Below are 57,671 nucleotides of genomic sequence, written 5' to 3'. Positions count from 1 at the left end.
TCTTCATTGACGCAATTTTCTAGTAAGTAGGGCCAGTCTTTCTCGTGAAGTAAATTGAATTCATTTTGAATGGATACTGGTCGTTCTATACCGTGTTGCTCACACAAGTGTAAGTAAGTATTGATCCCCCATGGGGTTTCATTAGAAAGCCCCCAATGACGAATTTTCCCTTGATCTTGACATAGTTTTAAGGCTTCAAGGATATTACTCATTTCGTCGAGCTGTTGTGCTTTGCTGACGGCGTGTAGGTCTAACATACCGTGCCAGTGTTTACCAAAATGCGGTGATGTGCGATTTGGCCAATGTAATTGGTACACGTCTATATAATCTGTTTGCAGTCGTTGTAGCGATTGTTCAACAGCGTTGATGACTGCACTTTTATCGATAGGTTTTCCCTCTCTAATCCAACCGAGTCCCGCGCCCGCTATTTTTGTTGCCAAAATAACTTCTTGTCGTTTTTCTTCATGGCGTTTGATCCAGTCACCGATGATCAATTCGGTTTTACCATAGGTATCTGGTGAAGGGGGTACTGCGTACATCTCTGCGGTGTCTATAAAGTTGATCCCCTGACTCAGCGCGTAGTTGATTTGCTCATCAGCATCGTGCTGATTGTTTTGCAACCCCCAAGTCATACTTCCTAAACAAACTCGTGAAACCTTTAGTGATGAGTGGCCTAATTGGCTGTACTTCATAGATACTCCTTGCAAAATCGAACAGGTTTAAACAGCTAAGATGTAGTCGTTAGATACATACAAATTCACTAACAGCAGTGTAGAGCATTTCTACTTATTCTGCTGAGGTTTGTTTACAGTGGGTTATTAAAGTTAGCGGCTGTGCCTTTATTGTAAACAAATGATTGAATGTATCTGATTGATAAATTATTGTACCTAAGTTTTTGGAAGTAAACGATGTTAGGTTTATTGGGAAGTGGATAATCATATTTTCTTTGTTGTAATTGATAATTTAGGGTTTGTTGTACTTTTCTTAGGGCTAGTCATTGGCTGGAGGAACCCATTCGCACGGTGGTTAGTTATCAGCTATTCCATACTTACATGCATTAGTTTTGCTTGTTATCAAGTAACCATATCTTGGAAAACGCACTTCTATATCTTTGAAGCCTTTATATGCCTTGTATTTATGTTGCCGATACTTTTGCGACGCTACATTGCATTTTTTATATATCAAAAAACCCGCAGGGGGTTTTTCTTAACTGTTGCAATGCGCAAGAAACTGACTGTTTATGAATCTTTTTTATTGCGGCTCTTCACATTGGCTGCAATTGTGAATTTTATAACTTGGATTGAGATTCTTTGTTATAAGTATTGGTTAATAGACACCCCCTATATCAAACTCTATTTTAGAGACTACTTTGTTGCGCTTGTTCTGCTCCTTCAGAATATTGCACTGTATGCGTTTATTATGTACTGCTATGCGTCAATGCCTGCTCCTGACATAAAAAGGCGAGTTCATAAATTGTAGCTATTGAAGCAATAGACAAATAACTAGAAAACTGCCACTATACTGTATAAGTAAACAGTATTTTGTAAGGGCGCGTCGGTGAGAAAATTTATCCATATTGATATGGATTGTTTTTATGCAGCGGTAGAAATGCGTGATAACCCCGCACTCGCTAAAGTACCCATGGCGATAGGTGGAAATAGCCATCGTGGGGTGTTAAGTACCGCGAATTATATTGCACGAGAGTTTGGGGTGCGATCTGCTATGTCTAACTACAAGGCTAAACAACTTTGCCCTCAATTGGTCATTGTTCCGGGTCGCATGCAGGTATACAAAGAAGTGTCTCAACAAATCCGGCAAATATTTTCTCGCTACACCCATTTGATTGAGCCTTTGTCTTTGGATGAAGCCTACTTAGACGTTACTGACTGTGAGGTTTGTCAAGGCAGTGCCACCTTGATTGCGCAGCAGATCCGTACCGATATTTATAATGAAACTGGGCTGACAGCGTCAGCCGGTGTTGCACCAATCAAGTTTTTAGCCAAAATCGCCAGTGACGAAAATAAGCCCAATGGACAATGTGTGATCACACCCACTCAAGTAGATGACTTTATCGATGAGTTGCCGCTGAGAAAGATCCCTGGGGTTGGAAAAGTGACACATGAAAAGTTACTGGCATGTGGACTTGTTACAGGCCGTGATATCAAAGCACTGAGCCAAGATGAAATGGCTACGCGCTTCGGGAAATTTGGCAGGGTTTTGTGGCGGCGCTGCCAAGGTGTTGATGACCGAGGCGTAGAGACAGAGCGAGTACGCAAGTCGGTAGGGGTTGAAACAACGTTTGAGAAGGACATTAAAGATTTAGCGCAGTTAAAGTCTATTTTATGTGACAAACTCATCCCCGAACTTACCCGTAGAAGTGCTAGATATCAAGCAGAGCGTGAATTTACCAAGTTGGGGGTTAAGGTAAAGTTTTACGATTTTTCTCAAACCACCAAGGAATGTCAATGTCACCACATAGATAAAGATATTTTGTGTACTTTATTAGAGCAGGCTGTGGCGCGCTATGGCAATAAACCTGTGCGGCTGGTGGGGGTGCAAATTGGTTTGGGTGATGCGCCGAGTAATCAGGTACAAATGGGCCTATTTAATTGAGATCACAAGACAAACTTTACAGCTGTTAGGGGGCGTGCGACTAAAATATAACTGAAATTACATGTTTCCGTGTTAGAGTAATGTTAATACAAAAATAACACAGAGGACATCTCGTGCAATCGATCATGATAGTGTTGTTCGGTATTTTGGGTATGCTATTTGGCTGGTTTGTATACTCTAAGTTTATCGCAACCAAAATTTTCAAAATGGACGATAACTTCGTCACACCTGCCCATGAACTTAATGATGGGGTTGATTATGTTCCAACCAATAAAGTGGTGTTGTGGGGTCATCATTTTACTTCTGTGGCTGGTGCTGCGCCCATAGTTGGCCCTGCTATCGCAGTCTATTGGGGCTGGGTTCCTGCTGTACTTTGGGTGGTAATTGGTACCATCTTTTTTGCTGGTGTCCATGATATGGGCGCACTTTGGGCTAGTGCTCGCCATAAGGGTAAGTCAATGGGGGCATTATCTGAAACTGTCATTGGCAAGCGCACCCGTTCGCTCTTTATGATTGTGGTATTTTTAGTACTCTTAATGGTAAATGCGGTTTTTGGTGTTGTGATCGCGAATTCGTTTGTTGCCAACCCCAATGCTGTTTTCCCTGCTTGGTCGGCAATAGTGGTTGCTTTGATCATTGGCCAGTTGTTAAAACGAAGAGTGCCACTGATCCCATTGTGCTTAGTGGGTGTTGTGGTGCTGTATGCAACAATTTATGCAGGCAGTGGCATGCCTATTGCGCTTCCCAGCGAGGTATTTGGATTGACAGATAAAGCCAGCTGGATATTAATCTTATTTGTTTATGCGGCAGTTGCGTCTTTGTTACCTGTTTGGATGTTATTACAACCTCGAGACTTTATTAATGGCATGCAATTGCTGGTTGGGCTGGTATTGCTCTACGGTGCGGTTTTTGTTGTGATGCCAGATATAACGGCACCAGCATTTAATACGCAAACGGCTATCGACACGCCAAGCATTATTCCATTGCTCTTTGTCACGATTGCGTGTGGCGCTGTCTCTGGTTTCCATGGCATCGTATCGTCAGGCACCAGCTCAAAGCAGTTAAATAAAGAAACCGATGGTCGTTTTGTCGGGTATTTGGGTGCTGTTGGTGAAGGTTCGTTGGCGCTTATTACTTTAGTGGCTGTGAGCGGGGTTATGTTGGCGGTATCGCCTGAAGAATGGCACGAAATATACAGTCACCTCGGTGCAGGTTCTGTTGGCGCATTTATTCAAGGCGGATCTAACTTGATCAGCACCGGGTGGGGACTATCCGCTGAAATCGCATCAACTTTATTAGCTGTTATGGTCGTTTTGTTTGCGGGCACGACTATGGACTCAGGTGTGCGTTTACAGCGTTATATCATCCAAGAGTGGGGTGATATCTATAAGTTACCAGTACTAAAAAATGGCATTGTCGCCACCTTAGTTGCTGTGGGATGTTGCTTATTACTTGCATTTGGTGCCGGCGGAGCCTCTGGTAGTGGGGGCATGATAATTTGGCCGTTGTTTGGCTCGACTAACCAAATTTTGGCAAGCCTAACCCTGTTGGTGATCTCTGTTTATCTAATCAAGTTGGGCCGACCAGCCAAATTTACGCTTATCCCCATGATATTTGTGATCTTAATGGCATTTTTCGCGGGCTTGATTAAATTGGGAGAATACTACGAAAAGGGCAATTGGCTACTAGTTGGATTAGATATCATCGTATTAGTCGTGAGTGTATTGGTGATGTTAGAAGCATGGAGTGTGGTCAGTAAACTGAAAAGTACAGCGGAAGCAGCTACGGACAGTGAAGAATCGACAAGCTAACTTGGCTCTTGCAAATAAATAACCGATAATTGGCCCTTAAATTACAAGAACAAGGGCCTTTTTATGTCTTTTCCTCTCTCATTGCCAGCATCAAATTGGCAACAAAGTGACGCTGATGCCTTAATCGTCATTACTTCAGATGTAAGTGATTTAGGCGATAAACAGCTCAATGAGGCAGCTGCGCCTTATTTGGCCGTAGATGCACGTTTGGCAACACAGGCAAATGTCTTGTTGGCGCCTCAAGTTCCGGGTCAACGTTTAATTTTAGCGCCGACCGGACCTCTAAATCGTGATTACGATGATGTGCGTCGTTTCTTCGCTGCTGGTCAAGCGGCCATTGCACAAGCCAAAGCTGCTGGTGCTGTAAAACCCGTCTTGGTGTTGGCAGGTGTACCGAGTGATGAACGTTATCAAAATGCCTTACAGGTTGCATTTTTGGGAATGTGTCAGGCACTTTGGCAGCCTTTAGAAGCGCGAGAGTATCGTGGAGCGCAAATCGAGCCGGTAGAAAGTGTTTACTTAGTTGGCGCTGAAGATGCGCTTTGTTCACAGATTAATGCGATTGCAGCGGGTCAGTATGCGGCGCGTGATTTATGTGGTACAGAGCCTGAGCGTATGGCTCCTCCTCGTTTTGCTGACTATTGTGTATCTTTGTTTGAAAATACCTCGGTTAAGGTAGAAGTCATTTCTGACATCGCTGCTATAGATAAAGAATATCCAATGTTGAGCACGGTTGCGCGCGCGTCGTATGCCGTGGAGCGCCATCACCCGCGTGTTGTTAAAATGGAATATATACCTGAAGGCGATATCGAGCGCACTTTAATGTTTGTAGGTAAGGGTCTTGTTTACGATACAGGCGGCGCAGACTTAAAAGTGGGCGGTTTTATGGCTGGTATGAGTCGTGACAAAGGCGGTGCAGCATCTGTTGCTGGGTTTATGAAGTCAGTGGCCGAGTATCAACCAAAAGGTGTGAAGGTGATTGCTTACCTAGCCGTTGTGAGAAATTCTATTGGCTCTGATTGCTTTGTTCCCGATGAAATTATCGAAACCCGCGAAGGTGTACGTGTACGTATTGGTAACACCGATGCTGAAGGACGTTTAGCAATGGGTGATTTACTCAGTGAGATAAAAGACTTGGCGAAATCAGAGGTAAACCCTGAATTATTCACAGTTGCCACACTTACCGGCCATGCAGCAAGGGCAATGGGTCCATACAGTGCATTTGTTGAAAATGGTCCGGCACGTGCAAATTCAGTATCGCGCTTGATTGCTGATAAAGGAGATGTCTGGGCTGATTGTGCGGAAGTTTCTCGCAGTCGCAGAGAAGATTATGACTTTGTACAGCCGCGCACTTTAGCTGATGATGTACTCTCTAGTAACAATGCACCTTCAGCGGTAACAGCGCGAGGCCACCAGTTCCCAATGGCATTTTTAGCCATTGTAGGTGGTTTGGACAAACATGGCTGCGATTCTGAGCTACCTTTACCATATGTACATATGGACATTGCTGGTAGCGGTGTGGAAAACGGTGATTGGCAGCATGGTAAGCCAACAGCCGCAACTGTAAGCAGCTTATTTGCTCGCTATTGTTTATAAGAACGAGTGTTCTTAAGACAACACCATGATCGTGTTGATCAATGAATATAAAGCAGATACTGGGTATCTGCTTTTTTATCGGAGTAGAATACATGGCATTTGAACTTGCCCCTGAGTTACAGAGAGATTGTATAGAGTTAGCGTCATGGCCGCTGTGCAAAGTATTATTGATGAATGATAGTCAATACCCTTGGTTTATTCTTGTGCCTCAAGTTGAAGGTGCGCGGGAAATCATTGATTTGACAGAAACGCAGCAGAGCCAATTTTGGCAGGAGTCAAAGCAACTAAGTGAGCTGTTAATGACGGTTTTCACGCCAGATAAACTCAATGTTGCAGCATTGGGTAATATGGTACCGCAACTACATGTGCATCATATTGCGCGTTATACACATGACGTCGCTTGGCCTAAACCGGTTTGGGGTGTGCACCCGGCTCAACCATACAGTGACAGTCAATTAGTAGCGTTAAAAAAGGCGCTGTCAATTTAGCGCCTTTTAAGTATTTAAAGCCCTAAGACAGACTTGCCTTGTTTGAAGGTGACGTCGACGGGGATATTTGCATTGGCCAGCTTATTTAAGTCTGCTTGCAGCTCTGTTTTTATATCTCCGTGAGTTGCAATTAGTTGGTCAACTTTTTGGTAATCACCATCACCTTGTAGGGTGAGGATCAAATTAGATAGCTTTTCCATTGCAGCACCCATTTTATCCATATCAACTTGATACAAGCCTTGGGCATTTTTAGAAAATGCGCCTTCCTGTTTGAAAAAATTGAAGCGGATCATGTTGGCTTTACCATGAGCACTTGACGCGCCAAAGCGGACCGAACGGAAGATGCCAGCCATAAAGGTAACATAATAGTCTTCCAAGGTGCCTTCCGTTATCTCGCCTTTTTTCAGTAGCTGCTCCACCATGTAAAGTCCTAAGATATCGGCTTTACCTTCTTCTATGGCGCTGGCATGCTCTTGTAGCGACTGACGTACAGTCCCTTTACCTGTGAGGGTATTTTTTATCCCCAAGCCGTGCGCAACTTCATGGAACATAGTATTGGCAAAAAATGCGTTAAACGTAATGTGCTTGCGCTGTTCTGGCACAATCAACTCATCCGCAATGGGTACGAGAATTTTATCGAACTTAGCGCGCATCGCATTTTTTAGTTGTAGCCGGCGAGTCCCTTTTTCTAACTGAACTTGTTCGTCGTTAGGTAAGTTGATAGCAATGGTTTTACTGCCAGCATTTGAGTGTCCTGCGTAGTACACTACGTCATAAGCGTTAAGATCTGCATCTGAGCCAGGGACTTCTTGTTTATATTTTTGTGCAACCGGTAAGCCGGTTTGGAGTTCAGGTAAAAATGCCGCAAACTTTGCGAGGCGTTCGCTCCAAGCTAAGTCTTTAACTAATACGTATGACTCAAATGCGCTTCGGTAGCCAAAAAGTTGATCTTCATATGTTTCGATAGGACCAATAACCACGTCGATAGGGTTATTTTTCATATCCATCCATGCAAAATCTGAAGGTTGATAGCTGTTGTTTAACAAGGCATCAGCACGCAGGTTTAAGTAATTTGAAAACTGCTTGTCTACAGCAAGGGCGCTGGCTTCTCTTAAAAGCTTGGCTGCAGCTTCTAGCTCAGACCTAAATTCAGTGGCATATGGCACTGAATATAAGTTACCTTGTTGGTCTCTTTTAACCATGGAGTAAAGACCCTGCTTGTCTTTAAAGTCAGCTTGGTTTAGTTCTTCTTTGGAAATATCACTGGGATAAAACTCTGCTCCAGGGGCTTTATCATCAAAGCGAGTTAGGAAAATTTTGTCGCCATCTAAGCGGTCCCAAGGGCCATAGTTAATGTCTGCAAAACGGCGTACTTGTTGGTCGTCGATGCGCGCAAGGAAGGTATCTTTGTCTTGACCAAAAGCTTGTTTCCAGAATAGGTCATCCATGATTTTTGAGGCATCTATAAGCAGTGCAATCATTTTTTTCTGGTTGTCATTAAGATGACTCAGGTCGCTGGTTAAAGTGACTTCTGTATAAATATTGAGGCGGTTTTTATCAATATTTTGCAATGAATAGGTCACTGTATCTTGCGCAGCGGCTGTATTCGATTTTGGTGTGTCTGCTTGTTGTTGTGAGCATGCACTTACTAGCAAACCGGAAGCGATTAAAATCGCGCTAGAGAGTTTAGAAAGTTTCATCATTTATCCCAGGATTTTAGTTATTATGATTGTGTCGCATCTATGATGCGGAAAAAATACCAATTGAGCAAACGGTAAAAACAAAGTATTTTCTATTGTCACCATGCTCAGAATAATTTTTATACTTTTCTTAACTTTATCGAGAAGTTAGACAATACTTAAAGCAGTAAAAATTATAAGGCCATCGTTAAGTGGCGAATTTAAAGGACTTGACCATATGTCTACAGAAAACGCATTACTTACCATTCTTGTCGATAAAATCAATAATGACACACTCGTTTTACCTACCTTGCCTGAAATTGCTGTTCGAGTTCGTCAAGCAGCCGACGACCCCGAAGTCAACCTACTGCAAATGGCAGACGTGATATCTCATGATCCTGCATTGGCTGCACGTATGATAAAAGTAGCAAATAGCGGCTTTATGGGACGTTCTATTAAAGTAAATACCTTAAATCAAGCGGTGACACGTATTGGGCTTCGGCAAATAAAAAATATTGCTACAGCCATGGCAATGGAACAGCTGTTCGTTTCAAATAACAAGTTGATAAAAACGTACATGGACAAAGCGTGGCAAAAAACCTTGAAAGTGGCTTGCCAAGCGATTTCGACCATGGAGTTTTACTTGCGCTTGAACAAACATACATCGCTGAATAAAGACACAATTACACTTGCCTCGCTAGTATTTAATATTGGTGTGTTACCCATTTTGACAGAAGCAGAGAAGCACCCTGAAGTATTTGCAAACCCAAGCTTTTTAGCGCACGCAATTCAAAAATTAGCAGGTCGTATAGGTGGTGCTATTATGCGTGAGTGGGGATTTACTGACGATTTTGTTGAGGTTGCAGAAAGTTGGGCTAACCCAAACTATAAGCCTGAGCATGTTTGTTATGTTGATTTTATCCGTGCTGGCGCTATTGTTGAAGGGATTTTACAAGTATCAGACAAAGCCGCTGCGTTGGGTGTATATGAAGAAAAAGGCGTACTTCGCTCTATTGATATGTTTACAGATGATGCATATTTAGACTTGCTAACGGATGTGAAATCGATGTTTGCTTAAATTTGTGTTTATACAATAAAAAAGGGCCTTGAGGCCCTTTTTTATTAAAGATCGTCTTTATCACCTAGCTCTTTTGTGAGGTCTTCAAGTAATTCTTTTACTTCCTCTGAGACAAGGATAAAGTCAGCATCTAACTTAATTGCTAAATCTTCTTTTGGAATATCAGCATTTTGCTCTTTCAGTGCATCATTGTAGCTCACACGTTTGATTGAACCATCGTTCTGCAATAAAAACTGTACACGCTCTTTCCAATCCAGCGCGAGTTTAGTGACGCGCTTGCCATTTTCTAAGTGAAGCTTAATTTCATCACTGGCTAAGTCATGTTGCTTTAATTTAACTTGTGCACCTTCGTCAGCAGCATCTTGTAGTTCTGCATCATTACCAATAGCAAAACCTTCAGGCGCTTCAAACTTTGTAAGCCAATCAGTTAAGAATACATCGAGGTCGTAGTTAGCAAATGCAGGAACAATAGGCAGTGTGCCCAAAGATTTACGTAGTAAAGCCATCATTTCTTCAGCTTTATTAAAGCTCGCACTATTGACGATAACCCAGCCGCTTTCTTGATCAATAAAGGCAAACTGCAAACTCGATTTTTTGAATGCCTGAGGCAGCAGAGTGGCTAGGATATTTTCTTTAAGTTCATCTTTTTCTTTTTTCTTTACTGGGCGGTTTTCTTCACGCTCTATCTGTTCGACTTTTTCAGCGACCATATCATTGATCACTGCCGCTGGCAGTACTTTTTCCTCGCGCTTGGCACATAACAATATGCTATTTTGTGAGAAATGAGACAGAGTTTGACCGTGTTTCCCTAATGCGTTTACCCAACCAAAGGTGCTCATATCTTGGCTGCCGCAAGCGCGGAATATATCTTGCTCAAGTGCTTTTTCAAAGTCTTCTTGCGTGTACGAAACATCTTGTTTAAAACGGTAACAGATCAGGTTGCTGAACCACATATATTCAAATATCCAAGTGAAAAATCGAATTGCATCATAGCAAATCAAAGGTGTTTCGAGCAAAGCCAATATTGTGGCTTTTGTGATTAAATTTGATTGGGTGATAAGGCGTGAATAAAAGGTCAATTCACGCCGCTGGTGTCAGGGTTAACTAAACATTGCCTGTTGTGCTTTCATTTCTTTCGGGAAACTAATGTGGTAGGTGAGCCCTTGACCCTCTTCTGAGCTAACTTCAATGTCACCATTCAATGTTTGTTTCACCAAATTGAAGGTAATATGTGTACCAAGACCACTGCCACCTTGATCTCGTTTAGTGGTAAAGAAGGGGTCAAATAGTTTCTCTAATTGTGCAGGTGAGACGCCTTTACCGTTATCTTTATAAACGATTTTGACATCTTCATTGTCATCAGTAATTTGGATATCTATGGTGCCCTTATTCACCCCTTCAAAGCCATGGATAAGAGAGTTCATGATTAGGTTAGTGAAAATCTGGCTAATGGCTCCGGCTGGCAAATTAAGAGTCAGATCTGCCGGGCAATCAATATTGACTTCATGCGCGGTTTTTTTCAATTTGGGGTGTAAAGAACGAAGAACTTCGCCTAAATACTGTTGGAAGTTTATGGTTCTAACCGCCTCACTGGCCTGATCAACTGCAATTTGTTTGAAGCTGGCAACCAATTCAGATGCCCGAGCGAGATTGTTGGTTAGAAGGCTCGCACTTTGTTTTGCTTCGTGCATAAACTCTTCCAAGGCCTTCGGAGATAAGGTTTTTTCTTTATAGGCAGCTTCCAGTTGATCGAGGCGCTCTTGCAAAAAGGAAGTCGCAGTAACGCCAATACCAACAGGTGTATTGATATCATGGGTGATACCAGCTACAAGACCACCTAATGCAGCCATTTTTTCTGAACCGACCAAGCGTTCTTGTGCCATATTCAGCTCTTCGACATATTTTTCTAATTCGTTTTGTTTTGTCAGTAGCTCTTCTTCTGTTTGGCGCCGCAGGTCTATCTCTTCTGTGAGTGTCAGCTTTTGCTTTTCTAGTTCATATTTTTGTTGTTGTAAGTCCATCATCGCCTGACTAAGGTTTGATGTTTTCCTAGCAACCTCTTGCTCGAGCTGAATATTGTGTTGATCTAATTTTTCATTACTAATAATGAGCTCTTTTTGCGTCTGATCGAGTTGTTTTCGATATTCGGCAACTTTGTCGATCAGCTTATTAAAGGCTTCTTCCATAACCTTGAGCTCATTTCGTTCAGTGGTATCAATATCTATTTTATGTCCATCAACATTGTCGACTTCAAAGTCTTCTATCTGTTCTGTGAGGTCTGTCAGTGGCTCTGTGAGGAGTTTTCTAAAGGCCAATAAAAATAGGATAATTAAGAAGGTCGTTTTAACCATGGCATTCCCTATCAAAAAGTAGATAGAGATCATAATTCGGCTGAAAACGACTTCGCGACTAGAGAATAAGGTGACGTCACCGACTTGTGTAGCCCTTCCTGAAAACTCAAAAATAAGTGGGAATGTGTACCCGAATAACCCGGAAGGCGTATCTTCAATTAAGGCTTCTTCTTGAACAAGCTGCTGACTGTATAGTTCGTGAATATTTAGAGAGCGCCCGAGTTGCGAGATGATTTCGCCACTATCATCTCGCACAATTATCCCTTCGATCATTGGTATTGCCAATAACCCTTCGGCAGTTGTGACAGTCTGTTTGGTGTTTAATTCCCAGATAGCACGTGTCAGGCTGCGGCTGAAGGTTTTTTGCAGCATGGTCAATTCGTTACGGATGTAGTCTTTAGTGTTGACATATTCTGCGACAACTTGTCCACAAGTTACGACAAACGTTAGCAGAAAGTAAACTGACAGAACGTTTGTAAGTAGTTTTTTCGACAGACTTTTCTGTAGCATGGAGTGTTCTTCGCTCCTGACGACCATGTTATAGCACGCGTGTTAAACTTAAAGTTAGCCAATAAATGGCTAAAAATAAATGTTTATCTTGCTATCTTTACAACATATAAGCGTATATAAAAAACTTACTGGATGTTGATTATTGTGTTATAAGATTAGAACAACAATAACGTTTATTTGTTACTAGAACAATAAAGATTTACCTTCTTATGAGCTATTCCGTGTTAGTGTGTGACGATTCAACTGTTGCACGTAAGCAAGTTGTGCGCTGCCTGAACACACACTTAGATGTTGAGGTTTGTCAGGCTAAAAACGGCCAAGAAGCCGTCGAAATATTGCAAAATTCGCAAATTGATTTGCTCTGTCTTGACCTGACCATGCCGATATTGGATGGGATAGGTGTGCTTGAGGCGATCAAGGCACTTAAAATTGAAACTTTTGTGGTTGTGATCTCGGCAGACATTCAGGACAAAATGAAAACAAGGGTGGCACAATTGGGGGCTTTAAAATTCCTTGAAAAGCCAGTCAAATCAGAACAACTTATGTCTTTACTTAACGAATATGGTATTCGTTAGATAAGTATTTCACTTTCCAGTACGTATCTTGAACTTTTTGCATATTTAATTTCTATTTATCGACTTGACAGATTGGCCAAAGATCGGGCAGTCTAAGTCCTGTAAATATTTTTTAAGCAAAAACTAATCTTAGGTTGACGTAAAAACCATGAACCCAATTACATGTAACGTGACAATTATTATTACGACCACCATCCATACTGGATAGTGGCATAGGTCCGTGCATATTTAAAAAAGGCCTGTGCTCACCAAGAGCACAGGCCTTTTTCGTTTCTGGAATGAGGAAAATTGAAAAATGCGAGTTTTAAAGTTTGGAGGCTCTTCACTGGCAGATATAGCATGTTTAAGTCGCGTGCAGTCTCTGATCCTGAATTATGGCAGTGAGAAAGCGGTTGTTGTGCTATCAGCTCCTGGAGGTATGACTGATAGTTTGGTCGAATTGGTTCAAATAGCTGCGCGCGGCGACGATTATGCTGCACAGTGGGATGCACTAGAGTCGCGCTGTGTGGCCCTTAAACGCGAAGTTGAATCACAATATGGAGAGGTTTTAGGTTGGCCTAAGTTGGACTTACTCAAACAACAATTGCAGGGTGTCCAATTGCTTAAACAGTGCCCAGCATCGGTCAATGCTTTTGCGATTAGCTTTGGTGAACGAGTAAGTGTTTCTCTTATGGTTACTATGTTGAAAGCGCATGGTGCCTGTGCTTTGGATGCGACAAGTTGTATCAAGACTCACGCCCAATACTTAGATGCCGAAGTTGACTTGGATAAAACTCGTGAAGCTGTTAGCCAGCAAGTGGCTTCTGAAGACTCAGGTATTTATATCATGGCCGGGTTTACCGGTAGCAATGCTGCAGGCGAGCTGACAACACTGGGTCGCAATGGGTCTGATTATTCAGCGGCTGTAATGGCCGCAAGTCTCAATGCCGATATTTGCCAAATATGGACGGATGTCGATGGGGTGTATAGTGCGGATCCTAGGCTGATTAAGAAGGCCACCAAAGTTGACCGCCTTTCATATAAGGAGGCGATGGAGCTTGCCTATTTCGGAGCAAAAGTGTTGCACCCTAAAACAATCTTGCCATGTGCTAAAGCCAATGTCCCATGCGAGATAAAAAACACTCATGATCCGGATGTGCCTGGATCTTTAATCTCTTCTGACGGCACAGGTGATGCGCCTGTAAAAGCACTATCAAGTTTGGATAATCTAGCTATGCTGACGGTGTCTGGGCCGGGTATGAAAGGCAAAGTGGGTATGGCTGCAAGAGTGTTTGGCGCACTGGCTAATGACAATGTGTCGATTGTCCTGATCACACAGTCGTCATGTGAGTTCAGTATTAGTTTTTGTGTGTATGAACAGGATTTAGCCTTGGCACTCAATGCGTTAGAGGCGGCATTTACATTGGAGACGCACGCGGGACTTATTGAACCTGTTGAAGTACGTAAAAAGCTCGCCATCGTAACTTTGGTCGGTGACAATATGAAGTCACACAAAGGGCTTGCTGCTAAATTCTTTGCCTCTTTGGCACAAGCTCAAGTAAACGTGGTTGCAATTGCACAAGACTCTACGGAAAGTGCGATCTCTGCTGTTGTTTCAGGTGAGTTGTGTAAAGACGCAATGAAAGTTTGTCATGAGAACTTCTTTACTCATGTTCCTTCCATAGACCTCTTTTTACTGGGTTGTGGCCTAGTCGGCAAAGAGTTAATCAAACAACTCGAAAAGCAACAAGACTGGCTGGCAAAACGCAATATCAAGTTAAATCTTTATGGTGTGTCGAATTCGAAACAGTGCTTTTTAAGTAAAGAGGGTGTTGATTTCGAACAGTGGCAAAGTCAACTGGCGCAAAGTGAGGCCAGATTTGACCTGAATAAATTAGAACATTTTGTCAAAGTGAATCACTTGATTAATCCAGTTATTGTTGATTGTAGTTCTTCTGAGCAACTTGCAGATCAATACGCAAACTTTTTAAATGCAGGGTTCCATGTGGTAGCCGCCAATAAGAAAGCCAACACTGGCGATATGGCGTATTACCATCAGCTGAAAAATGCAGCACAAGGTTCTGGTAGGAAGTTCTTATATGAAACTAACGTTGGAGCAGGGTTGCCAGTTTTAGACAATTTGCAGTTATTGTTTGGTGCAGGTGATGAATTACTGTCTTTCAACGGTATTTTATCTGGTTCTCTGTCATACATGTTTGGGGTGATAGAAGATGGTCTCAGCCTGTCAGAAGCAACCGCGAAAGCGAAGCAAAATGGTTTCACAGAGCCAGATCCGAGGGATGACCTATCAGGTACTGATGTGGCGAGAAAGCTATTGATCATTGCTCGTGAGGCTGGATTTGATTTGGAGTTGAATGATATTCAAGTTGAACCAGTGGTCTCTGAGGAATTTGCGCAGGGCAGTTCAGTTGATGAGTTTATGGCTCGTCTGCCTGAATTGGATGCGACATTCTCTGATCGGGTTCAAAGCGCTGCCAGTGAAGGTAAAAAGCTACGCTATGTTGGCAGCATTCAAGACGGCAAATGTAAAGTGGGTATAGAAGCGGTGGACGCTAGCCATGCGTTGTTTGATATACGTGATGGAGAAAATGCACTGGCAATTTTGAGTCAGTATTATCAGCCTAAGCCATTTGTGATCAGAGGTTATGGGGCGGGCGCAGAAGTAACGGCCGCAGGCGTATTTGCCGATATCTTAAAAACACTCTCTCGTTAGGAGCGCAACATGAGAAAATTTTATGCGCCAGCCTCAATTGGGAATTTTTGCGTTGGATTCGATTCGCTTGGTGCAGCGATTGCGCCGATTGATGGTCAGTTACTGGGCGATGTGGTTAGTATTGAAGAAGCTCAGCGAGATCAGTTTAGCTGCGTTGGTAAATATGCCCACAAATTGCCTCAAGAAGCACAAGATAACCTCGCTTTTCAGTGTTTAACACATTTTAGATCGCATGTGAAAGCTGATATGCCTAGCCTGTCATTGACTCTTGAAAAAAGGTTGCCGGTCGGCTCTGGGCTAGGATCTAGTGCTTGTTCCGTTGTTGCAACATTTGCAGCGTTGAATGCTTTTGCAGGCACACAGCTGTCTCAAATTCAAATGATCGAGTTGATGGCTGATTTTGAAGCTAAGGTGAGTGGGGCTCGTCACTACGATAATATCACGCCATGCTATTTGGGAGGGCTCCAGTTGACGGCTGAGTTGGTACCAAATCGGGCATTGGCTTTGCCAGTTGACCCTAATTGGTACATTGTGGTGGCCTATCCTGGTTTTGCTTTAAATACTGCAAAGGCAAGAGCAGTGTTACCGCCAGAATTGAAACTTGGAGACAGTGTTGCTTTTGCACAACGATTGTCAGCATTTTGCGCGCTGCTACAACTAAATAGATTTAGTGAGGCAGTATCGCTTATGCAAGACTCAGTGGCAGAGCCTTGTCGAGCAGAGTTGATTGATGGATACGCTGATGCCAAGTTGAGCCTACCTGAGCTAGGTGCGAGCGTAGTGAGTATATCAGGTGCAGGCCCAACATTATTTGCTCTGTGCCCAACATTAAACGTGGCCCATCAATGCCAGTCTTGGCTAGAGTCGAATTATTTAAATGAGCACGGTTTTAGCCATATCTGTCAGCTGGACAGTGCAGGTACCAGAGAATTGGTTTAAGGAATTGATATGAATTTAGTAAATCTAATGGACCCTCAGCAGCAGGTTTCATTTACAGAAGCGGTTAAAATCGGCTTAGGCCGCAACCAAGGCGTTTTTTTCCCACAAAATCTAGTGCCACTCGAGGATATTAACGCACTATTGGCTATGCCATTTCAAGCGCGTAGCAGCCGTATATTGCAGCATTTGATTGGTGATGAGCTACCTAGCGATACATTGGATGCCATGGTCAAAAGTGCTTTTAACTTTCCTGCGCCGCTGGTGGAAGTGGAAAGCGGTACTTATTGTTTAGAGTTGTTTCATGGTCCAACATTGGCGTTCAAAGATTTTGGTGGACGCTTTATGTCAGAGTGCATTAGCTTGTTTAATCAAGGTGAGCGTGTCACCATTTTAACTGCCACCAGCGGTGATACAGGGGCAGCTGTTGCCCATGCATTTTATGGCAAAGAAAATGTTGATGTAGTGATTTTATATCCTAAAGGCAAGATATCACTCGCACAACAAAAGTTGTTTACTACACTTGGTGGCAATATTCATTGTTTCGCAGTAGATGGCAGCTTCGATGACTGCCAGGCGCTGGTAAAACAGGCGTTTTTGGATGATGAAGTTAAGTCTCAGCTAGGGTTGAACTCAGCCAACTCAATTAATATCAGTCGGTTATTAGCCCAAGTGTGCTATTACTTTGAGGCATTTGCACAATTAAAAGACTCGCAACGCGAGCAGGTTCATGTATCAGTACCGAGTGGCAATTTTGGCAATGTTTGTGCTGCCATGATAGCGGCTGCAATAGGGTTACCTGTTAAAAAGCTTAGTGCGACGACTAATCAGAATGATACTGTACCGCGTTATATCGAAACAGGAAATTGGTCCCCAAATGCTACGCTCGAGTCATTGTCTAATGCTATGGATGTGAGTAAACCTAATAACTGGCCACGAGTTGAAAGTATGCTTAATGGTAACTCTTTTGCTAAAGATGATTTTTATTCATGTTCGGTTTCAGAATCTCGCACCCAAGAAGTGATGAAGGAAATCAATAAACTTGGTTATATTGCAGAGCCGCATACGGCAATAGCCTATGAAGGTCTACGCTTAAACCATGCAGAAAATGAAACAGGTATCTTTTTGGCTACAGCGCATCCAGCTAAATTTAAAGAGTCTGTTGAAGGTGTTCTAGAACAACAACTTGAAATGCCAGAAGTCCTTGCAGCTGCGCTGGCAAAGCAGTGTTTAGCTGAATCAATTAGTGCCGACTACGAGGGGTTAAAGAAGCGCCTTTTTGAAAAGTTAGTATCATAACCGCAGCTGATTAAACTATTTGTGCATACAGTAAGTAACAATGGGTGAATGTATGCACATTTTATTTTTTAATGAAAAAATCAATTTACATAATATTTTTTTATATTTAAATAAAAAAATATCATCCCTTAAACACTGTGAAATAAATTCAATCCTTGCTTAAATATGCTCACGCAGATTTCGTAGGCAATTGGATGTAAATTGCGTACAATTGCATTCGGTAAATTTAATCATACGTGCACCTAGGAGAAACCATGTTAGAACGTAACATGAATATTGCAGATTTTGACCCTGAACTATTTAACGCGATCCAATCAGAGACGACTCGTCAAGAAGAGCACATTGAGCTAATCGCATCTGAAAACTACTGTAGCCCGCGTGTTTTAGAGGCTCAAGGGTCACAGCTTACAAACAAGTACGCAGAAGGTTACCCAGGCAAGCGTTACTATGGTGGTTGTGAACACGTTGATGTTGTAGAACAACTTGCAATTGATCGTGCATGTGAACTATTTGGTGCTGATTACGCAAACGTACAGCCACATGCTGGTTCACAAGCAAACGCAGCGGTATTCCAAGCTCTACTTCAGCCACATGACACTGTGTTAGGTATGAGCCTTGCACACGGCGGTCACTTGACTCATGGCTCTCACGTAAACTTTTCAGGTAAGACTTATAATGCAATCCAATACGGTCTAAACGAAGAAACCGGTGAGATCGATTATGCACAAGTAGAAGCGTTAGCACTTGAGCACAAGCCAAAGATGATCATTGGTGGTTTCTCTGCATACTCAGGTATTGTTGATTGGGCTAAGTTCCGCGAAATCGCTGACAAAGTAGGCGCATACTTACTTGTAGACATGGCACACGTAGCAGGTCTAGTTGCGGCTGGTGTATACCCTAACCCTGTACCTCATGCGCACGTTGTGACAACAACTACGCACAAAACGCTTGCTGGTCCGCGTGGTGGTTTAATTGTATCAGCTTGTGGCGATGAAGATGTTTACAAAAAGCTAAACAGTGCAGTATTCCCAGGTGGCCAAGGTGGTCCTTTATGTCATGTTATTGCGGCAAAAGCAGTAGCATTCAAAGAAGCGTTAGAGCCTGAGTTCAAGACTTACCAAACTCAAGTTGTTAAAAATGCACAAGCTATGGTTGCAGTACTTCAAGAGCGTGGCTACAAAGTTGTTTCTGGTAAAACAGATAACCACCTGTTCCTACTAGACCTAATTGATAAAGATATCACAGGTAAAGACGCTGATGCGGCGCTTGGTCGTGCAAATATCACTGTTAACAAGAACTCAGTACCTAATGACCCGCGCTCTCCATTTGTAACGTCAGGTCTACGTATTGGTTCTCCTGCGATCACTCGTCGTGGCTTTAAAGAAGCAGAAGCGGGTGAACTGGCAGGTTGGATCTGTGATGTACTTGACAACATCAATGATGAATCAGTGCAAGCAGAAGTAAAAGAAAAGGTAAAAGCTATCTGTGCTAAATTGCCTGTTTACGCATAATTACACTCACAATTTGCGTTATTTTTGATATTATAAAGGCCGCATTTATGCGGCCTTTTTATTTTCTGTCATCCTGCGCAATTGAACACGCGTAGTTGCCATTGAGTGGCATTGATGATTTTCAAACACGCCGCATTAATAGACTACCTAACAGTGAGAATATATGCATTGTCCTTTTTGTACGGCAAAAGATACCAAAGTAATTGATTCGCGATTGGTGGCATCAGGCCATCAAGTGCGTCGCCGTCGCGAGTGTATAGTTTGTCATGAGCGCTTTACGACCTTCGAAGGCGCTGAATTATTGATGCCAAGAGTAATCAAACAAGATGGCACCCGAGAGCCTTTCAATGAAGATAAGCTGCTCAATGGGTTACACCGTGCTTTAGAGAAGCGCCCCGTTAGTACAGAACAAATAGAAGAAGTTGTACATCAAATAAAATCTCAGATCCGAGCAACCGGAGAGCGTGAAGTAAACAGCAAAATGATTGGTGAATGCATTATGGAAGCACTTAAAAAGCTGGATAAAGTCGCTTATGTGCGTTTTGCCTCGGTGTATCGCAGTTTTGAAGATATCAAAGAGTTTGGTGAAGAAATTGCGAGGTTGGGTGACTAATGGAGTTTTCGCAGGCCGACCATGACTATATGGCAATGGCCATTGAACTTGCTAAGCAAGGACAGTACACGACAACGCCTAACCCGAACGTCGGCTGTGTCATCGTAAAAAATGATCAAGTGATAGGGCAGGGGTTTCACATACAAGCGGGTGGTCCCCACGCTGAAGTACACGCGCTGCGACAGGCTGCTGGAAATACCCATGGAGCCACTGCATATGTAACATTAGAGCCGTGCAGTCACTATGGCCGTACTCCACCGTGTGCAAAAGGGTTGATAGATGCGGGCGTAAAAAAAGTAATTTGCGCTATGGTGGATCCTAATCCACAAGTTGCCGGTAATGGTTTGAAAATGTTGGAAGAAGCTGGGATCGAAACAGCATTTGGCTTACTTGAACACGAAGCGCGTGCGCTGAATAAAGGGTTCCTAAAAAGAATGGAAACCGGTAGGCCTTATGTGATTGCAAAGCTGGCCGCGAGCTTAGATGGAAAAACAGCCCTGCAAAATGGCCAAAGCAAATGGATAACTGGTCCGCAGGCGAGACGGGACGTACAAAAATACCGGGCACAAAGTTGTGCCATATTATCAGGTGCTGATACGGTGTTAATGGACGACGCTAAACTTAATGTGCGCGCTGGTGAATTTGAAGATTTTGACAAGGTTTCTCAGTTAGCAAAGCTGCGTCAACCAATTCGAGTGATCATTGATTCGCAAAATCGTTTACATCCAGCGCTCAACTTGTTCAGCTGTGGATCAAAAGTCATTATTTTTCGTTCCAAACTTGATAATCAGCATCAGTGGCCTCATTTCGTAGAGCAAGTATGTTTGCCCACTGTAAATGACAAACTTGATCTTAGAGCTGCGCTAACATATTTAGCCCAGCAAAATGTGAATCAGATATGGCTTGAAGCCGGTGCGACATTATGTGGCGCAATGCATGAACAAGTCCTCATCGATGAATATATCATTTACGTGGCGCCAAAAATTATCGGCGAAGGCGGCAAAGGTTTGTTTAACAGCTCGGTATTGACTGAAATGGGTCAGATCGCTGAGCTTGAAATTACAGAATGTGCGCAAGTAGGCACAGATATTCGCATTAATGCGACTAAAAAATAAGAGAATTTATGTTTACAGGCATTATTGAAGCAACCGGCACATTATCAGAGCTAACACTAAAGCAAGGCGACTTAAGTGTTAAAGTAAAATCCCATAATTTAGATATGGCAGATGTAGCACTGGGTGACAGCATTGCGACCAATGGTGTTTGTTTAACCGTAGTAGAAAAATACAGTGATGGTTTCAGAGCTGACGTGTCAAATGAAACGCTATCACTGACACGATTTGGTGAGTATCAAGTTGGTCAAAAGGTGAATTTAGAAAAAGCACTGCAGCCTGTCTCACGTCTTGGTGGGCATCTGGTTTCGGGTCATGTAGATGGCATTGCAACCATTGTTTCTGTTGAAGCGAACGCCAGAGCGACAGATTACTGGCTATCGGCACCTGAAGAGTTATTAAAATACATACCCTACAAAGGCTCTGTGGCCATTGATGGGATCAGCTTGACAGTAAATGCCATCGAGGGCAATAAATTTAAACTCACCATCGTGCCTCACACGGCGCAAGAAACCACTATCGCAGACTTTAAAGTCGGTACTTTGGTGAACTTAGAAGTTGATCAAATTGCAAGATATTTGGAACGTTTAATACAAGGTAGCAAAACGACTTCCAGCGAATCGACTCTCACAACCAGTTTGTTGGCACAAGCTGGCTTTATTAAGTAATTGGCCATTCAAACAAAGTAAATAATGGGAAAATTATGAGCTTAAATAGCGCAAAAGAAATCATCGAAGACATTAAAGCCGGTAAAATGGTGATCTTGATGGACGATGAAGATCGAGAAAATGAAGGTGATTTAATCATCGCGGCTGAGCATATTACGCCTGAGGCGATAAACTTTATGGCGACTTATGGCCGAGGTCTTATTTGCTTAACTATGACGCAAGAGAGATGTCAACAGCTCGACCTTCCGTTGATGGTTAGAAATAACGGCGCTCAATTTTCTACTAACTTTACTATGTCTATTGAAGCTGCAAAAGGCGTAACAACGGGGATTTCGGCTGCTGATAGAGCGCGCACAGTGCAAGCTGCTGTTGCCAAAGGCGCTGTACCTGAGGATATTGTTCAGCCAGGTCATATTTTCCCTATCATGGCGCAGCCGGGTGGTGTTTTAACACGCGCTGGGCATACTGAAGCTGGCTGTGACCTAGCTCGCTTGGCAGGACTAGAGCCGTCGTCTGTGATTGTTGAAATTCTTAACCCTGACGGCACTATGGCAAGACGCCCAGAGCTAGAAGTGTTTGCCAAAGAGCATGACATTAAAATTGGCACAATTGCGGATTTGATCGAATATCGCAACTTAAATGAAACTACCATTGAAAAAGTAGCTCAGTGCAAATTGCCAACAGAGTTTGGTGAGTTTGACCTTGTTACTTATAAAGACACCATTGACAATCAACTTCACTATGTATTGTTAAAAGGCGAAATAAAAGAAGACGAACCGACGCTAGTACGTGTTCACTTGCAAAGCACGTTCAATGACATTCTCCTATCGGATAGAAGTGCAGACCGTAGCTGGACTTTACATGGCGCAATGAAATATATCGCCGAACACCAAGGTGCATTAGTGATCCTTGGTAAGCATGAGCAAACAGAAGATTTGGAGCAACTGGTCAAAGCGTTTGCTGCCGAAGATCAGGGTGAAAAGATTAACTACCGCAAATTCCAAGGCACTTCTCGTACTGTAGGTGTTGGTTCGCAGATTTTGGCAGATTTAGGCATTCAGAAAATGCGTCTAATGAGTTTGCCGAAGAAATATCACGCACTATCAGGCTTCCATTTGGAAGTTGTCGATTACGTAGAGCCGAAATAATCTCGGTCTTCACTTTTTACACCTACTGTCTTGCTGGACAGTAGGTGTTTTTCTTTAAGATGTGCTATTATGCGCGTCAATTTGGCTATTGCTAATACTGATCAGGAATCATCTAATGAAAATAATTGAAGGTAACAAGTTCGCACCAGGTAAAAAATTTGCCATTGTCATTTCTCGTTTTAACGATTTCATTGGCAGCAGCTTATTAGAAGGTGCTGTAGATGAATTAAAGCGCACAGGTGGCGTGAAAGAAGAAGACATCACAGTGGTTTATGTACCAGGTGCCGTTGAGTTACCTCTTGCAGCTAAACGTGTTGCAATGAAAAAAGAGCATGATGCTATTATCGCGCTAGGCGTTATTATTCGCGGTGGCACACCACATTTCGATCTGGTTGCCAACGAGTCAAACAAAGGACTAGCAAGCGTTTCATTAGATTACGATATTCCAGTTGCATTTGGCGTATTGACAACAGAAAGTATTGAGCAAGCTATCGAACGTGCGGGAACCAAAATGGGCAACAAGGGCGGTGAAGCTGCACTTGGTGCACTTGAGATGGTTAACGTACTTGAGCAAATTTAAGAGGAATCTCAGTGAAACCAGCAGCTAGACGTAAAGCGCGTGTGCTTGCATTGCAAGCTGTCTACTCATGGCAGTTAAGTGGCAACCCGATTGCTGATATTGAACAGCAAATGCTAATCGAAAATGACGTATCAAAAGTTGATGTAGAGTATTTTAAAGATTTAGCACGTGGTGTTGCAGTAAACCATAAACAGTTGGATGAAGCGATTCAACCTCACCTATCTCGTCCATTTGACGACTTAGACATGGTTGAGTTAGCGACTTTACGCGTAAGCGCGTATGAGCTTAAGTTCCGTGAAGATGTGCCTTATAAAGTGGCCATCAACGAAGGGATTGAACTGGCCAAAATTTTTGGTGCAGAAGACAGCCATAAATTTGTAAATGGTGTGTTGGACAAAGCAGTTAAGAAAATCCGCAAATAATCAGAATCATGAGGAGAGCCGGCGTTGGCCGGCTTTTTTAATGTATGAAGGAATTTGAGTTAATAAATCATTACTTCAAAGGCAGAGGCATAACTCGCCGTGATGTTGCCGTTGGTATTGGTGATGATTGTGCTGTTGTTGAAATTCCAGAGAATTGTCAACTTGCAGTGACCACAGACACCTTAGTCGAAGGTGTACACTTTTTCCCCGACATTCCACCAAGAGCGTTAGGTCATCGTGTATTGGCTGTTAATCTTAGCGATTTGGCCGCAATGGGGGCTGAACCTACTTGGGTATCAATAGGTTTAACTTTGCCTGATGTCAATATGGCCTGGTTGGAAGAGTTCACTGAAGGTCTACATGAAATCGCTGAATACTACAATGTACAGTTGATCGGAGGCGACACGACTCAAGGACCTCTCACTATCACAATTTGCGCCAAAGGAATTGTGCCAAAGGGAAAAGCATTGACGCGTTCTGGTGCCAATGTGGGTGATTGGATTTATATTACTGGTCCAGTGGGAGATGCGGCTTTAGCGATTGAATCTCGAAAACGAGGTATAGCATTAAGTCCAGATCAAACCAAGCGTGTTGTCGAAAAATTACATTATCCAAAACCACATGTGGCGGCTGGACAAGTGTTGAGAGGCTTGGCGACTTCGTGCATCGATATTTCCGATGGTTTGCTGGCTGATTTACAACACATTGTAGAGCGCTCAATGGTTGGAGCGGATATTGATGTAGACAAAGTTCCTGTATCCGATGATTTACGTGCGGTGGAAGATCAAGCACTTATTGATATGCTAAGTATGTCGTATGGTGATGACTACCAATTGCTCTTTACAGTAAACGACAATAACAGAAGTGCCGTAGAGGCAAGATTAATGCAGTACGGTGTCGAAGCGACCTGTATTGGACAAATAACTAATACTGTAGGCGAAATAGAGCTCTACAAAAATGGCGAGAAATACTCTATTCCAGAGCAAGCTGGCTATGAACACTTTAATTAGGAGCGAGCTTGGATAAGTCGTTAAAATTCAATCTCAAACGCCCACATCAATTGTTTGCATTGGGGTTTGGTACGGGACTTGCCCCCAAAGCCCCAGGAACAGTCGGTACTTTGGCTGGTTTGCCTTTTATTTTTGCCACCATGACGCTACCAATATGGTTTCAGGTTTGCCTCGCAGTATTGATGACGATATTTGGGGTTTGGGTATGTGGTAAAACGGCTCGGGACGTTAATGTACATGACCACCCTGCCATTGTATGGGATGAGGTCGTAGGTTTTTATATTACAATGATTGGAGCTGCGATCAGCTGGCAGTCATTGTTGGTCGGCTTTGCACTGTTTCGTTTCTTCGACATCGCAAAACCTGGGCCGATCCGCATGCTGGATAAGAAGCTACATGGTGGCCGTGGGATCATGGCGGATGATGTTTTAGCTGGTATTTTTTCATTGATTTGTATCCAAGCTTTGTTTAAAACAGGGGTCCTAGGCGGCTAAATTAAAGTTGAAAAAGAGGGAATCTATGCACAAGTTTTTTCTACTGTTAATTTTGACGGCTGTGTTTCACGTAAATGCGGCTATCAACGATTACGTTGTTAAACAGTGGAATATGCAAAATGATTTACCATCACAGAGTATTAAAAGTGTGGTGCAAGATCAGCAAGGCTATATCTGGCTCGGGACACAATTTGGACTGAGCCGATTTGATGGGCACCAGTTTGTAAACTTTAACACTCAAAACACCAATTTTTTAGTCAGTAATGCAATCAACAAGCTTGTTGTTGATCGCTTTGGTATGCTGTGGGTAGGTACTCGACGAGGCGTGTTGCGTATCGATCCGCAGACGATGAAAGCGCAGCAATTTAAAATACAAGCGGATGTAAAAGACATCATTGAAGATAATAGCGGCAACATCTGGGTTGCGGCAAATGGTCTGTATTACATCTCAGCTAAGCGTTTAATGTTGGATAAAAACAACTTAGACGATAGTAAATTATCACTTACACATATCAGTCAAATTGTCGGTGCTGTAACTAAAATGGCGCCATCTCCAGATGGTATCTGGGTGGTCAACGAGCGCCACTTATTACGTATAGGAGAAGCGCAGTTTGTGGGCTCAAACGGTATGAGACTGGAGTTATCCAGTAAAATCTCACTGCCTAGACAACTGGCTCAAACCAACATTCACGACCTAGCTTGGGTTGATGGCAAGCTATTTTTGGCTTCTCAACTTGGCGCATTTTTCTTGGATTTTGATGAAGTCTTGCGTCGCTTTGACGAAATTGGCAACAGCGCAGTTTATAAGTTTTTAAGCGATGAGCAAGGTGGTCTCTGGGTCTCTACATATGGTCGTTTGCTTTATAAAGAAAGTGGTGGAGAGTGGCAGTCTGTCGATCTCGTACAACTTGATCAGGGGATTTGGTTTACCGACTTGTTCATTGATAAAAGCAACAATGTATGGCTTGCAAGCATAAACGAAGGTTTGTGGCTTGCACATTCAGGTCGAGTGGAAAGATTTCAAGCGGGTTTGCGGGGCAAGCAAGCTATTTCGGCAATGACAATGGGTCCAAGAGGAAATGTCTGGGTCGCGACCCGTGAAGGGGTTGGCATGCTGGATCAGGATGATAACTACCAGCCTATTATTACGCCTGCCCAGTTAAAGGGTGTTGAAGTACACGATATGGAGTTTCTTGACGACCGCCTTTACTTAGGGACTGGACGAGGGGTTGTTATTTATGATGATGGCCGCTTATTGGCTATTCCAAATCGAGAATTTCGTCAAACGCAAGTATTTACGATTAGCCCGTCTAACCAAGGGGGGCTTTGGATCGGTACAGGGCGAGGCTTATATCGATTAGATTACAATGGTTTAACGCCATTTACCTATAATGCTTTTTTAGGTAGTCAGTTTGTCACCTATATTGTCGACTTTCCTCGCTATGGGTTTATTGGCACTGATAAAGGTGCTTACAAATACAATGAACGTGGAATTGAAAAGATCGGCGGTCAAACTTCTTTAGAATCTGCCTATGTGACGAGTATATTACACGTTGAAAATTACACTACGCTGGTCGGTACGTTTTATGACGGGTTGTATTATCGCACCAGTTCAGGTGATTGGTTCCAATTAGACGCATCTCACGGTCTACCATATGGACCGATTCTGTCATTGCATTACGACAAAGAGCAAAACTTTATTTGGGTTAGTTCAATGAAAGGGGTCTATCGCATGTCGATAGAGCAATTTACCCGTGAAATAGACAACCTCAAAGTAGAGCAGGTGATAAATCCTTTTGATCGTCAATTAGATGGCATGCCAAGTCAGTGTTGTACAGGCCTTGGTCATGACTCAGTTGTTGAGGTGGATGATGTTCTTTTATACCCAAGTTTGCAAGGGGTGGTGAGGATCCCTAAAAGTGTTAAGTTGTTCAGTGATAGTGAGTTACAGCCCCGTTTTGAAGGGATCACAACCCCAACACGAGAACTGACACCCAATAAAATTGTTGAGAGTATAGTGCTTGATACAAATGAACGGGATTTGACCATCCGCTATACGGCAATTGATTTTTATGCGCCCCAAAGTATTGAATTTAGATACAAACTCGAGGGACATGACGATCAATGGCGCGATGCGTTGGCGCGAAGAGAGGCCATCTATACCAATTTACCACCGGGTGAATTTACCTTTAAGTTGGAAGTGAAGCGCCGAGGTGAAGATTGGCAAGAGGCCCATTCAAAGTCAGTTAAATTGACACTCCCACGCCGTTTTGACGAAACTGTATTTTTCAGGCTGATTATTACTTGTGGCTTTATTTTCTTATTTTATCTCGTTTTCTGGGTATTTAGAGCGCAAGAACGGCGTAAACAGGCTGCGCTAGAAGAACTGGTAACAGAGCGGACGACCGAGTTGAGAAAAGCCAATGAAAAGCTAAATAAAGTAAATACGCAACTGAAATTGGTAAGTCACTCTGATGAACTAACAGGGCTCAAAAGCAGGCGCTTTTTATTCGATCAGTTACCCAAGGATATTGAACACTATCAGCGCAATGCTCACTCATTGAGAGAGCAGGGGAAAAGCCTTGTTTTAATGATTTTGAATATCGACAAATTTAGCAAGGTAAATGATGCAAACGGCCCTATCGGTGGGGACAGTTGTCTACAGCAGCTTGCTACATTACTCAATACTCGCACCCAGGGGTCAGACTACGTGGCGCGTTGGAGTGGTGACGAGTTTTTGCTTCTACTACGAGATTTTCAATGTTCCGATGTCGATGAGTATGTAAAAGAGCTATGTAAAGCAATTGGCGAGTTTGATTTTACTTTACCAAACGGCAAGTCTACAAAAATGACTGTTTCTGTTGGTTGGTCTTTCTATCCTTTGCAAATGCTAGGAGGGCATGTAATTGGTTGGGAAGCATCGGTTAATTTGGCTGATATCGCATTGCATCAAGTTAAGCGCAGTGGTGGAGATGGCGCTGCGTCAGTCGTGTTCGATGATGAGCTAGACGCATTTGAGTTCGAGCAGAGTCAAAACGTAGAGTCTCAATTACAATTGTTGCAATCAAATGGATTGGCAGAAATCAAAGTTTGGATGCGATAGCATTCGCAGCATTGCTTTTAAAAATAGGGAGCGCGGTGATACATTTAATTTTAGGTGTATCACCAGTTCTGAATTAAAAGCTAATTATGCGTCGTGTAGCTTATTCATTCATTTTCGCCTGAACTGTGAGTAAAGCTTCATCCATTTTTTGTATAAAGTCATATTTGAATGGAAACTTGTCGCCATTGTCTTTTGTGTAGCCAATGTGTGCGGTTCGGCTTAGAACTATGCGATCTTCTTTAAACTGCTTCATATCCAGTGTTTGAATCTCTCTTTTTACCGATTCAAATCCCATCAATGTTGATAATCTGTCGTTGACGTAGCAGTCTAAGCGAAACTTCGAGAGCTTTTTAATATTGGTTAGCGTATCTTTATTTTCCCAAATTTTAATCAAGCCTTGCCTTTTCGCCGAATTCAGCTCCTTATCTAAAATCAAAAAACCCGAATTAATACCTATATTGATCGGAGGTAGCTGAGGCGATCGTTGCAAAATATTGTTCAACGTAATGCCTGGGTTGCAAAATGCCACAACGTCTTCTGCGCCTAAAGATACTGAGTAAGGCCAAATATAGGGCCTTTTGTCTTTGTGGATATATGGGGGAAGTAAAGCAAAGGCTTCGCCATTCTCCATTGCTGCCACCCCCCGTTTCCATGGAATTGCTTCAAGTGTTACCTGGTAGTGTTCAGATAATTGCCTCGCAGCTAGTCTAACTTGCTCGATATAGATGCCATATAGATATCCGTTGCTTTCGTATGAGTACGGGGGGTAGCTATCGTCTACTAAAATTGTAACACGTGGCTTGATAGGTGCATCAGCAGTGGCTGGGAAGCTAATGAGATGAGTGATGAGTATCAATACAAGTGATATAGTTATGGGACGCAACATAGTTTGTGTCATAGTTTATTTGAAGGGAGCCATTGATAACTTTAGGCAATTTTGATGGAGATTACCAGAGTCAGGTTATCGACACGGAGTAAAATAGACACAAGCATTTTGCAATTTTTTGCAGGTGTAATAAGGCGTAATTTATTTAGTTGGGCTTAAGCGTTAAAATGTGTAAAAGGTAGCTTGCGGCAAGTATTACGCTGCATACCTAGTTCAAGATAGTACCAAAAAGAGAAATAAGGCGGATCCATGGCAAAGCTTAAAGTAAAGGACTGTACAGATGTGATCTACTTAAAGGCGTTTCATCGCTTTGGTAGGCTAACATACTCTGTAGATACGCAAGTCAGTGGTGTTGAGATTTCACGTATTCATGCAGTCATTGAACACAATGGACAGGATTGGGAGTTGCGAGACCTCAGTAAAAATGGTGTATGGCTGAACGGACAGAGAATTGCTTACAATCAAGCGATACACTTGAAAGTTGATGATGAGATCACTTTTTCTGAAATGCACCCTCAGACCTTTATCGTAGACTCAATTTCACCGCCAAAAGATTTGCTGATCCCGTCGTGTAATGATCAACCTGATGAAGTTATTCCGCTCGAAAAGTACCACTTCCTTCCCTCAGAAGCAGACCCTGAGTTAGTGGTTTTTTATGATAATGAAAAACTATGCTGGTGTTACGAACACCTTGAAAGTGGCAGAATAGTTGCGCTAACTGACAGTGATAACCTGTGTGTTGCAAATGAACTATGGTACCTATTTCAAGTTGAAGCAGCTTCTCAAGAAGCTACCATGCCTATTGATAAAGCGCACCAGTCAAATCTTGAATTTGTATTTGATATTAGTCTAGACGAAGAAATAACAGAATTAAAAGTGAATCATAACGGCGCAGCATTAGATTTTGACGTCAGAACACATCATTATCTGACTGCGTTACTAGCTCGTTATAAGGCCCGTGATGAAGCTGCTGTAGAAGAAGAAAGTGAAAGAGGTTGGGTGAGTGTATCTCAATTGTCTAAAGATCTAGGCATTAGTGAAAGCCACATCAATATCCAAATACACAGAGCTCGTAAACAATTTGTCGACTTAGTTGACGACAAAAGTTTAGCTGAGAAAATTATTGAGCGAAAACGTGGCAGAGTGCGCTTCGGTGGCAAACATTTTACCATTAAAAAAGGTTCTCACACTGAAGCATCCTACACAGGGCTGCAGCTAGCGCTATAATCCTAATTGGGATCCAAGTTTATAGCATGAGAAACTATGGGGCTTATAGGCCGTTGTATTGTCGGATTTACGTGTTTTATGGGCTGTTGTTTTCCTGCATGCAGCAATAACATTGACGCTGTATGGCACAGTGCTCCCCACACGTCTTTAGAATCTGAAAAAGTGAACAATTGGTTACACCACGGGCTTGAAAAAACTACCTTGGTCCTTGGGAAATTAGAGCAACCGACTGTACCCGTTTATATTCATGCTATTGAGTATGCGAATGAACCCGTTCCCTGGGGCGAGATATCCCGGGGGAATATTGATAGCATCACACTTCATGTCAACACCAAAGCGTCATTATGGGCTTTAAAGGAAGATTGGACGCTATACCATGAACTCGCTCATTTATATCACCCTTTATTAGCTTACCGGGATATGTGGCTTGCGGAAGGGCTGGCGACCTATTTACAAAATGGGGTAATGCTTAGAAGTGGTATCATCTCGTCAGAAGAGTTTGTGCAACGTATCAGCGCGGGGCTTGCCCGAGGTGAAAGAGCAACGCGCACATTTACCGGTACTTTGTCCTCGGTATCTGAAAATATGTGGCGGTTAAAAGCATATCAGCGTGTTTATTGGAGCGGTGTCGCTTTTTTCATTGAAGCTGAATTAAAATTACAAGAGGAAGGTGTAAAGCACAGCTTGGTAGGGCTTATTGCTCGCTATCAAATGTGTTGCCGAAAAAATGCGAGCGCGGGCAAAAAAGGCAGTGCTTTGCATTTTTTGAGGCAGCTAGACAATCTAGCCGGGAGCAAGATATTGGAGCCCCTTTATCATGCCTATGGTATAAGGCGTAACTTCCCTGATATTACAAAACAGCAAGTGCATCTAGCTTCTCTTTATTATCTACCACTAAAAAAATAATGAGCGAGTAAAGGGCACAAAGCTTTACTCGCTTTTTTGATACTATAATCTGGCTTTAACGTATTCCCCAGGGGCGTCATAAATGCCAGGATTGGCTTTGGTTTTTACTGCCCGAGCTGGTACTTTTTCATCAGTGAATTGAGTTATCCACTTACCCCAATGCCCCCACCATGAGCCTTTTGTATGCTCAGCTTTTTCAAGCCATGCATTTGCTTCACCCTGCAGAGCCGGACCTGACCAAAATCCATATTTATTGGCTTTAGGAGGGTTGATCACACCCGCAATATGACCAGATTCACCAAGGACAAAGGTCGTTTTTGAGCTGGTATATTGGAAGCCTTTAAAGGTCGCTTGCCAAAGCGCAATATGATCGTCACGGGTAGACAGTGCATAGATAGGTTGTTTGACCTTTGTTAAATCAATTTTAGTCCCTCTGATATCTACTTCTTTATTGGCGATTAAGCGGTTTTCCAAGTACAGGTCACGCAGCATAAAGTTATGGCATTTTGCTGTAAGGTTTGTGCTATCGCCGTTCCAATACAGGAGGTCTAAATCCATAGGAGGTTGACCTTTAAGGTAATTATTGACGTAGTAATTCCAGTAAAGGCTGTTTTCCCTGAGCATACTGAACGACACGCCGAGTAGGTGTCCGTGCATAACACCGTTTTGAAGATTGTACGCCTCGAGTGCCGAGATAGTACCTTCATTGACAAAAACACCAAGTTCACCAGGCTGAGAGAAATCCAGTAACGTTGTTAGCAGCGTGGCACTTTTTATTTTCTGCTTCATGCGCTTAGATGTGAAATACGCCATGGCGGTTGCGACTAGTGCACCGGCAATACAATAACCGATGGCATTCACATATGCTTCACCTGTTTGCTTTTCTATCTCATCTAAGGCTGTAATGACACCGTCAACGACATAATCTTCAAAGCCAATTTCAGCCATACTCGGATCTGGGTTTTTCCAAGAGATCATGAAAACTGTATGACCATTGTCCACGGCCCATTTGACGTAAGAGTTTTCTTCTTTTAAGTCCAAGATGTAGTATTTGTTCACGTAAGGAGGGACAAATAAAAGCGGGGTTTTATGTACTTGTTTTGTCGTAGCGGAATATTGTATCAATTCAAACAAGTGGTTTTGGAAGACGACTCTACCCGGTGTGGTAGCAAGATCTTTCCCTAGTTCATAGGCATTCTCATTGGTCATGCTGATCCTAAGCATGTCGCCACTTTTTGCCATATCTTTTTTGAACAGTTCAAGACCGTTAATTAGGTTTTGTCCTTCGGACTCGATGGTTAGTTTTAATAACTCTGGATTTGTGGTGATGAAGTTACTTGGAGAAATAGAGTTAATAACCTGCCTGGCAAAGAATTCGAGACGTTCTTTTAGTTTTTCATCCAGTCCTGGCGTTTGACGAATTGAATCAAGTAATGACTGTCCAAAAAGTAAATAACTTTGTTTTATGTAGCTAAACCACGGGTTATCTTGCCATTCGTCAGCAAGAAATCTCTTGTCGCCACGCTCAGTCGAGATAACTTCTTCGCTTGAAGCGTTCAGGCTTTGCTCCCATGTTTGCTGAACAATTTTTAATTGTTCCTGCCACCAGTTTAATTGTTGTTTTGCAAATATCTCTGGTTGCTTTGTAATTTCTTTGGCCCATTCGCCAAAATCTTCCGCACTTTGTTCATTAAGCGCTTTTTGAACGGGACTATTATTGAACAAATTTTGTGAGAATATACTGTAAAGATCTTGATTATACTGCCACCAAGCGCTCATGGTCTGAGTAAAATCTTTATTGTCGGTATCCATTTTATGCTTCCTAGTCGGAGGTGTGACAGACGAGTCATTGCTGCAAAAGGCGCTGCATTTACCTGACAAACTGCATGAAAACTTGAGTTAGAGCTGGTGTATATTCATGGCGTTTTCGTAGCTAGAGCACGCTTACTCAAGAGGTATTACAAACAGAATTGTCAATGGTGTTAGCTCTAAAGTTTGACAGAGCGGCCTGAGCAAGCTTTATCTCACACAGGCCGACAGTGCATTAGACTTTTGCAGCTTTAACAGTTTCTTTAGAAATAGTTTCTAAATTGTCTTTAAACTCTTGACCTAGTTGAGTCAATTTTTGTCCGTCTTCGATCAGCTGTTGGCTCAACTTATTGACTGCACTTAGTTGGCTTGCATTGAAATCGATGAAAGACTTAACGTCTTTTACTTCCGCTGCAGTTTTAAGTTGTTCAACTGATGTTTCAGTGAATGAATGAGCTGCATCAAGTTGAATTTTAGCCAGTTGCTCAATATTTTTAGCAACTAATTGATTGAACTGAATTGCTGGAGAGAAGAACTTCTCGCTTTGCTCAGTGATTGATTTAAAAAAGTCGTTGTACATGGCTTGCTTCCTATTGAGAGATAATCCGTTAAATTAAATGCAATATCCACCTACTACAGAAAAGTTACCTTTTCTAAATGGTATCGTTGAGTTTCTAGTTCATATACAGGCCGCCATTGAGGGCCAGCGTTTCACCTGTAATGTAAGCTGCGCCTTCAGAGGCTAAAAAGCTTACTGTTTCAGCTACTTCTAATGGTGTGGCAAGTCGCTGCATAGGGACTTGAGCTTTGATGCTTTCAAGTACGTCTTCGCGCATTTTCGCGACCATAGGGGTTTCTGTGTACCCGGGTGCAACAACATTTACAGTAACACCTGCTCTTGCACCTTCATATGCGAGTGACTTACTAAAACCTATCATCCCTGCTTTAGCTGCAGCGTAGTTTGCCTGACCAAATTGTCCTTTTTGACCATTTACGCTAGAGATGTTGATAATACGACCTGACTTATTGCCACACATGTGTGCAAACAACGGTTGGGTCATGTTAAACATTGAATTTAGGTTTGTATCAATGACTTCATGCCATTGCTGTACGTTCATTTTCTTGAACGATGAATCTCGGGTAATACCAGCGTTATTAACTAGTACATCAACCTTACCGTGTTTATCGATGATAGACTCAAGGCTGTTGTTGCACGCTTGGGCATCGGTTACGTCCAAAAATAATGGAGTAACAAACTTAGGGTTAATATTTGATTGGTTGCACCAAGTATCGAAGTCTGCTTCGGTACGTCTTGGGCTTGCCACGGCAATAACAAAGTAATTATTTTCTACGAGCTTTTGGGTAATTGCAGTACCTATACCACCTAAAGCGCCTGTTACTACTGCTATTTTTTGATTTTCCATAATATGCTGTTCCGAACATAAAGTGGCAAAACAACTTCACAACTAAGCCACAAATTCACTGAAGCCTATAAGCGTTCAGCAAGGGGTTAAAACTAACGCTATTGTTCATGCCTATTGTGACGAAATAATAACTAATTTGTTTAATATAAAAGACAAATTCTCATCATTTTGTATGTAATATAGGCACGAGCCCACTGCGATGGTCACTCAAAGCGCAATGAGCAATGTTAATTTTAGACTAATAACTCAAATTTAAAAATATAAAATCAAATTTGTCTAACCAATTGCCCAAATACGCGTGCAGTAAGTAATAGTCGCTATTTAAAATTCTGGTATTAGACTAAAGGCTAGTAGACACAAATTAATTCAAAGTTGATATTTTAAAGTTATTAATATCAATATGTTATTTGTTTTTTTGCGGTAAAAAAACAAATAGAAAAATTATCAATTGTATCTACTAAAAACACACTATTTTGGTTTTGGGTAATTTAATTTTGACTATAATTTACCAATAGTGCATGTTCAGTTTGAGGGTTGTGATATGTTGCATGTAAGACGCTTTAAGAGCTCTTTGAATTTATATAAGCTAATGATAGTTATATTAATATTGTTTAGCCCCTTGTCCTTTTCGGATACTAAGTTAGTCAGTGCTAAAGATCTTTTAATTAACCAAATGTCAGCAAAGCCTCATACCATCATAGATGTTCGCACGCCTGAGGAGTTTGCAAGTGGTCATTTAAAAGGTGCACTTAATATCCCTTACGATCAGATAGCTGCACAGTCATTTTTGCTCGCAAAGCTTAAAAGTGAAACGTTAGTTGTGTATTGCCGCTCTGGTCGCAGGGCAAATATCTTCGAACGTGCTTTGCTTGAGCAGGGTTTCAAATTGTTACACTTGGAAGGGGATATGCTAGGGTGGCAAAGTCAAGGGCTACCAGTTGTGAAGTGATAACCCTAACAGAGGCTAGATTTATACAAGTGAAGCGAGCATCTCTTCACTGTACTCTACCAGTGGCTGGTGATTTTTAACTCTTTCAATATAATCGGGGTTGGCAATGAGCGGTCTACCAATTGCCAGTAAGTCAAAACGGTCGGCTTGGATCGCTTCTGCACCGGTGTGTGGTGTAAATCCACCAACGCCGACCAGTGTGCTGTTGTATCGACTTCTGACATAATCAGATGCTCTGCCTCCGAGGTGGTCGAAAGTCATTTGATCATCGAAAATACCGATGTGCAGAAATGCCAAATCGCGTTTTTCCAATTCAGGTAATAGGTAGTCAAATACGTCCTTATCACGCGGATCTGATTGCATATTAAAATAGGCGCCAGGTGATAGACGCAAAGCCGTGCGATGGGAACCAATTTGGTCCGCTATGGCATCAACGACTTCTAGTGCAAATCGGCTCATATTTTCAGGTGTCTCACCATATTGGTCGACTCGCTTGTTGCTGTCATGATGTAAAAATTGATCTATGAGATAGCCATTCGCACCGTGGATCTCGACACCATCAAAACCAGCTTCCATTGCGTTTGAGGCTGCTTGAGCATAGTCATGGATGAGCTCTTCAATTTGTGCCACCGTCGCCGGAGTCGGTGTGATGTAAGTCAATTCACGCATGCGAGGTACGGTCCCTTCGACAGCTTCTGCACTGGGAGCGATGACATTTTCACCAGAGAAAAAGAAAGGGTGTGCTACTCGACCTGTATGCCACAGCTGAGCAAAAATCTTGCCTCCTTTTTGGTGTACTGCATCTGTCACTTTTCTCCAACCAGCGATTTGCTCGTCAGTGAATAAACCTGGAGTATTTGGGTAACCCTGAGCGTCAGGGCGAATAATGGTGGCTTCTGAAATGATTAAACCTGTGTCTGCACGTCGAGCATAATATGTGGCCATTTCTTCAGTGGGCACAAGATCGTCATCCGCCATGCATCGTGTAAGTGGTGCCATAAGTACTCGGTTTTGCAGTGAAATAGCGGAATTCAGTTGATAAGGTTGAAATAGAATATCTGTCATGGGTTGTTCTCTTTATTTGAATGTTTGTTCAAAATAGCCTTATTTGAATGATCATTCAAGAGCTATTTTGAACATTTGTTCAAATTTGTTTAAGATATACCTAAATGATTTACCCGAGTAGCCTATGAGAAGTGCAGAGTTCAACCGAGAAGCCGTATTAAGAGCTGCCATGAATGCGTTTATGGAAAAAGGGTTTAACAAGACCAGCATGCAAGATTTGAAGCAAGCGACAGGTCTACACCCAGGATCAATATACTGTGCTTTTGAAAATAAAAAGGGGCTCCTGCTCGCGGCGTTAGAGCAATATAATTTAGATCGAAATACTGAACTGCAGGCCATCTTTAGCAATGAAAAAGATGCAAAAAGTGGGTTAAGTGCTTATCTAGGTAATATTGTGGCTGAGTGCGTAAGCGGTGACCCGACCCAATCTTGTCTAAGTCAAAAAGCCATCAATGAGATTGCGCAGACAGATGAGCAAGCGCAAGCTGTACTCAGCCAACAGTGCGTTATGTGGCAAAGCGTTATGCGAGAGGTTTTTGTCCAAGCTGGTGAAGAGGGGGATCTCAGTGGTGCGCGTTTACCTGAACAACGTGCGCAAAGTTTAATTGTCGGTATTTATGGCCTAAGAACATTCTCTCAGGCGCAAAAAGACCCAGATGTTATATCGGCAATAGCTGAACAATTGCTCATTGATGTTTGTCGATAACGTCCTCACCTTGACCACAGATATGAGGAATCGTTTGTATTCAGTGAATTTCAATTTAGAGGGATGAACGCAGGCCTCAATCTGGACAATATTCGCTTATATCATTGTTCTATTAGACATTATTACTAGCGATAAAGGCTAGCTCTGTTGAAGACTTTGGTATAGTCTATGAATTCTTTTGGTTATTAGTTAATTAAATGGAAATCATAGTGATATGGAATATCAATTTTCTAATGCAGCTTTAAACATTAGGAGCCAAAGCCTTAAAGTGGATGGTAAAAGTGTTGCTCTGGAAGAGCGCACTTTTAAGTTGTTAGTTTATTTAATTGATACTCGGCCTAAAATTTGCGCTCAGGATGAGCTTGTCGCTCACTTGTGGCCTGATTCAGTGGTTTCACCTTGGTCACTGCCGCGCTTAATCTCCGATACTCGCAGTTTGTTGCGGCGTCTTGGCGTGGATCAAGATTTAATTATCACTGTTCGAGGCCAAGGGTATAAATTCAACCCTGAGATAGTAGTCAGCTTCGAATATGCTTCTGAAGATACCAGGGTTCAACTAGAGTTACTCAGAGCAGAGCATAGTTCAGATGGGGCACATTTGAAGTTTTGGATAGGTGTCACTTTACTGATGTGCTCAGCATGTATTTGGTTAGTGATAAACCAGTCAGTTATACATCAACAAAATGCAGGCTTCAAAGTCAGCGAACCGACAGATGCGAAAGGACGTATTTTGTGGGTAGACGACAACCCCAAAAATAATGTCAAAGAGCAAGGTTATTTTTTGCAGCAAAAAATAGGTGTTTACAACACCACATCAACCCAAGAAGCATTGTTACTGTTAAGTATGTACGAGTATACCGTCGTGATCTCTGATATGGGACGTGATGGAGAACCCTTGGCTGGATTAAAGCTGCTTAGAGCGATGCGCTCAACAGGTGATCAGACGCCATTTTACGTTTACACATGGGTTGATTCAGAAAAACAAAAAGAAGTCATTTTGTCAGCTGGCGGGCAGGGAGTTGCTACAAAAAAACGGCAGTTATACGATTATATATTGCTGCACTTTAGTGATGAAAAAATTTAATTTAAAAATTTAAGTTTATGATTTTAATGCTTTTCAATTTAATTCAAAGGGATTCAAGGGACAAATTCATGCAACTATGTCAACGTTGAATGGCTGCTCTCTTACAGCAAATGTCTTGGCCTTAACATTGATACCGTGGTGGGTATTTTGTGTTAAGGCCGCTTTCTTTTACCTTCTATCGGTCCTGCTTCAAGAGCAAGTGGGTGTACCTGCCAATCGAGGCATATGGCTCCGCTCTGTTGTATTTAAGTTCAAGTGCCAGTAGTTCTTCGAATTGCTCATCTGCTTTATTAAGTTCACGTAAATAGTCGTGAAAACAGCGAACGCCTGTCTTGCTTAAAGTGCATAAACATAGTTCGGCGAGCCAACTGTCTACATGTTCACTTTCAAGGGGTTGGTTTGGGCTCAGGCCCACTTTCTGTTTCACTTGAAGACCGTTTGATACATAATCAAAATTACCGTAGACCATATTGGCCAACCGTTGTGCTGATTTGTTAAAGTACATCAAGGACAAAACACCATCTGGCTTTAAGCAATTATTAAGGATTGTCAAAGCCGCCTTTTGGTCCACAACCCACTCTAGTACGGCATGGCAAAGTACAAGATCAAACTGCCCAAGCTCTAATTCTGTGAGCTGTTGCAGCGTTGCATTGATAAACGACAGTGATGAAATTTCCCGTGCTTCGGCGCGCTCTTTGGCAATGGCCAACATTTGCGCAGAGATATCAAGTAAAATAACCTTATGGCCGAGTTCAGCTAAATATAGCGACAGTTGCCCTTGTCCACCCCCAACATCTAAGATCCTGAGTGGTTTATTGTCGAAGTGTTCGCTCAGTAATTCATTCAAGTCTCGTTTTAGAACCGCTTCTCGGATCTTGCCTTTACTCGTGCCGTAAATGTTATTTTTAAATTTTCCGGCAATATCGCAAAAATTGCGGTCCGTTGGCACGGAGGTGGAGTGCTTTTTAGCCATGTTATATTTATACCGGGTTATTGATGTCGACAAATTCTACATCTAGGTCGTATTTGTCGGCTAAGTATTCACCCAGGGCTTTCACCCCGTAACGCTCAGTGGCGTGGTGTCCAGCTGCAAAAAAGTGGATCCCTTGCTCATTGGAGCTGTGAATTGTTTGCTCTGATGCTTCGCCGGTCAGGTAGGCATCGATACCTTGACTCGCTGCTAAGTCGATGAAGCTTTGGCCGCCACCTGTGCACCAAGCAATGGTTTTAATGAGATGGTCGCCAGCTTGATTAACGAGCGGCTTTCGATCCAACTTATCTTCTATTAGTTTCGCGAATTCATCTACCGTCATCGGGTTTTTGAGTTTTCCTTTAACTGCAACACTGTTTTTGTTCCACGGCTCTAATGGGCGTTCAATTTCTAGGTCTAACAATTTTCCGAGCTGTGCATTGTTTCCAAGCTCTGGGTGCACATCAAGGGGTAAATGATAAGCAAGAAGATTGATGTCATGCGCTAAGAGGCTTTGGATTCGGCGTTTTTTCATGCCTGTAATTGATTGCTCTTCGCCTTTCCAAAAATATCCGTGATGTACCAAAATGGCGTCGGCGTTCTTTTCTATCGCGACATCAATCAACGCTTGGCTAGCGGTGACACCGGTAATTACTTTTGTGATGTTGTCTTTACCCTCGACTTGTAACCCATTTGGACAAAAGTCATTTATCTGGAAGGGCTTGAGTAATTCAGTAAGTTGGTTGACTAATTTTTTGCGCTGCATAATGACCCCTAACGGCGATAAAAACGCATAGTTTAGCGTTTTTTTTCACGAAGAAAAGCGGATATTCAGATTGGTAAAACTTGGTTTTTGTGGTCACAGTCGTTTGTGCTTTGCAATAAATAGACTAATTTTATTCAGACTAACTAGCAACTGAGAGACACTACAATGGCCGTGAACGCAATTCCCGAAGGCTATCACGCTTTAACACCATATCTTATTGTGCAGGGTGCTACACAGGCAATTCAATTTTATCAAAAGGTATTTGCAGCCGAGTTGGTATTACAAATGAATATGCCAGATGGTGGTGTTGCCCATGCAGAGCTTAAAATAGGTAATTCTCACCTCATGATCAGTGATGAATGTCCCGACATGCATTTTAAAGGGCCCAATCAACTTGGCGGTACGCCCGTTACTTTAATGCACTATGTTGAAGACGTGGATATGGTATTTTCTCAAGCTTTGGCTATGGGAGCAAAAGAACTCAGAGCGGTAGAGAATCAATTTTATGGCGATAGAGCGGGAACACTTGAAGATCCATTTGGCCATATATGGACGATCGCTACGCATATTGAAGATTTAAGTGAATTGGAACTGCAAGAAAGGATGAGTGAATATATGTCTAAGCAGGGTTAACAGCGAGCGGGAAGCCTCATTCAAATGAGGCTAACGCAGTAACCTTGTTACTTAGCTGTGTGTATATCTTGGGACTTTGATTTAAAATCGTGGCTGTCATGGCGCTCATGAAGCTGCTCGTGCTCTTCCCCCCACGTGCGATTTACCATTCGCCCTTTTTTTACAGCAGGTCTTGCGGAGATTTGTTTAGCCCAGCGGATCACGTTTGGATATGCCTGCACGTCTAAAAATTCAGCGGCTTCATATAGACCTCCTTCTACAAGTACCCCATACCAAGGCCATATAGCCATATCTGCTATGGTGTAGTCATCGCCACACAGGTAGCGATTATTCTGCAAATGAATATTTAATACGTCCAACTGTCTTTTTACTTCCATGGTGTAACGGTCTATTGGGTACTGAAATTTTTCTGGTGCATACGCGTAAAAATGGCCAAATCCACCCCCCAAAATAGGTGCTGAACCCATTTGCCAAAATAGCCAGTTAAGGCACTTTGTTCGATCTACAAGTTTGTCAGGGATAAACTCAGAGAACTTTTCTGCTAGATAAAGTAAGATTGAACCTGATTCAAACACATTTATTGCAGGTTGGTGTGTGGTATCGACCAAAGCGGGGATTTTTGAGTTCGGATTAACATCTGTAAACCCGGAAGAAAATTGTTCACCCTCCATGATATCAATGAGAAATGCATCATATTCTGCTCCATTGATCCCTTTTTCAAGCAACTCTTCTAATAGAATAGTGACTTTAACTCCATTTGGGGTTGCCAATGAATACAATTGCAAAGGGTGTTTACCTGTTGGCAGTGGTTGGTCAAAACGGTGACCAGCTGTAGGCCTATTGATATTTGCAAATTTACCGCCATTTCCAGCTTCCCATTGCCACACTTTTTCTGGGGTATAGGTGTTCTGTGCCATATCGTTTCCTATATGTTTAGAAAAAACTTTGAAGTATCGACAGATGACCGTGATGATTTGAATTTTAGTTCACGTAGCAAGAATTACTTTGCATGATTGCTTATCTAGACGGTTTGGAAAAATTGCAAGACTTCCAAGGACGTATAAGTATCTACGTTTTTCAATGTCGTCAAGGCGTGGCATTGAATGTTATTTAGTCAATTATTTTTACTATTTGTTTTTGAGGAAATTAACTTTGTTCAATTTTTATAAGCTTGAATTTCAACTTGGTAGGGAAATTTATAAGTATGGGTGCATGCAAAGAAAAAGAGATTGAACTGCGGTGATTACTTTTTAGTCCCTAAAGTGGGTTGTGTTTTGCGTTATATTCGGTACATTGGTGTTAACAGTATTTTTGTTTTGTTAATTAAATTCAGAGAGACATGAGCTCATGCGTATTTCTTTTCGTCCAATCATCTTATTTTTGACACTTCATTGTTCTTTTCTTGTTCACGCTGATGACAGCGCTGTCTCTGATGTGGCCAATGTCAAGGAGCAAGCTGCCGAGAGGCGTATTGCAGGATTATGGCATGACGTAAACAACAGTAATTTTGCCAATGGTCATTTGATAGTGTCGCAACAGGGTAGTGAAATCTTTACTGCACATTACCTTGAATTCAAAGGCATACCTTTTGTTGAACATGGCGCTGGCAAGAGAGAGCAAGATACCATTACGGTTAAGGTCCAAGTAACACAACAGATCCCAGGCTGGACAACTGAAGGTGTCCATACCTTAACTTTGTCTGATGACGGGCAATATCTAATAGGAGAGTATTTTTCAGGTGGTAATAAAGGCCCTCTGAAATTTAAAAAGGCAGGCAAATAATAACCTGTAAAACAAGAAAAACATGTAGAAGGAAATAAAATGAAAAAATCACACAACAGGGTATTAAGCAGAGTGAAGCAAGCATTGCTTCTCTCTGGCTTTATGGCTTCTCTTCCTGCTTTTGCTGCGGTACCTGGCGCACCAAAAGTAGAGTGGATGGTCGAAAAACATAGTTTAGTAACAATTACAGATTCACTGGCATATAAAGATGTCGTCGTCGCGCCAAGTGTTGATGTTTCTGTGCCTTGGTCAAAGTGGACTGGGGAAGCTGGCGAAACAGTTAAGATTTTACTTGATGGGCAAGTAGTACATAGTAGAGTTTTGACTGAGGTAGGCAGCTCGCAATCGGGTGTAGAAACATTAACATTTACAAAAGGCGGTAAATTTAATTTAACCGTGCAGCTGTGTAATCTGGACGGATGTAGTGACAGCACTAATAACAAAGTGCTCGTTGTTGCTGATACAGCAGGGAGCCATTTAGATCCACTGCCAATGAAGGTAAATGATCCTCGTTTTCCGATTGAAATGACAAACCGATCATACGTCAACACAACGGGTAAAGTTGTCGCAGCGTATGCGGCGGAATGGTCCGTGTATCGTGTAGAGGGAATGGACTACTACATCGATAATATTCCGGCGGAAAATTTAACCCATATTTTTTATGGTTTTGTCGCTATCACAGGTCCTAATGAGTCTTTTCAAAAAGAGAACCCAACTGGCTACAATACGTTTCAACGTGTTGCCGCTGGATTAAATGACTTCGAACTTGCGCCACCAGATCCTTGGGCTGCTTATATGAAGCCTGTTGGTGACCAAGTGAATCAAGATGCTATCAAGGGTAACTATGGTCAGATGATGGCATTGAAGCAACGCTATCCCGACCTTAAGATCATTCCATCTATTGGCGGATGGACTTTATCTGATCCTTTCTACTTTATGGCCGATGATGCCAAGCGAAAAACGTTTGTTGAGTCATGTCGTAAATTTTTGAGAACATGGCAATTTTGGGATGGCATTGACATCGACTGGGAATTCCCAGGCGTTGCGGCGGCAAACCCTAACCTAGGTTCACCAAGTGATGGCGCAACTTATATCAAACTGATGAAAGAGCTTCGCGCAATGCTAGATGAAGAGGAAGCACGTACAGGTCGAAAATACGAGCTAACATCTGCCATCAATGTCGGTTTTGATAAATTAGAAAAGGTCAACTACGGCGAAGCGATTAAGTATATGGACTATATTCTTATGATGTCCTATGACTATTTTGGCGCTTGGGACTTAGAAGGTCTAGGTCACCAAACCGCGGTTTATCCTTCTGATTTCAAACCTTCTGATGTACGTACAACACAATACAATCTAAAAACAGGTATTGATCTGCTCAAGGCGCAAGGAGTACCGGGTAATAAACTGATCGCGGGTATTGCAATGTATGGCCGAGGCTGGACGGGTGTTGAGCATACGCCTGGTACACACCATATGCAGGGCACTGCAACTGGACCATCTGCACCAGCGGATGCATTTAAACTTGAGCCGGGCACGTTAATGTATGCAAACATTGCGCAGTGGGCAAAACACCCCGATTGGGAGTACCACTACGATACAGTTGCGCAGGCACCTTATATTTACCGTCCAAGCACGGGGGATTTGATCTCTTACGATGATCAAAGATCGATAAAAGCGAAAGGCGAACTTGTATTCCAAGAAGGCCTTGCAGGTATGTTTGGTTGGGAAATTGATACCGATAACGGCGACATCTTAAACTGGATGCATGAATCTCTTGGACACCCACTGGTTGACGGCTCAAACCGCGCGCCTGTGGTCAACGCCGGTGCGGATCAAAGTGTATTGTCCGGGTCAGTTGTCAAGTTATCTGCAACAGCCAGTGATGCGGACAATGACGCGTTGACCTATCAATGGCAACAAGTGTCAGGCCCTGCGGTGACGCTTGGTGTAACAAGCGCACTAAACGCAGAATTTGTTGCGCCTGATGTAATTGGTGAAGCCACAATTACATTGCGCTTTACAGCCAATGATGGCAAAGGCGGTAGTACAAGTGATGAAGTCGTTGTTACGGTGCGCGATAGTGTTGTAAATACACCACCTGTAGTGAATGCCGGTGCAGATCAGCAAGTTGAATCAGGCACTGCAAACGTATTATTAGATGGTAGTGCGACATCCGATGCGGATGGTGATGCACTTACTTATGCTTGGACTCAAGTGTCAGGTAGCACGGCTGTATTGGTAGGCGGTGATACCAATAAGGCAACCTTTGCAGCTCCTCAAGTAACTCAGGCTGAACAATTGGTGTTCCAGCTAAGTGTTTCTGACAATGGAGTGGACAACTACACGGATACTGTGACGGTGACTGTGACGCCAAAAGGGACTGGTGGGCACCCTGCGTATGATGCATCTGCAATTTACAATACCGGAGACCGCGTCAGTCACTTTGACCAAGAAGTGAAGCAAACTCTTGTTTGGGAAGCCAAATATTGGGTATCTGGTGTTGAGCCGACGCGTTTTGCTGATGCTTGGAAATTGATTAGCCAAGCTGAGTTTCCATGGCATGTAAAAGTGGCATACAACGCTGGTGAAGAGGTAAATCATTGCGATGCGTCTAACCTGTGTGCACGTTATCAGGCACTGTGGTGGACTAAAGGTGATGAACCTGGAAAAAGTGGTGCATGGAAAAAGCTTTAATGCTAGGTAACATGGCCTAACAAGACCATACAAAAATAAACCTTAATGGCAATACATCAGTGTCACTTCATCACAAACTGAAGAAGTGACACTGTTTTTTTGAACGAGAAAAGCCCCACCCTATAACCCATCAATTGACTTACATTCATGGTTTAGTCGTTGCTAACCAGTGTTTTGCATCGTTTAGTATGTCGCAGTAAATGTCAATTTTGCGCACAGAGTATGACAGCATGTCAGAACTTGAAGCAAAAGCGTGATCTTTGAACTTTTGATATTTAGCGATTTGCTTTTTGTTTGAATTAAGATAATCACGAAAAAGGATGGCTTCGCTAAAGCAGGGGAGAGCGTGATGGGCGAGGTGTAATACATAACATTTACGAGACTCGACTTTCCAGTACCAACTGCATTGCGTATGAATTGGGCTTCTGCCATAAAATGTATAACCCAATTGTGCTAGCGCAGACTGTACGTGAATGTCATCGGGTTCATAGGGGGTTTTAGCAGCAATGTCGATGATATTTTTTGAACACATACTCGGGATTGAAGTGCTGCCTATATGCTGAATTTCTGCCAACTTTAGTGTATTACTTTGCTCAACTAAACACCGTCTTTCATGCGCAAACCACTGCGGCCACTGCGGGTTGTAAGGGAGCTGATCAAACCCAACATCGGGCATTTTTAAGGAGAGCAAATGAAGAAATTTGGTTTCAACGGCTTCGCCATTGAGGTGTTCGTGTCTATGTTTCAATCTCTTGAGTAGCGTTAAATAGTGTAGATTAATCATGACTGTCCTTTATTTATCGCTCGTACCATAAGCTGATTAAATCTCGATCTAGTAAATTCGCAGTGGATTGAATATCGGTGTAATAGTAGTCCATGAGGTACTGCTTTAGAGATTTACTCATCGAAGAGACTTGCCCGGTTTTGTGTACACGAACGTGGTTGCGGTGTAGCTTGTTGCGAATATTTTCAGGTAATTGCTTGAGCTGACGCAGTACAGTATTGCGGATTTTGAGTGTGGCCTGTTGTTGGTCAATCTCGATATCATCAAAGGGGACTGTGCCTATGAAGTCAAAGGTTTCGGCCATGATGCGGTGCGTATCTTGAATAAAATCATCAAATAAAATCACTTTTACATTTTTGCCAAAGACTTCTATGTAGCGTTTGACGTGTTGATAGTAACTGGCATTATTCAAATATTGCAGCCCGTCGTGAAAGTAGCTCGCTGGTGGAATACACTTTCCTTCTCGCCTATTTTGGCAAAGTGATATAGCGCGCTCAAGATCAGCTTGATCTTCATTTCCAGTGCGTAAATAGAGCGAGTGAAGCGACTGTATCTGCTCCCACGGGCGGCGCAGCATAATAATGATTTTTGCGTCTATACAATGTGTGTGAATATTGTGCGCTGCAGCTTTACTGGTGAGATACCACACCGAGCCTTCAGCATTGATAGGTGAGTTGACGAATAACTTTAGATAGTCATTGGTTTCAGTGATTGTATGTGGTTGCACCATCAGATCTGTTGCGAAGTAGTGGGGTTCTTTCAAAATAGATACATGTATTGACGGGTGTTGCTTTAAGTACAGGCACATAGCTGTTGTGCCTGAGCGCGGTGCGCCGACGACAAATAAGTTTGGGTAGTTATTTACCAAGTTGAACTTTCCTTATTTTATTGGAGTGTCACCACGATGAGTCCGATTAGATTTTGTTAAACCCGTTTCATTTAGTGGATTTTTACAATCATTGAGGGGGTAATTTTTAATGTATAAGAACCTGTCAACTATCATGTATACGCCTCAATAGACACTCGTAATAAAGGCGACGGGAACCCAAGTCAGGTGTCTACCGCCATAGAGTAGTGTACGGTTTGGCAATTAAGCGAATGAGTCTAAAAAGTGCCGACTAAGCGCTTTACCTACAAAATCGCCATAAAACACACCTTTGTTTGTCATTTTTATTGTGTTCTCTTGTACAGCAATAAAATTTTGCTCTATTAATTTTTGTAGCATCACATTGTTTGGGGATAATAAATCAACTCCGTGTTTTGCTTTGAGCCATTTGCAATCAAGGCGAGATGTTTTCATGCCCAGTACTATGTCTCTGGCTATCAAATCCATTGATGTGAGCTTTGCACCTCGCTCAACGGGCAACATATCTCGGTCGATAGTTGCTTTATACTTCTCTAGCCTCGAAGTGTTTTGAATGTATTCCCTTTGTAAAGACGAAAAGGCCGAAACGCCAAATCCATAGGTATCTTCACCTTGCCAACGCTGATGTAAATGCTTTTGTTGGTAATCACCATTTTTGGTAAAAGTAAAAAATGTAGAATTTTGATAGCTATGAGCATGAAGTTGCTCAATGGCATAATCCATAAACGCCATTTCTTGGTCATCCGTTGGTAGGATGATGCTGTTTTTATGTAGATCACTAAAGTATTTTGAATTTTGATAAAGTTCCATTTTGTAGACAGTGATCGAATGAACATTGAGCGCAATCGCGCGGTCAATACTGTATCGCCAGCTGTGTTCGGTTTCCCCCTCCAACCCACTGAGTAGGTCAATATTGACGATAACACCGGTATCGAGTGCCCGCTGAATGGCTTTTATGTTCATCGTTTCAGTGTCTTTTCGGCCTGTCTTTGCGACGACTTCATCGCAAAAAGACTGGATCCCAAAACTAAGACGCGTAATACCAAATTGTGCGAGCTCTTCTGACTTCTTTTTATTATACGTAATTGGCTCCACCTCAAATACAAACTCAGATAAAGCCATTGTGTAATGTGCGTTTAGGGTATCCATGATCTGGGATAGATGACGCGCTTTTAATAAACTCGGTGTACCCCCGCCAAAGTAAAGCGTATCGACCGGACGTTTAGACCATGCATATTGCTTCGATACTAGCGCGATTTCTTTACATAGGTAGTCGACATAATTGTCTATATCCTGCTGGTTACTCTCAGACAACTCTATAATTTTGAAAAAACAGTATCTGCATCGCTGAATACAAAAAGGAATGTGGATATACAGATTTAGTCTGTCGTTATCCAATGCTTCGGATTGAAATGTGCCTTTCCAGTAGCGACTAGGCGGATAAGTGGTCATAAAGCCTTTGCGGTTCAGATCACTGACAGGCAGCTGCGCTTCGTCGTTTTTAGTTTCCATATTGGCTTCTTATACTTAGTGTCAGAGTCAACATGGCTATTTGCCACTGTGCTTAGCGATGATCTGCGACACTTTTTCAAGATTGTAAAAATTCTCGAAAGTTAGTGAGTCATGCTCAAATTCAACATTGAAGGTTTTCTCTAACAGTAAGACAAACTCGGTGAATACAATAGAGTCCATTGCCAAGCCATCTTCAAAAAGGGGGGTTGTGTGGTCGAATTCGTCATAACTGAGATTCACATCGAGTTTTTCTACGACAAGCTGTTTTAATGCATCAATCATATTTCTGATCCCTCATAAAGTTTTGTTATTTCTTTTCGGTTAATTTTTCCACTGCTCAGCTTTGGCAGCTGCGGGAGGACAATGACCTTTGCAGGCATTGCATAGGGCGGTAAATAATCAGTTAATTGTTTGCAGAGAACTTTGGGATCTGCCTGAGTGCTTGACCCAACAACTGCAACAATAGTGTGCCCCTTTATATCTTCTTTGCCCTTTATTAGGGCGACATCCTCTATGTCTTGATGTCTTTTGATTTGAGTTTCCAGTTCAGAAAAGGCAAGTAAACGGCCATCTCTATTTACACTAAATGTGTCTCTTCCGATAACTCTAAAGCCACTATGCTTTGAAATTGAGACGAGATCTCCCGTTGTGAAGAGTGACTGTTGTTTTGGTTGGTGCAAATAATAGTCAAACCCAAAAGGATGCTTAACAGTAAGTTTTCCTTTGTCTATTTTGACTTCTACTGCGCTCAATGGCACAACCGCATCATTGATCTCTTGACCGGCTTTTTGCACTTCCCCAATTGCGATGACTCCCAATTCGGTAGACCCATAAAGGTTAAAAATCTGCTTAAATTTGGCCGTGGCTCGAGTATATTTATGATTGCCGAAACAGTCTCCGGCGCTGACAATAAATTGATAGCTCAGATCGTGATTTGGCTTATAGAGCAAGCCATCTAGCATATGGGGAGTGAGGTAAATAACATTTGGAACAAAGTGATGTTCGACAGTTTTAAATTTAATAATATTAAGGTTGCTTGTTATATGAACTGTAGCGCCAACAAGCAAACTAGGTAACAGCGCTGCACCAAAACCATACATATGGTGAATCGGAACAGGAATAAGGACGCGATTCTCATGGTCAAGCGGCAGGCGCTCTAACACATTAAATGAGTTGGCGACTAAATTTTCTCTCCGATGCACGACTACCTTTGGAGAGCCTAAACTGCCTGAAGTAACAAAATAGACCGCACCCGCAATCGTTGTGGTATTACCCCTATCATGTTTGTTGATTGTGATGTGTGTTAAATCACTATGATAGTGGGCGGACATATGTAATTGGTCTCCAAATATGTCGCCATCAAACTCAGTGTGATTGCCAGGTAATAAAGCAAAATTTATGTCGGTGCTCAATAAGGCCATCAACATCATTAAATGCTCAATTGACTGATCGCAGCAAAATGCAATCGGTGGGGTTAACTTGTTATCTAAGAGCCAGTTTCGATAAGTATTGATACGTAGAATTGCATCTTGATAGCTTATTTGTTGGTGATCATCGCTCAAGGTGTTTTCTAGTGCACCCAATTGTTTCCATGTATCAAAAATATCAATAAATTTCATTAGCCGACTACCTTGTTCACAGCATAATGGTCAGTCTATCGACCTGAGTTAGCATTTAATAAAGTAAAATATTTCTAGATGTCACCATCATATATGGCGGTTTGTGCTAGTTACTTAAAGAATACTTTATTTTAAATTGGTTGTTTTTTTATTTGATTTTATTGTGGTTTTTTGAATTTTTTAAGGTGTAAAATTTTACAGTTACACACTTAATGGTCATGCTGATGGATGAGCGTAATTAAAGTGTGGTAATGAATATGCAAGCTTTGAGGTGAGAAGGTGTTATTAATTGGAGCTGCAATACTTTATACCGCAGCTAATTTTTGTCTTTTAAGGTGCCATGCGGTGTTTGAAAAAAGCTAAGTTAAATCTTTACCAATCCACACTACTTTTCCGATGATCTCCAACTGCTCCATTTCGTCGGGTTTTACGACTTGTTCAACATATTCTTTATTATCGCTGATAAGCCTCACCGAGCCATCTAAGTACTGTTGTAGTCGCTTGGCATATAGTTCTTCACCAAGCCTTACTACATAGATCAGACCTTCGCTGAGCTTCTTGTCACTCAAGTCAACCAAAATGGTGTTGTTATTGTGAATGGTTGGCTCCATAGAGTCGCCTTTGGCAAATACAACTGCCAATTTACTCTTTTCGAGGTTCTTGTACTCGAGCCATTTCTTTCTAAATGCTAAATGCCTCGATACTTGCATTTGATCATTAAAGGCGCCGTGTCCTGTGCTAACTGAGACATGGTAGCCTGGCACTAATACAAAGGCGTCATTGAACTCATCCAGTTTTACAATTGGGTGTAATGTTGAGTCAGGGGCGCAGCTCTCTTCTCCTGTGATCAACCACAATAAACTCACTTGTGCTTCACTGGAAATCCTTTCAATAATACTGAGCTTAGGGTCTTCGCCTTTTAATATTCGACGCAAAGTGCCTTCAGAAACATCAATTTTTGACGCAAATGCCCTGATACTGTGAGGCTTTATAGCTTCCTCTACACGTTCAGCCAGGGTATTTAGGTAACTTTCTCCGTCCATAATGGGTTTCATTTCCTACATCACATCTATTTAAGCGTCAATTTGGACATTATAAGGAGCTTTAAAAATAAACTCAATGCAATTTTTTACGCAGGAATAAATTTATTAGCGGTTGTGGTGCGTAATATTTTGCTCTATACTTATTAAAAAATTACGCAGACCGAGCTTTAGTACGGTTCAGTATGCATTAATTACGGTAAGTTATAACAGTTAGTAGGGCACTTTTGAGTGCAAACGTACTTGCTTGCGTAAAAAAATAAGGAAAGTGAATATGGCCAACCACCCAACATTTAATACACAAATGAAGTCTAGACTATCTCAGCATCTGGTGTCTGCTCATAGCGGTGCTGACTTAAGTCCAAAACCTGTCAAGTTAGTGCGTACACCAAAAGGCGCGCAATTATTAAAGTATGCACGAAAGTGCAGGGGATATACACAAGCTGAATCAGCTGCTTGTTATGGTATAGAGGAGCGTACGTTAAGGCGCTGGGAAAACAATGAATATAACCCGAGATGGAATGATGTTATTTCATTGATTGAAGATGTGTATTTAATGGATATTACTCAAGTTATTGAAGGGGTAAGAAATGACTCCGAAATAACTGCGTAAATAGTTACGCGTGTGCTGTGTATCGTAAGTTCGGTTAGTTTATTACGCGCTTACTGATCCTGCGTAATATTATGAGCTCTCTAAACAAACCCCCAGGGTTTGTCAGGTAAGCCAACTTGTAGTTTTGGTGACTGAGAAATTAGTTTTTATGATGGATTTTGGTGTTTTACATAGGATAGCTGATTTTTTCTAATGACTTCTTATTAAACTCAAAGGGTTCCCGTATCGCCCTTTGAGTGAATTTTTTAATTTGTTGATTTAAATAAGAAGATTTTCAAATTCAGGGTGTTTATTCGGAGATAAAGGCTTTTGATATTAGAGAATTTGCCTGTTAACTTTTTACTCAATGGATAGCTGAGTAAGCAGTACAGACTACAAATTTTTTTCTCAATATGAAAGGAAATTATTATGTCTTTATCTAAATTATCACTGACCATTGGTACGTTATTAGCGAGTTTAAATTCTTATGCATCGGTACAAAATGTGGCCGATGTCGATGGTTATGAACGCACAACCAGTTACGCCTATGGACCCGTCAGTAGTGTGGCTATTACAAGTGAGCATGCCCACAAACTGATACTTAACGTACAACTTAGCAACGAATTTAGTCGCTGTGACAATGCCAATGTGTATTCCAATCGCACACATACTAATCTTGCGAGTTTAAATGTCTCTATAAACTCCCATGTGCTGACTAGTTTGACGATGGAAACGGAGTTCAGTGATGAAAGTGCACTGCAAGATCCTAAGACGGTTCATATCGGGTGTACTGACGAATTTGGGCAGGAGTTCAATGTGTTGGTCAATGTACCAGGCGCGCCAATTGTCGATTGGCAAGTTTCTTTACAGCCTGCCGGTAAGTTTATTTATATACCGTATTCATATGGCTATCATTCAGCATATAAGATTGAAAGCCGTCTTAGTGTTAATAACCAAAACACGCAGTCTTACTGTACAACTTTGGCAAATCGGGGTGTATCGCTTGGATTATTTCATGGCGAAGACCGCAAAGGTCCTTTTCATTCGGATGTATTTATAAAAAATGAAGTATTGACGAATCCAGCGCATCAAGTTTTGTATCAAATTATCGAGTGTGAAAATGCGGCCGGAAAGACCATGGCAGTGAAGGTCTTCAATTTGACAAACCCCAATCACATCCATTTATGGGAAGATCAGTTGATAGTTAAATAAAAGGTTGGGTAAAAAGCAAGTCGTGAGACTTGCTTTTTATGGGTAAAGATAAACTACTTAACTTCTTTACCAGCAGCTTGTTGATCAGCATGGTAGCTTGAGCGAACGAATGGGCCACATGCAGCATGTGAAAAGCCAATTTCGTCTGCGTAGTCTTTTAGTGCGTCAAACTCTACTGGTGGAACATAACGCTTAACAGGTAAGTGGTGCTTCGAAGGCGCAAGATATTGACCAACTGTCAGCATATCAACATTATGCTCTCGTAGATCTCTTAGTACTTCTTCGATTTCAGGGATCTCTTCCCCTAATCCAACCATCAAACCTGATTTAGTTTTTACTTCAGGGTGTGCTTCTTTAAATCGACGTAACAACTCTAAAGACCATTTATAGTCAGCACCTGGACGAGCTAGTTTGTATAGTCTCGGTGCTGTTTCTAAGTTGTGGTTGAACACATCAGGTGGCGTTTCAGTTAAGATCTCTAGTGCACGGTCCATACGACCGCGGAAATCAGGAACTAGGATTTCAATGGTAATGCCTGGGTTATGTTTGCGGATCTCTCTAATACAATCTGCAAAGTGCTGGGCACCACCGTCACGTAAATCATCTCTGTCAACAGAGGTGATCACCACATATTTGAGCTTCATATCTTTGATGGTAAGTGCTAACTTCTCTGGCTCTGCCGCATCAGGTTTCAGCGGACGACCATGTGCCACATCACAAAATGGACAACGACGAGTACAAATAGCACCTAAGATCATGAAAGTTGCTGTACCGTGATTAAAGCATTCAGACAAATTAGGGCAAGACGCTTCTTCACAAACAGAATGTAAGCCATGCTTTCGCATAGCGCTTTTGATCCCTTCGATTCGCTCACTTGATTTTGGTAAGCGGATCTTTAGCCATTCTGGTTTGCGGAGCATTTGCTCTCGTTCAGTTGGTAGTACTTTTACCGGGATCAATGCCATTTTTTCAGCATCGCGTAACTTTACACCCGGTTCCATTTTGACTGGTTTACTCATTCGTTCTCAAACCCTTCAGTGTGAACAACATGCTCAGCGTTAATGCGCTTAAGCATATGTTTGATGAGCCCTTGACCCGCTGTATCGAGCGAATCAGGCCCATTTATATCGCTAGTTTGTACCATCTCCATGCCGGCATAGCCGCATGGGTTAATACGTAAAAATGGACTAAGGTCCATATTGACATTGAGTGCAAGCCCGTGAAATGAACAGCCTCTTCTCACTCTTAATCCCAAAGAAGCCACCTTACGATCATCGACGTAAACGCCTGGAGCGTCTGCTTTAGCGTAGGCATTGATATTATACTCTTGCAAGGCATCAATAATGGTTTCTTCGAGCCAAGTAACAAGTTCACGCACGCCAATTTTTAGACGTCGCAAATTGAATAGCACGTACATCATTTGCTGCCCAGGACCGTGATAAGTTACTTGGCCACCTCTATCAACTTTCACAACAGGAATATCTCCCGGCGCAAGTAGATGCTCTGCTTTACCAGCTTGACCTTGAGTAAATACAGGATCGTGTTCAACGAGCCAGATTTCATCTGGCGCAGATTCATCACGTTGATCTGTGAATTGCTGCATTTTTTGCCATATTGGCTCGTAACTTTTTCGTCCTAGATGACGAATGATGACATGATGGTTGCTCATGGACTTCCCTGATTACAATACGTAACGAACCGCTTCGATACTACCTAACTCGGTATATATCTGCTCAATGTGTTCTTTTGACGTTACCGTTGCAACCAAAGTCACAGACTCATAAGTCCCCTTGCTGCTTGGCTTTACTTTTGGAGCGTAGTCGCCAGGTGCAATAGCTTGCATTTTAGTCAGAATTTGATCTGTCAGATCTACGTTTGCTAGGCCCATAATTTTAAAAGTAAACGGACAAGGGAATTCTAAGTACTCATCAAACTTAGTGTTTTTTACAGGTGTTACCATGACGGTTTCCTCACTACAGATACTAAGCGATGATTGTGTAATGTGAATTGTTTTCACTTAGGCATCATCACCTCAATAATGCCGGGCATTCTATCATTTTTGCAGCAAAAAAAAACGCCTCAAGTAGAGGCGCTGTTGCATTATATACATACTCTGCACAGGGTTATTGCATGATCTGTAAACGTAAGTAGTCGTATATGCGACTGAAGAAACTGCCTTCTTCGATTTCTTCGAGTGTCACAAGTGGATACTCGGCGATATCTTCCCCTTCAAGTTGCAAGAACAAAGTACCTACAGTACTGCCCTTTGCAAGGGGAGCTGTCAACGTTTGATCCAACTCAAAATGTGCTTTTAAATTCTTACGCTGGCCACGAGGAATAGTAATGGGCGTATCTTGTGTGATACCCAAAGAAACGGTTTCTTTGTTACCCATCCAAATACGTTGATCTGCAAAGCTATCACCTGCTTTGTAAGGTGTAATGGTTTCAAAAAATCTGAAGCCGTAGTTTAGCAGTTTTTTGCTCTCTACTTTTCTCGCTCGTTCACTCTCTGTGCCCATTACCACGGCTATGAGTCTCATATCGCCCTTGGTTGCAGAAGTGACTAAGCTGTAGCCTGCTTCTGCGGTATGGCCGGTTTTGATGCCATCCACATCTAAGCTTGCATCCCACAGCAGCGAGTTACGGTTATATTGCTTGATACCATTAAAAGTAAATGATTTTTGCTTATAAAGAGCATACTCATCAGGAACATCTCGGATCAGCGCAGCCCCTAGCGTGGCCATATCTCTGGGCGTAGTGAATTGCTCAGGAGCATCTAAACCATGGCTATTGATAAAATAGCTATTGGTCATACCCAGCTTTTCAGCATGTGCATTCATCAAATCAGCAAAAGCACTTTCACTGCCAGCTATATGCTCGGCCATTGCAACACATGCATCATTTCCTGATTGAATAATGATGCCGTGGTTTAAATCATCAACGCTGACTTTCTTCCCTACTTCTATAAACATTTTTGAAGATTCAGGGAAATTTTTTGCCCAAGCCTTTTCACTGATGGTAACCATGTCATTAGGAGAAATATTTCCAGCAAGAATTTCCGTCCCAATCACGTAACTGGTCATCATTTTGGTTAAACTTGCAGGTAAAAGCTTAGTATCAGCTTCTCCTTCAGCGATGACTTTACCTGTCGTGAAGTCGACCAGGAAATAACCTTTCGCGCTCACTTGAGGTGGAGAAGGTATGATCTGTGCACTTGCCGAAAACAATGACAAAGAACACACGACACCAAGGATTTTTTTAACTACTTTTGGTTTAAATACTGTCATCATGCTCGCTTTTTAATTAGTCTGGATAGTCGTTCTATTGTTAGACTAACCAGTAGATTTTATTTTTGTACTGCATACTACATATTATACCTATCTGGAGGCATTAGTCGCGGAACAAAAAATATGTAATTCAGTTTTAGAATATTTTAAAGTTCATACTCTGTGTAAAGCAAGAAAGCTTTATTAAATTCACCTTCTTGTAAGGTTTGTAGCACTTTTTGTGCTGTATGGTCATCCAAAATGGGTCCAAGTCGCAATTTGTAAAGATTATCTTCAAATGCGATGGGTGTACCTAGTTCAAATTTATTAGAAAGTTGCACAGCCAATGCCTGTACATTTTCCATACTACTGCCAGCGGCAACTTGCACATAAGTTAAGCGTGGATTTTTGCGGTCAATAGTAATTGCCTCAATCTTAACCTCAGCTGTACCTTGTAAATGATAACCCAGTTTGTATGCGGCAGCATAAGAGAGGTCAATGACCCTATCATCATGAAACGGCCCGCGGTCATTCACCCTAACAATGGCGCTCACGTTATTTTGCAAATTGGTGACTCTGACAAAACTGGGCAAGGGCAGCGTTTTATGAGCAGCAGTCATGTCAAACATGTTGAATGTTTCACCATTGGATGTGTAGTAACCATGGAATTTACGGCCATACCAAGACGCAGTTCCTGTTTGTGTAAATCCTTTTTCATCTGACATTGGTGCATAGTGTTTGCCAAGCACAGTGTAAGGCCGCCCAGCACTGACGCTTTTTGGCTCGTTTGTGACTTTGGCATCCTGCATTTCGAGCTCTGTCGGGGCACGCAGCGGTGCCTTGTCTTGGTTTGTATGATATCGACTGCTACATGCGCTGAGAAGTAGTAAAGCAGTCAAAGGAATAAGGACGTTTTTCTTCATAAATTACTTTAGTAACATTTTTTTATCTGTTGCTATTGCCATAATGATACCGAAACCAGCCATCAGTGTAACCATTGATGTCCCACCGTAACTGATCAAAGGTAGTGGCACACCAACAACAGGTAATAAGCCGGATACCATGCCGATATTGACAAAAATATACACAAAAAAGGTGAGGGTGAGCGCGCCCGCAAGCAACTTACTAAATGCTTCTTGTGCATTGACAGCAATGTAAAGTCCACGGCCGATTATAAATAAATACACACTCAATAGCATGACGACACCAAGCAGACCAAACTCTTCGCTTAATACTGAAAAAATGAAATCAGTGTGGCGCTCAGGCAGAAATTCGAGCTGTGACTGTGTACCATGCAACCAACCTTTGCCCTCTATTCCCCCTGAACCGATGGCTATTTTTGACTGAATTATATGATATCCAGCACCTAGCGGGTCACTTTCTGGATCGAGCAAAGTCAAGACGCGCTGTTTTTGGTACTCGTGCATGACAAAGTGCCACATTGCAAACGCCCCGGGAATAGCCAACAACACGCTTGTTCCGATTAGACGCCAGCTTAAACCAGACAAAAACAACACAAAAATGCCAGAGCTGGCTATCAGTAAAGAGGTTCCCAAGTCAGGCTGTT

General features: G+C 42.3%; 53 protein-coding genes (2 of these 53 running past the window's edge). 29 read left to right on the top strand and 24 right to left on the bottom strand.

The features are described 5' to 3' along the window. A protein-coding gene (locus N483_RS20095; protein WP_023398504.1) for an aldo/keto reductase crosses the window boundary here: on the bottom strand, positions 1–692 show its 5' portion. It extends 361 nt beyond the left edge of the window; only the first 692 of its 1,053 coding nucleotides appear in the window; its start codon is at positions 690–692; its stop codon lies beyond the left edge, outside the window. A gap of 865 nt (positions 693–1,557) precedes the next feature. On the opposite strand from N483_RS20095, the gene dinB reads away from it, so the two are divergent. The 4 genes from dinB to N483_RS20070 all read left to right on the top strand — a co-directional run bounded on the left by dinB (position 1,558) and on the right by N483_RS20070 (position 6,508). Then, positions 1,558–2,613 (top strand): DNA polymerase IV, encoded by a 1,056-nt coding sequence (dinB, locus tag N483_RS20085; RefSeq protein WP_023398506.1) that lies wholly within the window; start codon positions 1,558–1,560, stop codon positions 2,611–2,613. A gap of 113 nt (positions 2,614–2,726) precedes the next feature. Then, positions 2,727–4,424 (top strand): carbon starvation protein A, encoded by a 1,698-nt coding sequence (locus tag N483_RS20080; RefSeq protein ID WP_023398507.1) that lies wholly within the window; start codon positions 2,727–2,729, stop codon positions 4,422–4,424. 63 nt (positions 4,425–4,487) lie between these two features. Further along, positions 4,488–6,020, top strand: coding sequence for a M17 family metallopeptidase (locus N483_RS20075; protein ID WP_023398508.1), 1,533 nt, complete (start codon positions 4,488–4,490; stop codon positions 6,018–6,020). Between the two features lie 92 nt (positions 6,021–6,112). After that, positions 6,113–6,508, top strand: coding sequence for an HIT domain-containing protein (locus N483_RS20070; protein WP_023398509.1), 396 nt, complete (start codon positions 6,113–6,115; stop codon positions 6,506–6,508). Positions 6,509–6,522: 14 nt separating this feature from the next. Here N483_RS20070 and N483_RS20065 read toward each other — a convergent pair whose 3' ends face one another. Next, complete coding sequence (locus N483_RS20065) at positions 6,523–8,208, bottom strand: dipeptidyl-peptidase 3 family protein (protein WP_023398510.1); 1,686 nt, start codon at positions 8,206–8,208, stop codon at positions 6,523–6,525. Positions 8,209–8,425: 217 nt separating this feature from the next. Here N483_RS20065 and N483_RS20060 point away from each other — a divergent pair, with 217 nt between their 5' ends. Beyond that, the gene (locus N483_RS20060; protein ID WP_023398511.1) at positions 8,426–9,265 is read left to right on the top strand and encodes an HDOD domain-containing protein; all 840 of its coding nucleotides are present in this window, start codon (positions 8,426–8,428) and stop codon (positions 9,263–9,265) included. 44 nt (positions 9,266–9,309) lie between these two features. Here the strand turns inward: N483_RS20060 and rdgC are convergent, their stop codons facing one another. Both rdgC and N483_RS20050 read right to left on the bottom strand, forming a co-directional pair. After that, positions 9,310–10,218, bottom strand: coding sequence for a recombination-associated protein RdgC (gene rdgC / locus N483_RS20055; protein WP_023398512.1), 909 nt, complete (start codon positions 10,216–10,218; stop codon positions 9,310–9,312). Between the two features lie 147 nt (positions 10,219–10,365). After that, on the bottom strand, positions 10,366–12,126 hold the full coding sequence (locus N483_RS20050) for a sensor histidine kinase (protein WP_036975588.1): 1,761 nt from the start codon (positions 12,124–12,126) through the stop codon (positions 10,366–10,368). A gap of 209 nt (positions 12,127–12,335) precedes the next feature. Between N483_RS20050 and N483_RS20045 the strand changes: the two genes are divergently transcribed. The 14 genes from N483_RS20045 (at position 12,336) to N483_RS19980 (ending at position 28,310) form a co-directional block, all read left to right on the top strand. Continuing rightward, positions 12,336–12,701, top strand: coding sequence for a response regulator (locus N483_RS20045; protein ID WP_036975591.1), 366 nt, complete (start codon positions 12,336–12,338; stop codon positions 12,699–12,701). Between the two features lie 295 nt (positions 12,702–12,996). Then, the gene (thrA, locus tag N483_RS20040; protein ID WP_023398515.1) at positions 12,997–15,414 is read left to right on the top strand and encodes a bifunctional aspartate kinase/homoserine dehydrogenase I; all 2,418 of its coding nucleotides are present in this window, start codon (positions 12,997–12,999) and stop codon (positions 15,412–15,414) included. A 9-nt stretch (positions 15,415–15,423) separates the two neighbouring features. Beyond that, the gene (thrB, locus tag N483_RS20035; protein WP_023398516.1) at positions 15,424–16,353 is read left to right on the top strand and encodes a homoserine kinase; all 930 of its coding nucleotides are present in this window, start codon (positions 15,424–15,426) and stop codon (positions 16,351–16,353) included. Between the two features lie 9 nt (positions 16,354–16,362). Beyond that, entirely contained in the window at positions 16,363–17,649 is a 1,287-nt protein-coding gene (gene thrC / locus N483_RS20030; protein WP_023398517.1) for a threonine synthase, read from the top strand. A 254-nt stretch (positions 17,650–17,903) separates the two neighbouring features. Continuing rightward, positions 17,904–19,160: a serine hydroxymethyltransferase gene (gene glyA, locus N483_RS20025; protein WP_023398518.1), complete on the top strand. Its 1,257-nt coding sequence runs from the start codon at positions 17,904–17,906 to the stop codon at positions 19,158–19,160. 163 nt (positions 19,161–19,323) lie between these two features. After that, the gene (nrdR, locus tag N483_RS20020) at positions 19,324–19,773 is read left to right on the top strand and encodes a transcriptional regulator NrdR (protein WP_023398519.1); all 450 of its coding nucleotides are present in this window, start codon (positions 19,324–19,326) and stop codon (positions 19,771–19,773) included. Beyond that, positions 19,773–20,888, top strand: coding sequence for a bifunctional diaminohydroxyphosphoribosylaminopyrimidine deaminase/5-amino-6-(5-phosphoribosylamino)uracil reductase RibD (gene ribD, locus N483_RS20015; protein WP_023398520.1), 1,116 nt, complete (start codon positions 19,773–19,775; stop codon positions 20,886–20,888). The genes nrdR and ribD overlap by 1 nt, the downstream gene beginning before the upstream one ends. A gap of 8 nt (positions 20,889–20,896) precedes the next feature. Further along, a complete protein-coding gene (locus N483_RS20010) occupies positions 20,897–21,553 on the top strand; it encodes a riboflavin synthase (RefSeq protein WP_023398521.1) in 657 nt (218 codons plus the stop codon). 35 nt (positions 21,554–21,588) lie between these two features. Further along, positions 21,589–22,701, top strand: coding sequence for a bifunctional 3,4-dihydroxy-2-butanone-4-phosphate synthase/GTP cyclohydrolase II (gene ribBA, locus N483_RS20005; protein WP_023398522.1), 1,113 nt, complete (start codon positions 21,589–21,591; stop codon positions 22,699–22,701). Positions 22,702–22,816: 115 nt separating this feature from the next. Then, positions 22,817–23,281 carry a 6,7-dimethyl-8-ribityllumazine synthase gene (gene ribE, locus N483_RS20000; protein ID WP_023398523.1) on the top strand — a complete coding sequence of 155 codons (465 nt, stop codon included), beginning with the start codon at positions 22,817–22,819 and terminating at the stop codon, positions 23,279–23,281. Between the two features lie 11 nt (positions 23,282–23,292). Then, the gene (gene nusB, locus N483_RS19995) at positions 23,293–23,703 is read left to right on the top strand and encodes a transcription antitermination factor NusB (RefSeq protein WP_023398524.1); all 411 of its coding nucleotides are present in this window, start codon (positions 23,293–23,295) and stop codon (positions 23,701–23,703) included. A gap of 44 nt (positions 23,704–23,747) precedes the next feature. Next, the gene (thiL, locus tag N483_RS19990; protein ID WP_023398525.1) at positions 23,748–24,713 is read left to right on the top strand and encodes a thiamine-phosphate kinase; all 966 of its coding nucleotides are present in this window, start codon (positions 23,748–23,750) and stop codon (positions 24,711–24,713) included. An 8-nt stretch (positions 24,714–24,721) separates the two neighbouring features. Continuing rightward, entirely contained in the window at positions 24,722–25,207 is a 486-nt protein-coding gene (locus N483_RS19985) for a phosphatidylglycerophosphatase A (protein ID WP_023398526.1), read from the top strand. Positions 25,208–25,232: 25 nt separating this feature from the next. Next, entirely contained in the window at positions 25,233–28,310 is a 3,078-nt protein-coding gene (locus tag N483_RS19980) for a ligand-binding sensor domain-containing diguanylate cyclase (protein WP_023398527.1), read from the top strand. A gap of 100 nt (positions 28,311–28,410) precedes the next feature. Here N483_RS19980 and N483_RS19975 read toward each other — a convergent pair whose 3' ends face one another. After that, positions 28,411–29,196 carry a transporter substrate-binding domain-containing protein gene (locus N483_RS19975; protein WP_023398528.1) on the bottom strand — a complete coding sequence of 262 codons (786 nt, stop codon included), beginning with the start codon at positions 29,194–29,196 and terminating at the stop codon, positions 28,411–28,413. A 249-nt stretch (positions 29,197–29,445) separates the two neighbouring features. Here N483_RS19975 and N483_RS19970 point away from each other — a divergent pair, with 249 nt between their 5' ends. Beyond that, positions 29,446–30,423 (top strand): FHA domain-containing protein, encoded by a 978-nt coding sequence (locus N483_RS19970; protein ID WP_023398529.1) that lies wholly within the window; start codon positions 29,446–29,448, stop codon positions 30,421–30,423. Positions 30,424–30,459: 36 nt separating this feature from the next. Beyond that, complete coding sequence (locus N483_RS19965) at positions 30,460–31,329, top strand: hypothetical protein (RefSeq protein ID WP_023398530.1); 870 nt, start codon at positions 30,460–30,462, stop codon at positions 31,327–31,329. A 42-nt stretch (positions 31,330–31,371) separates the two neighbouring features. Here the strand turns inward: N483_RS19965 and phaC are convergent, their stop codons facing one another. The 3 genes from phaC to N483_RS19950 form a co-directional block, all read right to left on the bottom strand. Continuing rightward, the gene (gene phaC, locus N483_RS19960) at positions 31,372–33,141 is read right to left on the bottom strand and encodes a class I poly(R)-hydroxyalkanoic acid synthase (protein WP_023398531.1); all 1,770 of its coding nucleotides are present in this window, start codon (positions 33,139–33,141) and stop codon (positions 31,372–31,374) included. A gap of 232 nt (positions 33,142–33,373) precedes the next feature. Next, complete coding sequence (locus N483_RS19955; protein ID WP_023398532.1) at positions 33,374–33,718, bottom strand: phasin family protein; 345 nt, start codon at positions 33,716–33,718, stop codon at positions 33,374–33,376. 94 nt (positions 33,719–33,812) lie between these two features. Beyond that, a complete protein-coding gene (locus N483_RS19950; RefSeq protein WP_023398533.1) occupies positions 33,813–34,562 on the bottom strand; it encodes an SDR family oxidoreductase in 750 nt (249 codons plus the stop codon). A gap of 541 nt (positions 34,563–35,103) precedes the next feature. On the opposite strand from N483_RS19950, the gene N483_RS19945 reads away from it, so the two are divergent. After that, a complete protein-coding gene (locus N483_RS19945; protein WP_023398534.1) occupies positions 35,104–35,511 on the top strand; it encodes a rhodanese-like domain-containing protein in 408 nt (135 codons plus the stop codon). A 21-nt stretch (positions 35,512–35,532) separates the two neighbouring features. Here N483_RS19945 and N483_RS19940 read toward each other — a convergent pair whose 3' ends face one another. Further along, positions 35,533–36,576 (bottom strand): alkene reductase, encoded by a 1,044-nt coding sequence (locus tag N483_RS19940; protein ID WP_023398535.1) that lies wholly within the window; start codon positions 36,574–36,576, stop codon positions 35,533–35,535. A 124-nt stretch (positions 36,577–36,700) separates the two neighbouring features. Between N483_RS19940 and N483_RS19935 the strand changes: the two genes are divergently transcribed. Together N483_RS19935 and N483_RS19930 are read left to right on the top strand one after the other, a co-directional pair. Further along, entirely contained in the window at positions 36,701–37,282 is a 582-nt protein-coding gene (locus tag N483_RS19935; protein WP_023398536.1) for a TetR/AcrR family transcriptional regulator, read from the top strand. Positions 37,283–37,496: 214 nt separating this feature from the next. Next, positions 37,497–38,366, top strand: a complete 870-nt coding sequence (locus N483_RS19930; protein ID WP_023398537.1) for a winged helix-turn-helix domain-containing protein — start codon at positions 37,497–37,499, stop codon at positions 38,364–38,366. Between the two features lie 175 nt (positions 38,367–38,541). On the opposite strand, the gene N483_RS19925 is transcribed toward N483_RS19930, so the two are convergent. Together N483_RS19925 and N483_RS19920 are read right to left on the bottom strand one after the other, a co-directional pair. Then, the gene (locus tag N483_RS19925) at positions 38,542–39,339 is read right to left on the bottom strand and encodes a methyltransferase domain-containing protein (protein WP_023398538.1); all 798 of its coding nucleotides are present in this window, start codon (positions 39,337–39,339) and stop codon (positions 38,542–38,544) included. A gap of 7 nt (positions 39,340–39,346) precedes the next feature. Beyond that, complete coding sequence (locus tag N483_RS19920) at positions 39,347–40,102, bottom strand: Nif3-like dinuclear metal center hexameric protein (RefSeq protein WP_023398539.1); 756 nt, start codon at positions 40,100–40,102, stop codon at positions 39,347–39,349. A gap of 165 nt (positions 40,103–40,267) precedes the next feature. On the opposite strand from N483_RS19920, the gene N483_RS19915 reads away from it, so the two are divergent. After that, a complete protein-coding gene (locus N483_RS19915; RefSeq protein ID WP_023398540.1) occupies positions 40,268–40,735 on the top strand; it encodes a VOC family protein in 468 nt (155 codons plus the stop codon). Positions 40,736–40,782: 47 nt separating this feature from the next. On the opposite strand, the gene yghU is transcribed toward N483_RS19915, so the two are convergent. Continuing rightward, positions 40,783–41,652: a glutathione-dependent disulfide-bond oxidoreductase gene (yghU, locus tag N483_RS19910; RefSeq protein WP_023398541.1), complete on the bottom strand. Its 870-nt coding sequence runs from the start codon at positions 41,650–41,652 to the stop codon at positions 40,783–40,785. A gap of 430 nt (positions 41,653–42,082) precedes the next feature. Here yghU and N483_RS19905 point away from each other — a divergent pair, with 430 nt between their 5' ends. Continuing rightward, positions 42,083–42,517: a hypothetical protein gene (locus N483_RS19905; protein ID WP_023398542.1), complete on the top strand. Its 435-nt coding sequence runs from the start codon at positions 42,083–42,085 to the stop codon at positions 42,515–42,517. 39 nt (positions 42,518–42,556) lie between these two features. Next, a complete protein-coding gene (locus N483_RS19900; RefSeq protein WP_023398543.1) occupies positions 42,557–45,214 on the top strand; it encodes a glycosyl hydrolase family 18 protein in 2,658 nt (885 codons plus the stop codon). A 145-nt stretch (positions 45,215–45,359) separates the two neighbouring features. Here the strand turns inward: N483_RS19900 and N483_RS19895 are convergent, their stop codons facing one another. The 6 genes from N483_RS19895 to N483_RS19870 all read right to left on the bottom strand — a co-directional run bounded on the left by N483_RS19895 (position 45,360) and on the right by N483_RS19870 (position 51,037). Beyond that, positions 45,360–45,998 (bottom strand): GrpB family protein, encoded by a 639-nt coding sequence (locus tag N483_RS19895; protein ID WP_023398544.1) that lies wholly within the window; start codon positions 45,996–45,998, stop codon positions 45,360–45,362. 13 nt (positions 45,999–46,011) lie between these two features. Next, positions 46,012–46,866, bottom strand: coding sequence for a sulfotransferase family protein (locus tag N483_RS19890; protein ID WP_023398545.1), 855 nt, complete (start codon positions 46,864–46,866; stop codon positions 46,012–46,014). A 222-nt stretch (positions 46,867–47,088) separates the two neighbouring features. Further along, complete coding sequence (locus N483_RS19885) at positions 47,089–48,375, bottom strand: coproporphyrinogen-III oxidase family protein (RefSeq protein ID WP_023398546.1); 1,287 nt, start codon at positions 48,373–48,375, stop codon at positions 47,089–47,091. A gap of 36 nt (positions 48,376–48,411) precedes the next feature. Beyond that, a complete protein-coding gene (locus N483_RS19880; protein WP_023398547.1) occupies positions 48,412–48,657 on the bottom strand; it encodes an acyl carrier protein in 246 nt (81 codons plus the stop codon). Then, entirely contained in the window at positions 48,654–49,994 is a 1,341-nt protein-coding gene (locus N483_RS19875; RefSeq protein ID WP_023398548.1) for a class I adenylate-forming enzyme family protein, read from the bottom strand. The genes N483_RS19880 and N483_RS19875 overlap by 4 nt, the downstream gene beginning before the upstream one ends. A 359-nt stretch (positions 49,995–50,353) precedes the next feature. Beyond that, positions 50,354–51,037, bottom strand: coding sequence for an XRE family transcriptional regulator (locus N483_RS19870; protein WP_023398549.1), 684 nt, complete (start codon positions 51,035–51,037; stop codon positions 50,354–50,356). A 271-nt stretch (positions 51,038–51,308) separates the two neighbouring features. Between N483_RS19870 and N483_RS19865 the strand changes: the two genes are divergently transcribed. Both N483_RS19865 and N483_RS19860 read left to right on the top strand, forming a co-directional pair. Continuing rightward, positions 51,309–51,647, top strand: a complete 339-nt coding sequence (locus N483_RS19865; protein ID WP_023398550.1) for a helix-turn-helix domain-containing protein — start codon at positions 51,309–51,311, stop codon at positions 51,645–51,647. Between the two features lie 408 nt (positions 51,648–52,055). Further along, positions 52,056–52,838 carry a hypothetical protein gene (locus tag N483_RS19860; protein ID WP_023398551.1) on the top strand — a complete coding sequence of 261 codons (783 nt, stop codon included), beginning with the start codon at positions 52,056–52,058 and terminating at the stop codon, positions 52,836–52,838. A 53-nt stretch (positions 52,839–52,891) separates the two neighbouring features. On the opposite strand, the gene lipA is transcribed toward N483_RS19860, so the two are convergent. The 6 genes from lipA to rodA all read right to left on the bottom strand — a co-directional run. After that, the gene (gene lipA / locus N483_RS19855; RefSeq protein ID WP_023398552.1) at positions 52,892–53,857 is read right to left on the bottom strand and encodes a lipoyl synthase; all 966 of its coding nucleotides are present in this window, start codon (positions 53,855–53,857) and stop codon (positions 52,892–52,894) included. Beyond that, entirely contained in the window at positions 53,854–54,507 is a 654-nt protein-coding gene (gene lipB, locus N483_RS19850) for a lipoyl(octanoyl) transferase LipB (protein WP_023398553.1), read from the bottom strand. The genes lipA and lipB overlap by 4 nt, the downstream gene beginning before the upstream one ends. A 12-nt stretch (positions 54,508–54,519) precedes the next feature. After that, a complete protein-coding gene (gene ybeD, locus N483_RS19845) occupies positions 54,520–54,798 on the bottom strand; it encodes a DUF493 family protein YbeD (RefSeq protein WP_023398554.1) in 279 nt (92 codons plus the stop codon). 163 nt (positions 54,799–54,961) lie between these two features. Further along, the gene (locus N483_RS19840) at positions 54,962–56,125 is read right to left on the bottom strand and encodes a serine hydrolase (RefSeq protein ID WP_036975601.1); all 1,164 of its coding nucleotides are present in this window, start codon (positions 56,123–56,125) and stop codon (positions 54,962–54,964) included. 146 nt (positions 56,126–56,271) lie between these two features. Continuing rightward, positions 56,272–57,027, bottom strand: a complete 756-nt coding sequence (locus N483_RS19835) for a septal ring lytic transglycosylase RlpA family protein (RefSeq protein WP_023398556.1) — start codon at positions 57,025–57,027, stop codon at positions 56,272–56,274. A 3-nt stretch (positions 57,028–57,030) separates the two neighbouring features. Next, positions 57,031–57,671, bottom strand: the 3' portion of a protein-coding gene (rodA, locus tag N483_RS19830) for a rod shape-determining protein RodA (RefSeq protein ID WP_023398557.1). Its footprint extends 466 nt past the window's final position; only the last 641 of its 1,107 coding nucleotides appear in the window; its start codon lies off the right edge, out of view; its stop codon occupies positions 57,031–57,033.

The sequence above is a fragment of the Pseudoalteromonas luteoviolacea NCIMB 1944 genome, from assembly GCF_001625565.1.
GTDB lineage: Bacteria > Pseudomonadota > Gammaproteobacteria > Enterobacterales > Alteromonadaceae > Pseudoalteromonas > Pseudoalteromonas luteoviolacea_F.
This window is presented reverse-complemented; position numbering and strand designations above follow the sequence as displayed.

Bases quoted from the DNA above. Each gene is read 5' to 3' on its own strand.
- rdgC (WP_023398512.1), bottom strand. From the start codon at position 10,218: ATGTGGTTCAGCAACCTGATCTGTTACCGTTTTAAACAAGATGTTTCG.
- thrB (WP_023398516.1), top strand. From the start codon at position 15,424: ATGAGAAAATTTTATGCGCCAGCCTCAATTGGGAATTTTTGCGTTGGA.
- thrA (WP_023398515.1), top strand. From the start codon at position 12,997: ATGCGAGTTTTAAAGTTTGGAGGCTCTTCACTGGCAGATATAGCATGT.
- N483_RS19870 (WP_023398549.1), bottom strand. From the start codon at position 51,037: ATGGACGGAGAAAGTTACCTAAATACCCTGGCTGAACGTGTAGAGGAA.
- N483_RS20070 (WP_023398509.1), top strand. From the start codon at position 6,113: ATGGCATTTGAACTTGCCCCTGAGTTACAGAGAGATTGTATAGAGTTA.
- ybeD (WP_023398554.1), bottom strand. From the start codon at position 54,798: ATGGTAACACCTGTAAAAAACACTAAGTTTGATGAGTACTTAGAATTC.
- N483_RS19905 (WP_023398542.1), top strand. From the start codon at position 42,083: ATGCGTATTTCTTTTCGTCCAATCATCTTATTTTTGACACTTCATTGT.
- N483_RS20060 (WP_023398511.1), top strand. From the start codon at position 8,426: ATGTCTACAGAAAACGCATTACTTACCATTCTTGTCGATAAAATCAAT.
- lipA (WP_023398552.1), bottom strand. From the start codon at position 53,857: ATGAGTAAACCAGTCAAAATGGAACCGGGTGTAAAGTTACGCGATGCT.
- N483_RS19940 (WP_023398535.1), bottom strand. From the start codon at position 36,576: ATGACAGATATTCTATTTCAACCTTATCAACTGAATTCCGCTATTTCA.
- N483_RS19925 (WP_023398538.1), bottom strand. From the start codon at position 39,339: ATGGCTAAAAAGCACTCCACCTCCGTGCCAACGGACCGCAATTTTTGC.
- N483_RS19970 (WP_023398529.1), top strand. From the start codon at position 29,446: ATGGCAAAGCTTAAAGTAAAGGACTGTACAGATGTGATCTACTTAAAG.
- thiL (WP_023398525.1), top strand. From the start codon at position 23,748: ATGAAGGAATTTGAGTTAATAAATCATTACTTCAAAGGCAGAGGCATA.
- N483_RS19860 (WP_023398551.1), top strand. From the start codon at position 52,056: ATGTCTTTATCTAAATTATCACTGACCATTGGTACGTTATTAGCGAGT.
- ribD (WP_023398520.1), top strand. From the start codon at position 19,773: ATGGAGTTTTCGCAGGCCGACCATGACTATATGGCAATGGCCATTGAA.
- lipB (WP_023398553.1), bottom strand. From the start codon at position 54,507: ATGAGCAACCATCATGTCATCATTCGTCATCTAGGACGAAAAAGTTAC.
- ribBA (WP_023398522.1), top strand. From the start codon at position 21,589: ATGAGCTTAAATAGCGCAAAAGAAATCATCGAAGACATTAAAGCCGGT.
- glyA (WP_023398518.1), top strand. From the start codon at position 17,904: ATGTTAGAACGTAACATGAATATTGCAGATTTTGACCCTGAACTATTT.
- N483_RS19835 (WP_023398556.1), bottom strand. From the start codon at position 57,027: ATGAAGAAAAACGTCCTTATTCCTTTGACTGCTTTACTACTTCTCAGC.
- ribE (WP_023398523.1), top strand. From the start codon at position 22,817: ATGAAAATAATTGAAGGTAACAAGTTCGCACCAGGTAAAAAATTTGCC.
- N483_RS19840 (WP_036975601.1), bottom strand. From the start codon at position 56,125: ATGACAGTATTTAAACCAAAAGTAGTTAAAAAAATCCTTGGTGTCGTG.
- thrC (WP_023398517.1), top strand. From the start codon at position 16,363: ATGAATTTAGTAAATCTAATGGACCCTCAGCAGCAGGTTTCATTTACA.
- N483_RS19955 (WP_023398532.1), bottom strand. From the start codon at position 33,718: ATGTACAACGACTTTTTTAAATCAATCACTGAGCAAAGCGAGAAGTTC.
- phaC (WP_023398531.1), bottom strand. From the start codon at position 33,141: ATGGATACCGACAATAAAGATTTTACTCAGACCATGAGCGCTTGGTGG.
- N483_RS19965 (WP_023398530.1), top strand. From the start codon at position 30,460: ATGGGGCTTATAGGCCGTTGTATTGTCGGATTTACGTGTTTTATGGGC.
- N483_RS19895 (WP_023398544.1), bottom strand. From the start codon at position 45,998: ATGATTAATCTACACTATTTAACGCTACTCAAGAGATTGAAACATAGA.
- N483_RS19875 (WP_023398548.1), bottom strand. From the start codon at position 49,994: ATGAAATTTATTGATATTTTTGATACATGGAAACAATTGGGTGCACTA.
- N483_RS20075 (WP_023398508.1), top strand. From the start codon at position 4,488: ATGTCTTTTCCTCTCTCATTGCCAGCATCAAATTGGCAACAAAGTGAC.
- N483_RS19980 (WP_023398527.1), top strand. From the start codon at position 25,233: ATGCACAAGTTTTTTCTACTGTTAATTTTGACGGCTGTGTTTCACGTA.
- N483_RS19945 (WP_023398534.1), top strand. From the start codon at position 35,104: ATGTTGCATGTAAGACGCTTTAAGAGCTCTTTGAATTTATATAAGCTA.
- N483_RS20065 (WP_023398510.1), bottom strand. From the start codon at position 8,208: ATGAAACTTTCTAAACTCTCTAGCGCGATTTTAATCGCTTCCGGTTTG.
- N483_RS20050 (WP_036975588.1), bottom strand. From the start codon at position 12,126: ATGCTACAGAAAAGTCTGTCGAAAAAACTACTTACAAACGTTCTGTCA.
- N483_RS19885 (WP_023398546.1), bottom strand. From the start codon at position 48,375: ATGGAAACTAAAAACGACGAAGCGCAGCTGCCTGTCAGTGATCTGAAC.
- nrdR (WP_023398519.1), top strand. From the start codon at position 19,324: ATGCATTGTCCTTTTTGTACGGCAAAAGATACCAAAGTAATTGATTCG.
- N483_RS20045 (WP_036975591.1), top strand. From the start codon at position 12,336: ATGAGCTATTCCGTGTTAGTGTGTGACGATTCAACTGTTGCACGTAAG.
- N483_RS19915 (WP_023398540.1), top strand. From the start codon at position 40,268: ATGGCCGTGAACGCAATTCCCGAAGGCTATCACGCTTTAACACCATAT.
- N483_RS19930 (WP_023398537.1), top strand. From the start codon at position 37,497: ATGGAATATCAATTTTCTAATGCAGCTTTAAACATTAGGAGCCAAAGC.
- N483_RS20010 (WP_023398521.1), top strand. From the start codon at position 20,897: ATGTTTACAGGCATTATTGAAGCAACCGGCACATTATCAGAGCTAACA.
- N483_RS19900 (WP_023398543.1), top strand. From the start codon at position 42,557: ATGAAAAAATCACACAACAGGGTATTAAGCAGAGTGAAGCAAGCATTG.
- N483_RS19935 (WP_023398536.1), top strand. From the start codon at position 36,701: ATGAGAAGTGCAGAGTTCAACCGAGAAGCCGTATTAAGAGCTGCCATG.
- N483_RS19880 (WP_023398547.1), bottom strand. From the start codon at position 48,657: ATGATTGATGCATTAAAACAGCTTGTCGTAGAAAAACTCGATGTGAAT.
- N483_RS19920 (WP_023398539.1), bottom strand. From the start codon at position 40,102: ATGCAGCGCAAAAAATTAGTCAACCAACTTACTGAATTACTCAAGCCC.
- N483_RS19950 (WP_023398533.1), bottom strand. From the start codon at position 34,562: ATGGAAAATCAAAAAATAGCAGTAGTAACAGGCGCTTTAGGTGGTATA.
- N483_RS19975 (WP_023398528.1), bottom strand. From the start codon at position 29,196: ATGTTGCGTCCCATAACTATATCACTTGTATTGATACTCATCACTCAT.
- N483_RS19865 (WP_023398550.1), top strand. From the start codon at position 51,309: ATGGCCAACCACCCAACATTTAATACACAAATGAAGTCTAGACTATCT.
- yghU (WP_023398541.1), bottom strand. From the start codon at position 41,652: ATGGCACAGAACACCTATACCCCAGAAAAAGTGTGGCAATGGGAAGCT.